Annotated in this window: 52 protein-coding genes and 1 pseudogene (1 of these 53 cut by a window edge); 14 read left to right on the forward strand and 39 right to left on the reverse strand. The window is 72.6% G+C overall.

What is annotated here, in order from left to right; all coding sequences use genetic code 11:
* The 19 genes and pseudogenes from ABZ449_RS10595 to ABZ449_RS10685 all read right to left on the reverse strand — a co-directional run.
* Window positions 1–235 (reverse strand): annotated as a pseudogene (locus ABZ449_RS10595) (2-oxoglutarate ferredoxin oxidoreductase subunit alpha); the annotation flags it as partial.
* Window positions 236–532: 297 nt separating this feature from the next.
* Entirely contained in the window at window positions 533–1,195 is a 663-nt protein-coding gene (locus ABZ449_RS10600; RefSeq protein WP_360343438.1) for a response regulator transcription factor, read from the reverse strand.
* Between the two features lie 108 nt (window positions 1,196–1,303).
* Window positions 1,304–2,314: a polyprenyl synthetase family protein gene (locus ABZ449_RS10605; protein WP_360343441.1), complete on the reverse strand. Its 1,011-nt coding sequence runs from the start codon at window positions 2,312–2,314 to the stop codon at window positions 1,304–1,306.
* Between the two features lie 312 nt (window positions 2,315–2,626).
* A complete protein-coding gene (gene nuoN, locus ABZ449_RS10610; protein ID WP_360343790.1) occupies window positions 2,627–4,249 on the reverse strand; it encodes an NADH-quinone oxidoreductase subunit NuoN in 1,623 nt (540 codons plus the stop codon).
* Between the two features lie 11 nt (window positions 4,250–4,260).
* Entirely contained in the window at window positions 4,261–5,895 is a 1,635-nt protein-coding gene (locus ABZ449_RS10615) for an NADH-quinone oxidoreductase subunit M (protein ID WP_360343444.1), read from the reverse strand.
* A 34-nt stretch (window positions 5,896–5,929) separates the two neighbouring features.
* The gene (nuoL, locus tag ABZ449_RS10620) at window positions 5,930–7,825 is read right to left on the reverse strand and encodes an NADH-quinone oxidoreductase subunit L (RefSeq protein ID WP_360343447.1); all 1,896 of its coding nucleotides are present in this window, start codon (window positions 7,823–7,825) and stop codon (window positions 5,930–5,932) included.
* A 14-nt stretch (window positions 7,826–7,839) separates the two neighbouring features.
* Window positions 7,840–8,139 (reverse strand): NADH-quinone oxidoreductase subunit NuoK, encoded by a 300-nt coding sequence (gene nuoK, locus ABZ449_RS10625; RefSeq protein WP_360343450.1) that lies wholly within the window; start codon window positions 8,137–8,139, stop codon window positions 7,840–7,842.
* On the reverse strand, window positions 8,136–9,095 hold the full coding sequence (locus tag ABZ449_RS10630; protein WP_360343793.1) for an NADH-quinone oxidoreductase subunit J: 960 nt from the start codon (window positions 9,093–9,095) through the stop codon (window positions 8,136–8,138). Before ABZ449_RS10630 ends, nuoK begins: the two co-directional genes overlap by 4 nt.
* A complete protein-coding gene (nuoI, locus tag ABZ449_RS10635; protein WP_360343453.1) occupies window positions 9,095–9,703 on the reverse strand; it encodes an NADH-quinone oxidoreductase subunit NuoI in 609 nt (202 codons plus the stop codon). Before nuoI ends, ABZ449_RS10630 begins: the two co-directional genes overlap by 1 nt.
* Before the next feature lie 6 nt (window positions 9,704–9,709).
* Window positions 9,710–11,038, reverse strand: coding sequence for an NADH-quinone oxidoreductase subunit NuoH (nuoH, locus tag ABZ449_RS10640; protein WP_360343456.1), 1,329 nt, complete (start codon window positions 11,036–11,038; stop codon window positions 9,710–9,712).
* Window positions 11,035–13,689, reverse strand: coding sequence for an NADH-quinone oxidoreductase subunit G (locus ABZ449_RS10645; protein WP_360343459.1), 2,655 nt, complete (start codon window positions 13,687–13,689; stop codon window positions 11,035–11,037). Before ABZ449_RS10645 ends, nuoH begins: the two co-directional genes overlap by 4 nt.
* Window positions 13,686–15,047 carry an NADH-quinone oxidoreductase subunit NuoF gene (nuoF, locus tag ABZ449_RS10650; RefSeq protein ID WP_360343462.1) on the reverse strand — a complete coding sequence of 454 codons (1,362 nt, stop codon included), beginning with the start codon at window positions 15,045–15,047 and terminating at the stop codon, window positions 13,686–13,688. Before nuoF ends, ABZ449_RS10645 begins: the two co-directional genes overlap by 4 nt.
* Complete coding sequence (nuoE, locus tag ABZ449_RS10655; protein ID WP_360343465.1) at window positions 15,047–15,877, reverse strand: NADH-quinone oxidoreductase subunit NuoE; 831 nt, start codon at window positions 15,875–15,877, stop codon at window positions 15,047–15,049. The genes nuoF and nuoE overlap by 1 nt, the downstream gene beginning before the upstream one ends.
* The gene (locus tag ABZ449_RS10660) at window positions 15,874–17,214 is read right to left on the reverse strand and encodes an NADH-quinone oxidoreductase subunit D (protein ID WP_360343468.1); all 1,341 of its coding nucleotides are present in this window, start codon (window positions 17,212–17,214) and stop codon (window positions 15,874–15,876) included. Before ABZ449_RS10660 ends, nuoE begins: the two co-directional genes overlap by 4 nt.
* On the reverse strand, window positions 17,214–17,927 hold the full coding sequence (locus ABZ449_RS10665; RefSeq protein ID WP_360343471.1) for an NADH-quinone oxidoreductase subunit C: 714 nt from the start codon (window positions 17,925–17,927) through the stop codon (window positions 17,214–17,216). Before ABZ449_RS10665 ends, ABZ449_RS10660 begins: the two co-directional genes overlap by 1 nt.
* Window positions 17,924–18,478, reverse strand: a complete 555-nt coding sequence (locus ABZ449_RS10670) for an NADH-quinone oxidoreductase subunit B (protein ID WP_074005520.1) — start codon at window positions 18,476–18,478, stop codon at window positions 17,924–17,926. The genes ABZ449_RS10665 and ABZ449_RS10670 overlap by 4 nt, the downstream gene beginning before the upstream one ends.
* 128 nt (window positions 18,479–18,606) lie before the next feature.
* Complete coding sequence (locus tag ABZ449_RS10675; protein WP_030060100.1) at window positions 18,607–18,966, reverse strand: NADH-quinone oxidoreductase subunit A; 360 nt, start codon at window positions 18,964–18,966, stop codon at window positions 18,607–18,609.
* 597 nt (window positions 18,967–19,563) lie between these two features.
* Window positions 19,564–20,262 (reverse strand): response regulator transcription factor, encoded by a 699-nt coding sequence (locus tag ABZ449_RS10680; RefSeq protein ID WP_360343474.1) that lies wholly within the window; start codon window positions 20,260–20,262, stop codon window positions 19,564–19,566.
* A gap of 35 nt (window positions 20,263–20,297) precedes the next feature.
* Window positions 20,298–21,377 carry a histidine kinase gene (locus ABZ449_RS10685; protein ID WP_360343796.1) on the reverse strand — a complete coding sequence of 360 codons (1,080 nt, stop codon included), beginning with the start codon at window positions 21,375–21,377 and terminating at the stop codon, window positions 20,298–20,300.
* A gap of 200 nt (window positions 21,378–21,577) precedes the next feature.
* Here ABZ449_RS10685 and ABZ449_RS10690 point away from each other — a divergent pair, with 200 nt between their 5' ends.
* Window positions 21,578–22,153, forward strand: a complete 576-nt coding sequence (locus ABZ449_RS10690) for a hypothetical protein (protein ID WP_360343477.1) — start codon at window positions 21,578–21,580, stop codon at window positions 22,151–22,153.
* 13 nt (window positions 22,154–22,166) lie between these two features.
* Here the strand turns inward: ABZ449_RS10690 and ABZ449_RS10695 are convergent, their stop codons facing one another.
* Complete coding sequence (locus ABZ449_RS10695) at window positions 22,167–23,177, reverse strand: DMT family transporter (protein WP_360343480.1); 1,011 nt, start codon at window positions 23,175–23,177, stop codon at window positions 22,167–22,169.
* A gap of 176 nt (window positions 23,178–23,353) precedes the next feature.
* Window positions 23,354–24,019: a CatB-related O-acetyltransferase gene (locus ABZ449_RS10700; protein WP_360343483.1), complete on the reverse strand. Its 666-nt coding sequence runs from the start codon at window positions 24,017–24,019 to the stop codon at window positions 23,354–23,356.
* 94 nt (window positions 24,020–24,113) lie between these two features.
* Here ABZ449_RS10700 and ABZ449_RS10705 point away from each other — a divergent pair, with 94 nt between their 5' ends.
* The 3 genes from ABZ449_RS10705 (at window position 24,114) to ABZ449_RS10715 (ending at window position 26,009) form a co-directional block, all read left to right on the forward strand.
* Window positions 24,114–24,764, forward strand: coding sequence for a TetR/AcrR family transcriptional regulator (locus tag ABZ449_RS10705; protein WP_360343486.1), 651 nt, complete (start codon window positions 24,114–24,116; stop codon window positions 24,762–24,764).
* Window positions 24,765–24,848: 84 nt separating this feature from the next.
* Complete coding sequence (locus ABZ449_RS10710) at window positions 24,849–25,550, forward strand: peptidylprolyl isomerase (protein WP_360343489.1); 702 nt, start codon at window positions 24,849–24,851, stop codon at window positions 25,548–25,550.
* A 102-nt stretch (window positions 25,551–25,652) separates the two neighbouring features.
* The gene (locus ABZ449_RS10715; RefSeq protein ID WP_360343492.1) at window positions 25,653–26,009 is read left to right on the forward strand and encodes a MazG-like family protein; all 357 of its coding nucleotides are present in this window, start codon (window positions 25,653–25,655) and stop codon (window positions 26,007–26,009) included.
* A 159-nt stretch (window positions 26,010–26,168) separates the two neighbouring features.
* On the opposite strand, the gene ABZ449_RS10720 is transcribed toward ABZ449_RS10715, so the two are convergent.
* From ABZ449_RS10720 to ABZ449_RS10745, 6 genes are all read right to left on the reverse strand, one after another.
* Window positions 26,169–27,479 carry a geranylgeranyl reductase family protein gene (locus tag ABZ449_RS10720; protein ID WP_360343495.1) on the reverse strand — a complete coding sequence of 437 codons (1,311 nt, stop codon included), beginning with the start codon at window positions 27,477–27,479 and terminating at the stop codon, window positions 26,169–26,171.
* A gap of 298 nt (window positions 27,480–27,777) precedes the next feature.
* Window positions 27,778–28,473 (reverse strand): demethylmenaquinone methyltransferase, encoded by a 696-nt coding sequence (locus ABZ449_RS10725; protein WP_360343498.1) that lies wholly within the window; start codon window positions 28,471–28,473, stop codon window positions 27,778–27,780.
* Window positions 28,474–28,675: 202 nt separating this feature from the next.
* Window positions 28,676–29,263, reverse strand: a complete 588-nt coding sequence (locus tag ABZ449_RS10730) for a hypothetical protein (RefSeq protein WP_360343501.1) — start codon at window positions 29,261–29,263, stop codon at window positions 28,676–28,678.
* Window positions 29,264–29,511: 248 nt separating this feature from the next.
* The gene (locus ABZ449_RS10735) at window positions 29,512–30,213 is read right to left on the reverse strand and encodes a hypothetical protein (RefSeq protein ID WP_360343504.1); all 702 of its coding nucleotides are present in this window, start codon (window positions 30,211–30,213) and stop codon (window positions 29,512–29,514) included.
* A gap of 115 nt (window positions 30,214–30,328) precedes the next feature.
* Entirely contained in the window at window positions 30,329–31,549 is a 1,221-nt protein-coding gene (mqnC, locus tag ABZ449_RS10740) for a cyclic dehypoxanthinyl futalosine synthase (RefSeq protein ID WP_360343507.1), read from the reverse strand.
* A 301-nt stretch (window positions 31,550–31,850) separates the two neighbouring features.
* Window positions 31,851–32,687, reverse strand: coding sequence for a menaquinone biosynthesis protein (locus ABZ449_RS10745; RefSeq protein ID WP_360343799.1), 837 nt, complete (start codon window positions 32,685–32,687; stop codon window positions 31,851–31,853).
* A gap of 490 nt (window positions 32,688–33,177) precedes the next feature.
* Between ABZ449_RS10745 and ABZ449_RS10750 the strand changes: the two genes are divergently transcribed.
* A complete protein-coding gene (locus ABZ449_RS10750) occupies window positions 33,178–33,381 on the forward strand; it encodes a cold-shock protein (protein ID WP_188301247.1) in 204 nt (67 codons plus the stop codon).
* A 356-nt stretch (window positions 33,382–33,737) separates the two neighbouring features.
* Here ABZ449_RS10750 and ABZ449_RS10755 read toward each other — a convergent pair whose 3' ends face one another.
* Window positions 33,738–35,084 carry a dicarboxylate/amino acid:cation symporter gene (locus ABZ449_RS10755; protein ID WP_360343510.1) on the reverse strand — a complete coding sequence of 449 codons (1,347 nt, stop codon included), beginning with the start codon at window positions 35,082–35,084 and terminating at the stop codon, window positions 33,738–33,740.
* Window positions 35,085–35,551: 467 nt separating this feature from the next.
* Here ABZ449_RS10755 and ABZ449_RS10760 point away from each other — a divergent pair, with 467 nt between their 5' ends.
* The gene (locus ABZ449_RS10760; RefSeq protein WP_360343513.1) at window positions 35,552–36,760 is read left to right on the forward strand and encodes an MFS transporter; all 1,209 of its coding nucleotides are present in this window, start codon (window positions 35,552–35,554) and stop codon (window positions 36,758–36,760) included.
* Window positions 36,761–37,049: 289 nt separating this feature from the next.
* On the opposite strand, the gene ABZ449_RS10765 is transcribed toward ABZ449_RS10760, so the two are convergent.
* From ABZ449_RS10765 to ABZ449_RS10780, 4 genes are all read right to left on the reverse strand, one after another.
* Window positions 37,050–38,246, reverse strand: coding sequence for a LacI family DNA-binding transcriptional regulator (locus ABZ449_RS10765; RefSeq protein WP_360343516.1), 1,197 nt, complete (start codon window positions 38,244–38,246; stop codon window positions 37,050–37,052).
* A 29-nt stretch (window positions 38,247–38,275) separates the two neighbouring features.
* Window positions 38,276–38,620 carry a DUF4229 domain-containing protein gene (locus tag ABZ449_RS10770; RefSeq protein WP_360343519.1) on the reverse strand — a complete coding sequence of 115 codons (345 nt, stop codon included), beginning with the start codon at window positions 38,618–38,620 and terminating at the stop codon, window positions 38,276–38,278.
* 114 nt (window positions 38,621–38,734) lie between these two features.
* On the reverse strand, window positions 38,735–39,262 hold the full coding sequence (locus ABZ449_RS10775; protein ID WP_360343522.1) for a GNAT family N-acetyltransferase: 528 nt from the start codon (window positions 39,260–39,262) through the stop codon (window positions 38,735–38,737).
* Between the two features lie 96 nt (window positions 39,263–39,358).
* Window positions 39,359–40,675 carry an MFS transporter gene (locus tag ABZ449_RS10780; protein ID WP_360343525.1) on the reverse strand — a complete coding sequence of 439 codons (1,317 nt, stop codon included), beginning with the start codon at window positions 40,673–40,675 and terminating at the stop codon, window positions 39,359–39,361.
* Between the two features lie 120 nt (window positions 40,676–40,795).
* Here ABZ449_RS10780 and ABZ449_RS10785 point away from each other — a divergent pair, with 120 nt between their 5' ends.
* Window positions 40,796–41,845, forward strand: coding sequence for a helix-turn-helix domain-containing protein (locus tag ABZ449_RS10785; RefSeq protein ID WP_360343528.1), 1,050 nt, complete (start codon window positions 40,796–40,798; stop codon window positions 41,843–41,845).
* 405 nt (window positions 41,846–42,250) lie between these two features.
* On the opposite strand, the gene ABZ449_RS10790 is transcribed toward ABZ449_RS10785, so the two are convergent.
* Entirely contained in the window at window positions 42,251–42,724 is a 474-nt protein-coding gene (locus ABZ449_RS10790) for an ATP-binding protein (protein ID WP_360343531.1), read from the reverse strand.
* A gap of 548 nt (window positions 42,725–43,272) precedes the next feature.
* Between ABZ449_RS10790 and ABZ449_RS10795 the strand changes: the two genes are divergently transcribed.
* Window positions 43,273–43,839, forward strand: a complete 567-nt coding sequence (locus tag ABZ449_RS10795; RefSeq protein ID WP_360343534.1) for a sigma-70 family RNA polymerase sigma factor — start codon at window positions 43,273–43,275, stop codon at window positions 43,837–43,839.
* Entirely contained in the window at window positions 43,836–45,053 is a 1,218-nt protein-coding gene (locus ABZ449_RS10800; protein ID WP_360343537.1) for a zf-HC2 domain-containing protein, read from the forward strand. Before ABZ449_RS10795 ends, ABZ449_RS10800 begins: the two co-directional genes overlap by 4 nt.
* Window positions 45,054–45,085: 32 nt before the next feature.
* On the opposite strand, the gene purU is transcribed toward ABZ449_RS10800, so the two are convergent.
* Both purU and ABZ449_RS10810 read right to left on the reverse strand, forming a co-directional pair.
* Entirely contained in the window at window positions 45,086–45,952 is an 867-nt protein-coding gene (purU, locus tag ABZ449_RS10805) for a formyltetrahydrofolate deformylase (RefSeq protein WP_360343540.1), read from the reverse strand.
* A 110-nt stretch (window positions 45,953–46,062) separates the two neighbouring features.
* Window positions 46,063–46,497, reverse strand: coding sequence for a hypothetical protein (locus tag ABZ449_RS10810; RefSeq protein ID WP_360343543.1), 435 nt, complete (start codon window positions 46,495–46,497; stop codon window positions 46,063–46,065).
* Between the two features lie 255 nt (window positions 46,498–46,752).
* Between ABZ449_RS10810 and ABZ449_RS10815 the strand changes: the two genes are divergently transcribed.
* Window positions 46,753–48,051 carry an ABC transporter substrate-binding protein gene (locus ABZ449_RS10815; protein ID WP_360343546.1) on the forward strand — a complete coding sequence of 433 codons (1,299 nt, stop codon included), beginning with the start codon at window positions 46,753–46,755 and terminating at the stop codon, window positions 48,049–48,051.
* Between the two features lie 107 nt (window positions 48,052–48,158).
* Here ABZ449_RS10815 and ABZ449_RS10820 read toward each other — a convergent pair whose 3' ends face one another.
* Both ABZ449_RS10820 and ABZ449_RS10825 read right to left on the reverse strand, forming a co-directional pair.
* Window positions 48,159–49,355 (reverse strand): hypothetical protein, encoded by a 1,197-nt coding sequence (locus tag ABZ449_RS10820; protein WP_360343549.1) that lies wholly within the window; start codon window positions 49,353–49,355, stop codon window positions 48,159–48,161.
* Window positions 49,356–49,577: 222 nt separating this feature from the next.
* Window positions 49,578–50,954, reverse strand: coding sequence for a transcriptional regulator (locus tag ABZ449_RS10825; RefSeq protein WP_360343552.1), 1,377 nt, complete (start codon window positions 50,952–50,954; stop codon window positions 49,578–49,580).
* Window positions 50,955–51,260: 306 nt separating this feature from the next.
* Here ABZ449_RS10825 and ABZ449_RS10830 point away from each other — a divergent pair, with 306 nt between their 5' ends.
* Window positions 51,261–51,974: a bifunctional DNA primase/polymerase gene (locus ABZ449_RS10830; RefSeq protein ID WP_360343555.1), complete on the forward strand. Its 714-nt coding sequence runs from the start codon at window positions 51,261–51,263 to the stop codon at window positions 51,972–51,974.
* A 459-nt stretch (window positions 51,975–52,433) separates the two neighbouring features.
* Here the strand turns inward: ABZ449_RS10830 and ABZ449_RS10835 are convergent, their stop codons facing one another.
* Window positions 52,434–53,126 carry a metal-dependent transcriptional regulator gene (locus tag ABZ449_RS10835; RefSeq protein WP_360343558.1) on the reverse strand — a complete coding sequence of 231 codons (693 nt, stop codon included), beginning with the start codon at window positions 53,124–53,126 and terminating at the stop codon, window positions 52,434–52,436.
* A 221-nt stretch (window positions 53,127–53,347) separates the two neighbouring features.
* On the opposite strand from ABZ449_RS10835, the gene ABZ449_RS10840 reads away from it, so the two are divergent.
* The 3 genes from ABZ449_RS10840 to ABZ449_RS10850 all read left to right on the forward strand — a co-directional run bounded on the left by ABZ449_RS10840 (window position 53,348) and on the right by ABZ449_RS10850 (window position 56,245).
* On the forward strand, window positions 53,348–54,112 hold the full coding sequence (locus ABZ449_RS10840) for an SIS domain-containing protein (protein ID WP_360343561.1): 765 nt from the start codon (window positions 53,348–53,350) through the stop codon (window positions 54,110–54,112).
* Between the two features lie 295 nt (window positions 54,113–54,407).
* Window positions 54,408–55,325 carry a DUF4231 domain-containing protein gene (locus ABZ449_RS10845; protein WP_360343564.1) on the forward strand — a complete coding sequence of 306 codons (918 nt, stop codon included), beginning with the start codon at window positions 54,408–54,410 and terminating at the stop codon, window positions 55,323–55,325.
* A 23-nt stretch (window positions 55,326–55,348) separates the two neighbouring features.
* The gene (locus ABZ449_RS10850; RefSeq protein ID WP_360343567.1) at window positions 55,349–56,245 is read left to right on the forward strand and encodes an alpha/beta hydrolase; all 897 of its coding nucleotides are present in this window, start codon (window positions 55,349–55,351) and stop codon (window positions 56,243–56,245) included.
* On the opposite strand, the gene ABZ449_RS10855 is transcribed toward ABZ449_RS10850, so the two are convergent.
* Window positions 56,216–56,863: the 3' portion of a D-glycerate dehydrogenase gene (locus tag ABZ449_RS10855; protein WP_360343570.1), read on the reverse strand. The gene runs 315 nt beyond the window's last position; the window shows 648 of its 963 coding nt (coding positions 316–963); its start codon lies off the right edge, out of view; it ends in the stop codon at window positions 56,216–56,218. The genes ABZ449_RS10850 and ABZ449_RS10855 overlap by 30 nt on opposite strands.

Genomic DNA, 56,863 nt, shown 5'->3' on the forward strand with positions numbered 1-56,863 from the left:
TCTCCGAAGTGAACCGGTCACCGGTCAGCTGCATACCGTCACCGGAATCACCGGCGAAACGAATGATCACCCGATCGAGTCTGCGGATCGGCTTGCCGGGCTTCACCGGAGGGCCGCCCGGGGCGGACGGTCCGGCGGGTGCGGCCGCACCCGGGCGCGCGTCGCCGTGTCCGGCGCGGGCCTCGTCGCCGTCCGAGCCGTCCACTGCCTCTGACTGATCGACCTGACTGGTCACTGCCGCGGACCTCCTCGTGGGAGCACCACCGCGGGCGCGGCCCCGTGCCCCGTCCGCCTGGTGCACCTCTCGCATCCTATGCGGGCCGACACGACGGCGGCCGGAACCACGGCAGTTATTTCACCGGCCCGTGCCTACACCGCACATGGGAATTAACGCCCGCCCGCCGGAGATCATTCCGGCTCGGACGGGCGGGCGCGAGCACTTGGGAGGCGCATGGCCGAGATGCGCTCCCCGGGGACCGCCCCGGGATCCGGGGCGGCGGAACCGGGGCGTCAGGAGTCGAGGCCGGACACGTCAGGAGTTGAGGTAGGTGAGCACCGCCAGCACCCGGCGGTGGTCCTCCGAGCTCTGGGCCAGTCCCAGCTTGAGGAAGATGTTGCTGACGTGCTTCTCCACCGCGCCGTCGGAGACCACCAGCTGCTTGGCCACCGCCGCGTTGGTGCGGCCCTCCGCCATCAACCCGAGCACCTCGCGCTCGCGTGGGGTGAGATTGGCCAGAACGTCGCCCTTGCGGCTGCGGCTGAGGAGCTGCTGCACCACCTCCGGGTCCAGTGCGGTGCCGCCGTCGGCGACCCGGACCACCGCGTCGGCGAACTCGCGCACCTCGGCGACCCGGTCCTTGAGCAGGTAACCGACGCCCCGGGTGGAGCCGGCCAGCAGCTCCGAGGCGTAGCGCTCCTCCACGAACTGCGACAGCACCAGCACGCCCAGCTGCGGGTACCGGCCGCGCAGCTCCACACAGGCCCGCAGTCCCTCGTCGGTGTGGCTCGGGGGCATCCGCACGTCGGAGACCACGACGTCCGGCAGGGCGTCGGCCGCCGCCAGGTCGTGGATGGTCTTCACCAGGGCGTCGCCGTCCCCGACCCCGGCGACGACCTCCAGGCCGCGATCGGTGAGCAGCCGGGTCAGGCCCTCCCTCAGAAGTACGGAGTCCTCGGCTATGACGACGCGACGCATAACGACCTTCCCGGCAGGCGTGTGCTGACGGGAGTCAGTCTCCCCCATCCCGGAGCGTGCGGAGGGCCCGGCCGCGGCTCGGCCGGGCCCGGACACCCCCGGCGGGACTCACATGGTGCGGATCGCCACCGCGTCGCAGAGCCCCTCCAGGGCGGCCTTCGCCGCGCAGTCCGGCAGCGGGGCGAGCAGCGCCCGGGCCTCCTCGGCCCGGCGCAGGGTCTCGGCGCGGGCGCGCTCCAGCGCCGGGTGGGCGCGCAGCAGGCGCAGTGCCTCGGCGTGCAGGTCGTCGTCGGAGAGGTCCTGGTCGAGCAGTTCGCGCAGCCGGGTGTCGGCCGGATCGGACGGGTCGGCGGGCATCTGCTGCAGCAGCAGGGTCGGCAGGGTCGGCACGCCCTCGCGCAGGTCGGTGCCGGGGGTCTTGCCGGACTCGTGGCCGTCACTGGCGATGTCGAGCACGTCGTCGGCCAGCTGGAAGGCGATGCCGATCCGCTCGCCGAACTCGCCGAGGGTGTCCACCAGCTCGCGCTCGGCACCGGCCATCAGCGCTCCTATCCGGCAGGAGACGGCGATCAGCGAGCCGGTCTTGCCCTCCAGGACGTCCAGGTAGTGCAGCAGCGGGTCCATGTCCGAACCGGGGCCGCGGGTCTCCAGGATCTGGCCGGTGACCAGCCGCTCGAAGGCCTCGGCCTGCATGCGGACGGCCTCCGGGCCGAGGTCGGCGAGCACCTGGGAGGCGCGGGAGAACAGGAAGTCGCCGGTGAGGATGGCGACCGAGTTGTCCCAGCGGGAGTTGGCGCTCGGGGCGCCCCGGCGCACCGGCGCCTCGTCCATGACGTCGTCGTGGTAGAGCGTGGCCAGGTGGGTCAGCTCGACCACCACGGCGGCGGGCACCACGCCGGGCGCCCCCGGGTCGCCGAACTGGGCGGCCAGCAGCAGGAGCAGCGGGCGGAAGCGCTTGCCGCCGGCCTCGAGGAGGTGACTGGCGGTGACGGTGATGAACGGGACGTCGCTCTTGACGGCCTCGCCGAGCGCCGCCTCCACCGCGTCCAGTCCGGCCTGGACGTCCCGGGTCAGGTCGCGGTCCTGCACGCTGAGCCCGAAGGGTTCCACGACGGTCACGAAGACCACTCCTCTGTCCCTGGTCGATCTAGCGGCCTGGTCCCTGAGTGCCGCCGCTGGCCATACAGGCAGGGTATCCGGTCGTGAGTGGATCACTGCACGGGCGTGCGGATCCTGTCATGATCGGGCCTGATGCCCTGGTCAGGGCGGCTGCGCGGGCCGGACGGCGGTGGGGGCGAATTCGGCTGGAAATAAAGGTGGGAGAGCTCCTCGGAACTCCCCCGGGCCCGGCTCCCGACACAGACCCGTCCGGGCCGCGCGGACTGGGCGCGGCCCGGACGGGGCCCTGGTCGGGAGTGTCGGACGCAAAGGTCAGCGCACGAACAACGAGGCCTTGGACGCGAGGTCGAGGAAGTACTGAGGGAGCAGTCCGAGACCCAGCGTGACCAGCACCCCCACCCCGATCGCGGTCGCCGTGAAGGCGCTCGGGATCGCGACGGTGGGGCCGCCCGGCTGCGGGTCCGAGAAGAACATCAGCACGATGACCCGGATGTAGAAGAACGCGGCCACCGCCGAGCTCAGCACACCGACGACCACCAGCGGGATCGCCCCGCCGCTGGCCGCGGCCTGGAAGACCGCGAACTTCCCGGTGAAGCCCGAGGTCAGCGGAATCCCGGCGAAGGCCAGCAGGAACAGCGCGAACACCGCCGCCACCAGCGGCGAGCGCCGCCCGAGCCCGGCCCAGCTGGACAGATGGGTCGCCTCGCCCTTGGAGTCGCGCACCAGGGTGACCACCGCGAACGCCCCGAGGGTCACGAAGGCGTACGCCAGCAGGTAGAACAGCACCGAGGAGATGCCCTGCTTGTTGACGGCGATCACGCCGGTCAGGATGAACCCGGCGTGCGCGATCGAGGAGTACGCCAGCAGGCGCTTGACGTCCTGCTGGGTCACCGCGAGCACCGCGCCCACCACCATGGTGAGGATCGCCACGCCCCACATCACCGGCCGCCAGTCCAGCCGCAGGCCCGGGAAGGCCACGTAGAAGAGCCGCAGGAAGGCCCCGAAGGCCGCGACCTTGGTGGCCGCCGCCATGAAGCCGGTCACCGGGGTCGGCGCGCCCTGGTAGACGTCCGGGGTCCAGGAGTGGAAGGGCACCGCGGCGACCTTGAACAGCAGGCCGACCGCCAGCATCGCCAGGCCGGTCAGCACCAGTGCGTCGCTCTGGGTGGTGCTCAGCTGCGCGGGGGTGGTCATCGCCTTGCCGGAGATGACGTCCCCGATGTCCCCGAGCTTCACGCTGCCCGCGTAGCCGTACAGCAGCGCGGTGCCGAACAGGAAGAACGCCGAGGCGAAGGCACCGAGCAGGAAGTACTTGACGGCCGCCTCCTGGGAGAGCAGCCGGCGGCGCCGGGCCAGCGCGCACAGCAGGTACAGCGGCAGCGAGAAGACCTCCAGCGCCACGAACATGGTCAGCAGGTCGTTGGCGGCGGGGAACAGCAGCATGCCGCCGACGGCGAACATGGTGAGCGGGAAGACCTCGCTGGTGGCGAAGCCGGCCCGGACCGCGGCCCGCTCCTGCTCGCCGCCGGGGGTGGCGGCGGCCTGGGCTGCGAAGGCGTCGGCGGGCAGGCCGCCGGCCTTGGGCTCCAGCCTGCGCTCGGCGTAGGTGAGCACCGCGACCACGGAGGCCAGCAGGATCACGCCCTGGAGGAACAGCGCCGGGCCGTCCATCGCGACCGTCTCCATGGCCAGCAGGTCGATCCGGGTGAAGCCGTGGCTCTGCACGGCCAGCACCACCACGGCGACGAAGGCGCCGACCAGCCCGGCCAGCGCGAGCGTCACCTGGGTCCAGTGCCGGTAGCGGCGGGGCACGAAGGCCTCCACCAGGACGCCGGCCACGGCGGCGGCGAACACCACGAGCATCGGCGAGAGCTGCCCGTACTCGATGTGCGGTGCCGGGATGCTGGCGGTGTTGCCGCCCGCGGCGGCGAGCATTGCGGTGGCGCTCACTTCTGCTCCCCTCCTGAGGTGGCGGCGACCGGGTGGGCCGGCGCCGGGTCGGTCTGGTGGATCTGCGAGAGCGTCGCGTTCACCGAGGGGTTGACCAGGTCGGTGAGCGGCTTGGGGTAGACGCCGAGCAGGATGGTCAGCGCCACCAGCGGGCCGACCACGGCGAGTTCCCGGGCCTTGAGGTCGGGCATCGCGCGCACCCCGTCCTTCACCGGGCCGGTCATGGTGCGCTGGTACAGCAGCAGGGCGTACAGCGCGGCCAGCACGATGCCGAAGGTGGCCACCACGCCGATCGCCGGGTAGCGGGTGAAGGTGCCCACCAGCACCAGGAACTCGCTGACGAAGGGGGCGAGCCCGGGCAGCGACAGGGTGGCCAGACTGCCGATCAGGAACGTCCCGGCGAGCACCGGGGCGACCTTCTGGACGCCGCCGTAGTCGGCGATCAGCCGCGAACCGCGGCGGGAGATCAGGAAGCCGGCCACCAGCATCCACGCCGCCGTGGACAGGCCGTGGTTGACCATGTAGAGGGTGGCGCCGCTCTGGCCCTGGCTGGTCAGGGCGAAGATGCCCATGATGATGAAGCCGAAGTGCGAGATCGAGGCGTACGCCACCAGGCGCTTGATGTCCTTCTGGCCGACCGCCAGCAGCGCGCCGTAGACGATCCCGATCAGCGCGAGGACCAGGATCGCCGGGGCGAAGGTCTTCGAGGCGTCCGGGAACAGCCCGAGGCAGAAGCGCAGCATCGCGAAGGTGCCGACCTTGTCCACCACGGCGGTGATCAGCACGGCGGTGCCGGCGGTGGACTCGCCCATCGCGTTCGGCAGCCAGGTGTGCAGCGGCCACAGCGGGGCCTTCACCGCGAAGGCGAAGAAGAAGCCCAGGAACAGCGCGTTCTCGGCGGTGCCGCTCAGCTGGAGCCGGCCGTCGGCGATCGCCGAGGTCAGCGTCGGCAGGTCGAAGGTGCCGAAGCCCTGGTCCTGCGCGATCACGTACAGGCCGATCACGGCGGCCAGCATCACCAGGCCGCCGAGCAGGTTGTAGAGCAGGAACTTCACGGCCGCGTAGGAGCGCTGACGCGCCGACTCCGGGCCGCCCGCCCGGTCGCCGAAGCCGCCGATCAGGAAGTACATCGGGATCAGCATGGCTTCGAAGAACACGTAGAAGACGAAGACGTCGGTGGCGTAGAAGGAGACGATCACCATCGCCTCCACCGCCAGGATCAGGGCGAAGAAGCCCTGGGTCCTCCTGCGCCCCTCGAAGGTGTCGGGGGCGAAGGTGCCGTCGGACCCTGCCGGCACCGGATCGGCGTCGCGCCAGGAGGCGAGGATCACCAGCGGCACCAGGACGGCGGTGAGCAGGGCGAGCACGGCGCCGATGCCGTCCACACCGAGCGAGAAGGTGATGCCGAAGGAGCGGATCCAGCTGTACGACTCGTTCAGCTGGAAGCGGTCGCCGTGCGGGTCGAACCGGGTCGCCACCACGGCCGCCAGCACCAGGGTGACGGCCGAGACGCCCAGTGCGACGGCCTTGGTGTTCCTGCGCCGGCTCTCGGAGGACCCGGCGGGCAGCGCGGCGGTCAGCACCGCGCCGGCCGCCGGTACGGCGCAGGTGGCGGTCAACAGCACGCTCATGCCCGCTCCCCCCAACGGATATCAGGACGAGTCATCACGTGGACCTCATCAGGAGAGTCGTGGCGACCAGCACCAGCGTGCCGCCGAACATGGAGAGCGCGTACGAGCGGACGAAGCCGTTCTGGATCCGCCGCAGCCGGCCGGAGAGCCCGCCGATCGCGGCGGCCAGGCCGTTGACCACGCCGTCCAGGCCCCTGCTGTCGAAGAAGACCAGCGCCGCGGCGAGCGCCGAGCCCGGCCGCACCAGCACCGCGTGGTTGAAGTCGTCCTGCAGCAGGTCCCGGCGGGCCGCCCGGGTGAGCGGGGAGCCGACCGGCGGCACCACCGGGACCGGCGAGCGCCCGTACATCAGGTAGGCGACGCCGACGCCGGCCAGCATGCAGGCCGTGGTCAGCAGGGTGACCGTCAGCGGGGCGAGCGGGGAGCTGCCCTCCTCGTACCCGGTGACCGGCTCCAGCCACTTCAGGAAGGAGTCGTTGAAGGCGAACAGCCCGCCCGCGAAGACCGAGCCGAAGGCCAGCAGGATCATCGGGATCGTCATGGTCCGGGGCGACTCGTGCGGGTGCGGGGCGTTGCCCTCCGCGTCCGGCTGCCAGCGCTTCTCGCCGAAGAAGGTCAGCACCATCACCCGGGTCATGTAGAACGCGGTGACCGCCGCGCCGACCAGCGCGCACAGCCCGAGGATCCAGCCCTCGGTGCCGCCCTTGGCGAAGGCCGCCTCGATGATCTTGTCCTTGGAGAAGAAGCCGGACAGGCCCGGGAAGCCGATGATCGCCAGGTAGCCGAGGCCGAAGGTGACGAAGGTGACCGGCATGTACTTGCGCAGGCCGCCGTAGTGACGCATGTTCACCTCGTCGTTCATGCCGTGCATGACCGACCCGGCGCCGAGGAACAGCCCGGCCTTGAAGAAGCCGTGGGTCACCAGGTGCATGATCGCGAAGGCGTAGCCGATCGGGCCGAGCCCGGCCGCCAGCACCATGTAGCCGATCTGCGACATGGTCGAACCGGCCAGCGCCTTCTTGATGTCGTCCTTGGCGCAACCGACGATCGCACCGAACAGCAGCGTGACCGCGCCGACCACCACCACGGCGGTCTGCGCGTCCGGCGCCAGGTCGAAGATCGCCGAGGAGCGGGTGATCAGGTAGACGCCCGCGGTCACCATGGTGGCCGCGTGGATCAGCGCCGACACCGGGGTCGGGCCCTCCATCGCGTCCCCCAGCCAGGACTGCAGCGGCACCTGGGCCGACTTGCCGCAGGCCGCCAGCAGCAGCATCAGGCCGATCGCCGTCAGCTTGCCCTCGCTCGCCTCGTGCGCACCGCCGAAGACGGGGCCGAACGCGAAGGAGCCGAACTCCGCGAACATCAGCATGATCGCGACGGACAGGCCGACGTCCCCGACCCGGTTGACGATGAAGGCCTTCTTCGCCGCCGTCGCCGCGCTCGGCTTGTGCTGCCAGAAACCGATCAGGAGGTACGAGGCCAGGCCGACGCCCTCCCAGCCGAAGTACAGCAGCAGGTAGTTGTCCGCGACCACCAGCAGCAGCATGGCGGCCAGGAACAGGTTCAGGTAGGCGAAGAAACGGCGCCGGCGCTCGTCGTGCGCCATGTAGCCGACCGAGTAGAGGTGGATCAGCGTGCCGACGCCGGTGATCAACAGGACGAAGGTCATCGACAGCTGGTCGAGCTGGAAGGAGAAGTCGGCCTGGAAGCCGTTCACCGGGATCCAGCTGAACAGGCGTACGGTGACCGCCCGGTGCTCGGCGTCACGGCCGAGCATGTCCGAGAAGAGGGCCAGGCCGAAGCCGAACGAGAGCGCCGCGAGCGCGGTGGCCAGCCAGTGGCCGTACCGGTCCAGCGCCCGGCCTCCGAGCAGCAGCAGGGCGGCGCCCGCCAGTGGAGCCGCCACCAGCAGCGGAATGAGAGAGTTCACCGAAGGCCCTCCGCCTACAGCTTCATCAGGTTGCTGTCGTCGACCGAAGCGGAGTGCCTGGTCCGGAAGATGGAGACGATGATGGCGAGGCCGACCACGACCTCGGCCGCCGCGACCACCATCGTGAAGAACGCGATGATCTGACCGTCCAAGGTCCCGTGCAGCCGGGAGAAGGTCACCAGGGCGAGGTTCGAGGCGTTCAGCATCAGCTCCACGCACATGAACAGCACGATCGCGTTGCGCCGGATCAGCACCCCGGCCGCGCCGACGGTGAACAACAGGGCGGACAGGTAGAGGTAGTTGACCGGGTTCACTCCGCGTCCTCCTCGCCGGCCGGGTGCTGCACGTTGTTCGCCGGCACCGGCTCGCCGTTCACCGTCACCGACCCGCCGTCGGCCGCCGCGGGCTTGCCGTTCGCCGCCACCGGTTCCAGCGACTTGCGCGGGGCCGTCACCGCCGGGCGCTCCGAGGACGGCCGGCCCAGCCAGTCCGCCGTGCTGTTCTCCAGCTCCGCCATCCGCCGCAGCATCGCCTGGCTGACGTCCCGGACCTGGCCGCGCTCGCGCAGCGTCGCCATCACCGAGTCCTCGGCGACCGTGCCGTCCGGCAGCAGCGCCGGGACGTCCACCGCGTTGTGCCGCGCGTACACGCCCGGCGCCGGCAGCGGCGGCACCTGGATGTTGTCCACGATCCGCTGGGCCGCCAGCTCGCGCTGCGTCTTCGGCGCCTTCACGTGCTCCCGGTGGGTCAGCACCATCGCGCCGATCGCCGCGGTGATCAGCAGCGCACCGGTGACCTCGAAGGCCCACACGTACCGGGTGAAGATCAGCCGGGCCAGGCCCGGCACGTTGCCCTCGGCGTTCGCCTCGGACAGCCCGGTGAAGTGGTTCAGCTTCGCGTTGGCGATCCCGGCGATCAGCAGCACGCCGAAGCCCAGCCCGCACAGCGCCGCGGCGAACCGCTGGCCCTTGAGCTGCTCCTTCAGCGAGTCCTCGCTGGTGACGCCGACCAGCATCACCACGAACAGGAACAGCATCATGATCGCGCCGGTGTAGACCACGATCTGCACCACGCCCAGGAACACCGCGCCCTGGGCCATGTAACAGACCGCCAGCGCCAGCATGGTGGCCGCCAGGCAGAGCGCGCTGTGCACGGCCTTGCGCATCAGCACCATGCCGAGCGCGCCGCCGACCGCGATCACCGCGAGCACCCAGAACTGGACGGCCTCACCCGTCGAGGTCGTCCCGGTCGCTTCCGCCAGCCGCGCGATCACTGCTGCACCTCCTTGTCCCGGTCGGTGCGCTCCTGCTGGACCGTGCCCGGCGCCGCCGCGGTGACCTCGCCCCGGTAGTACGCGCCCTCGTCGGTGCCCGGGAAGATCGCGTGCGGGGTGTCGACCATGCCCTCGGACAGGCCCACCAGCAGCTGCTCCTTGGTGAAGATCAGGTCCCGCCGGGAGGAGTCGGCCAGCTCGTACTCGTTGGTCATGGTCAGCGCCCTGGTCGGGCAGGCCTCGATGCACAGCCCGCACAGGATGCAGCGGGCGTAGTTGATCTGGTAGACCGCGCCGTAGCGCTCACCCGGGGAGTAGCGCTCCTCCTCCCGGTTGTCCGCGCCCTCCACGTAGATCGCGTCGGCCGGACAGGCCCACGCGCACAGCTCGCAGCCGACGCACTTCTCCAGGCCGTCCGGGTGCCGGTTCAGCTGGTGGCGGCCGTGGAAGCGCGGAGCGGTGGGCTTCTTCTGCTCCGGGTACTGCTCGGTGAGCCGCTTCTTGAACATGGCCTTGAAGGTCACGCCGAAGCCGGCGGCCGGGCCGAGGATCGACGGACGGTCGGCCCGTTCGGGGCGGCCCGTACGATCGGACTGGTCGGACATCTCGGTTCAGCTCCCTTCGGAATGGTCGGCCCCGTTGAGGGCGTCCTGGAGTTGCTTCGGGGCGCGGCTGCGCCGGCGCGGCACCGGCGGGAGCACCTGACCGGGCAGCGGCGGGACCGGGTAGCCGCCCGCCATCGGGTCGAAGTCGGCCTTGGGCGGGGCGTCCTCGGGTTCCGGCTGCTTCCTCAGGAAGTCCCGCAGCAGCGCCAGCAGCAGGATCACGCCGACCGGCGCGCCCACGTACAGCACCACCTCGCCGAAGTCGTAGCCCTCGTTGCGCAGCGCCCGCACGCTCGCGATCAGCACCAGCCACACCAGCGAGACCGGGATCAGCACCTTCCAGCCCAGCTTCATGAACTGGTCGTAGCGGAACCGGGGCAGCGTGCCGCGCAGCCAGATGAAGAAGAACAGCAGCAGCTGGATCTTCAGCGTGATCCACAGCATCGGCCACCAGCCGTGGTTGGCGCCCTCCCAGAACGTCGACACCGGCCACGGGGCCCGCCAGCCGCCCAGGAAGAGGGTCGAGGCCACCGCCGAGACCGTCACCATGTTCACGTACTCGGCCAGCATGAACATCGCGAACTTCAGCGAGGAGTACTCGGTGTTGAAGCCGCCGACCAGCTCGCCCTCGGCCTCCGGCAGGTCGAACGGCGCCCGGTTGGTCTCGCCGACCATCGCGATGACGTAGACGATGAACGACACCGGCAGCAGCGCCGCGAACCAGGTCGGCTGCTGGTGCGCCACGATCTCCGAGGTCGACATCGAGCCCGAGTAGATGAACACCGCCGCGAAGGACAGGCCCATCGCGATCTCGTAGCTGATCATCTGCGCGGACGAGCGCAGCCCGCCCAGCAGCGGGTACGTCGAACCCGAGGACCAGCCGGCCAGGACGATCCCGTAGATGCCCACCGAGGCCGTCGCCAGGATGTACAGCAGCGCCACCGGGAAGTCCGTCAGCTGGAGCGGCGTGCGGGTGCCGAAGATCGACACCTCGTTGCCGGCCGGACCGAACGGGATCACCGCGAAGGCCATGAACGCGGGGATGGCACAGACGATCGGGGCCAGGATGTAGACCACCTTGTCCGAGCCCTTGACCACCAGGTCTTCCTTCAGCGCCAGCTTCACACCGTCCGCCAGCGACTGCAGCAGGCCCCAGGGGCCGTGCCGGTTGGGCCCGATGCGCAGCTGCATCCAGGCCACCACCTTGCGCTCCCAGACGATGGCGATCAGCACCGTCAGGACGAGGAAGGCGAAGCAGAACACCGCCTTCAGCAGCACCAGCCACCACGGGTCCTGGCCGAAGAAGTGGAGCGTCTCGTACGGCTGCGGAGTCATCGGTCCTCCCCTTCGCCCGCGGCCTCGTCCGCGGTCTCGTCCGCGGTCGACCCGGTCCGGTCCTGCGCCGCCCGGGCCTTGGCGGCCTGGGCCTGTGGCGTCGGCCCGGCCTCGGTCCGCGTCTCGGCCCCTGTCCCGGGATCGGAAGCGGGCTCGGGCTCCGCCCCGGCCTCGGCCTCCGTCTCGGGCACGGGCTCCGTCTCGGGCACGGCCGCGGCGATCGTGACCAGGTGGCCGACGGTGGTGCCGAGCACGCGGTGGACGCCGCCCGGAGTGGAGCCGAGCGGGACCCAGACCGTGCGGTCCGGAATCGAGTCGGTGACCTCCAGCGGCAGGGTCAGCGATCCGGCCGGGCCGGTCAGCCGCAGCACCTCGGCCGCCTCGGCGCCGATCTCCTTGGCCGTCTCCGCCGAGATCCGGGCCACCGCCCGGTGCCGGGTGCCCGCCAGGTGCGGATCCCCCTGCTGCAGCACGCCGTCGTCCAGCAGCTGGCGCCAGCCCGCGAGCACCGCCTGGCCGGCGGCCGGCCGGGGCAGCAGGCCGGGGTGGGCCGCCGGATCGGCCGCGCGGTCCCCCTCCCAGGGGGCGAAACGGTCCAGCTCCAGCCGGGCCGCCCGGACGTCCGGCAGTCCGAGCCGCCGCCCCAGCGCGTCCGCCAGCATGCTCAGCGCCCGCAGGTCCGACTGGAGGTGACGGCCCATCTGCTGGTCCGGCTTGAGCGCGGCCTCGAACATCCGCACCCGGCCCTCCCAGTCCAGGAAGGTGCCGGCCTTCTCCGCCACCGCCGCCACCGGCAGCACCACGTCGGCGCGCGCCGTCACCGCCGAGGGCCGCAGCTCCAGCGACACCAGGAACGGCACCACCGCCAGCGCCTCGTCGGCCAGCGCGGGGTCCGGCAGGTCGTCCGGGTCCACACCGCCGACCACCAGCGCGTCCAGCTCGCCGGCCACGACCGCCGCCAGGATCCCGTCGGTGTCCCGGCCCGGCCGGGACGGCGGCTCGACCCCGCCCCACACCCCGGCCGCCTCCGCCCGGGCCGCCGCGGCGGCCACCGGACGGCCACCGGGCAGCAGGCCCGGCAGCGCGCCCGCCTCCACGGCCCCGCGCTCACCGGCCCGGCGCGGCACCCAGGCGAGCTTCGCACCGGTCGCGTGCGCCAGGCGCAGCACCGCCGTCAGCCCGCCCGGGACGGCGGCCAGCCGCTCGCCCGCCAGGATCACCGCGCCCGGGGCGCGCAGCAGTTCGGCCGCCCGGCCCGCGTCGTCGTTCAGCGGCTCGTCCGCCGCCAGCGCCGCGAACCACTCCGGCTCGGTGCCGGGGGCGGCCGGCAGCAGCGCGCCGCGCAGCTTCGCCAGGCCCCGGGAGCCGAACGCGGCCACCGAGAACACCTTCAGGCCCGTCGCCCTGGTCGCCTTGCGCAGCCGCAGGAAGACGATCGGCGACTCCTCCTCGGGCTCGAAGCCCGCCAGCAGCACCGCCGGCGCCCGGTCGAGGTCCTCGTACGCGACGCCGGTGCCGTTCACGTCGACGCCCCGCCCGGCCACCGCCGCGGCCAGGAAGTCCGCCTCCTCACCGCTGTGCGGGCGGGCCCGGAAGTCCACGTCGTTGGTGCCGAGCACCACCCGCGCGAACTTCCCGTACGCGTAGGCGTCCTCGACCGTCACCCGGCCGCCGGCCAGCACCCCTGCCCGGGCGTCGCGCAGCCCCTCGGCCGCGCGGGCCAGCGCCTCCGGCCAGGAGGCCGGCACCAGCTCGCCGTCCACCCGCACCAGCGGGGTGGTCAGCCGGTCGCGCTGCTGGGCGTAGCGGAAGGCGAAGCGGCCCTTGTCGCAGTTCCACTCCTCGTTCACCGCGGGGTCCTCGCCCGCCAGCCGGCGCAGCACCTTGCCGCGCCGGTGGTCGGTGCGCTGGGCGCAGCCCGAGGCGCAGTGCTCGCACACGCTCGGCGAGGAGACCAGGTCGAAGGGACGCGAGCGGAACCGGTACGCGGCCGAGGTCAGCGCGCCCACCGGGCAGATCTGGATGGTGTTCCCGGAGAAGTACGACTCGAAGTCGTCGCCCTCGCCGGTGCCGACCTGCTGCAGCGCCCCGCGCTCCACCAGGTCGATGAACGGGTCCCCGGCGATCTGCTGCGAGAAGCGGGTGCAGCGCGCGCACAGCACGCAGCGCTCGCGGTCCAGCAGCACCTGGCTGCTGATCGGCACCGGCTTCTCGTAGGTGCGCTTCATCCCCTCGAAGCGGGAGTCGGCGGCGCCGCTGGTCATCGCCTGGTTCTGCAGCGGGCACTCGCCGCCCTTGTCGCAGACCGGGCAGTCCAGCGGGTGGTTGATCAGCAGCAGCTCCATCACGCCGCGCTGGGCCTTCTCGGCCACCGGCGAGCTGAGCTGGGTGCGCACCACCATGCCCTCGGCCACCGGGATGGTGCAGGAGGCGACGGGCTTGCGCTGGCCCTCGATCTCGACGATGCACTGGCGGCAGGCGCCGGCCGGATCGAGCAGCGGGTGGTCGCAGAAACGCGGGATCTGGGTGCCGATGGTCTCGGCGGCCCGGATCACCAACGTTCCCTTGGGGACCCGCACTTCGACGCCGTCGATGGTGAGCGTGACCAGTTCGACCGCGGTCTCGGAGGCGGTTGGCTCTGTGATCGTCACGCGTGCACCTCCCTTTCGGTGGCGGACTGGTGGCCGGGGCGGGGGCCGTCGGCCCAGACGGTGGAGGCGGCCGGGTCGAACGGGCAGCGGCGCTCGGCCAGGTGCTGCTCGTACTCGGCCCGGAAGTGCTGGAGCGAGGAGACGATCGGGCTGGCCGCGCCGTCGCCCAGGGCGCAGAAGGACTTGCCGTTGATGTTGTCGGCGATGTCGAGGAGCTTCTCCAGGTCCCCGTCGACGCCCTCGCCCGCCTCGATCCGCTTGAGCAGCTGGACCAGCCAGTAGGTGCCCTCGCGGCAGGGGGTGCACTTGCCGCAGGACTCGTGGGCGTAGAACTCCGTCCAGCGGGTGACGGCCCGCACCACGCAGGTGGTCTCGTCGAAGACCTGGAGCGCCTTGGTGCCGAGCATCGAGCCGGCCGCGCCGACGCCCTCGTAGTCCAGCGGGACGTCGAGGTGCTGGTCGGTGAACATCGGGGTGGAGGAACCGCCCGGGGTCCAGAACTTCAGCCGGTGCCCGGGGCGGACGCCGCCGCTGAGGTCGAGCAGCTGGCGCAGGGTGATGCCGAGCGGGGCCTCGTACTGGCCGGGGTTGGTGACGTGGCCGGAGAGCGAGTAGAGCGTGAAGCCGGGGGACTTCTCGGTGCCCAGGGCCTTGAACCACTCCTTGCCGCGGGACAGGATCGGCGGCACCGAGGCGATCGACTCGACGTTGTTGACCACCGTCGGGCAGGCGTACAGACCGGCGATCGCCGGGAACGGGGGCCGCAGCCTCGGCTGGCCGCGGCGCCCCTCCAGCGAGTCCAGCAGCGCCGTCTCCTCGCCGCAGATGTAGGCGCCGGCCCCGGCGTGCACGGTGATGTCGAGGTCGACGCCCGAGCCGAGGATGTTCCGGCCCAGCAGCCCGGCCCCGTACGCCTCGGCGACGGCCGCGTGCAGGCGGCGCAGCACCGGGACGACCTCGCCGCGCAGGTAGATGAAGGCGTGGTCGCAGCGGATCGCGTAGGAGGCGATGATCATGCCCTCGATCAGCGCGTGCGGGTTGGCGAACAGCAGCGGGATGTCCTTGCAGGTGCCCGGCTCGGACTCGTCCGCGTTGACCACCAGGTAGTGCGGCTTGCCGTCGTTCTGCGGGATGAACTGCCACTTCAGCCCGGTCGGGAAGCCGGCACCGCCGCGGCCGCGCAGACCCGCGTCCTTGACCAGGGCGATCACGTCGTCCGGCGGCATGGCGAGGGCCGCCTTGAGGCCCTCGTAGCCGTGGTGGCGGCGGTAGGTGTCGAGCGTCCAGGGGCGGCTGTCGTCCCAGGAGTCGGACAGGACCGGGGTGAGCAGCTTCTCGGCCGGCTCGGCGGCGGTCATCACGCTTCGCTCCCTTCCTGGCCTTTGCCCGCCTGGCCGTTGCCCTCGTGGCGGGGGGATTCGGGGCGGGACGATTCGGAGCGGGACTGCTCGGGACGGGGCGGCTCGGGGCGGGGGGAGACCACCTTGGTGCCGGGGGTGCCGGGCAGCGCCTCGCCGCGGGCCAGCCGCAGACCGGCCAGGGACGGCGCGCCGCCGGCCCCGGACTCGTCGTTGGCGCCCGGGCGCTCGTCGGGGAAGCCGGCCAGGATCCGGGCGGTCTCCTTGAAGCCGCACAGCCGGGCGCCGCGGGTGGGCCGGACCTCGCGGCCGGCGCGCAGGTCGTCGACCAGCTGCCGGGCGCTCTCCGGGGTCTGGTTGTCGAAGAACTCCCAGTTGACCATCACCACGGGCGCGTAGTCGCAGGCCGCGTTGCACTCGATGTGCTCGATCGAGACCTCGCCGTCCTGGGTGCTCTCGTTGTTGCGGATGCCCAGGTGGTCCTGGAGCTCGGCGAAGATCTGGTCGCCGCCGAGCACCGCGCACAGGGTGTTGGTGCAGACCCCGACGTGGTACTTCCCGGCCGGGCGGCGCCGGTACATGGTGTAGAAGGTCGCGACCGCGGTGACCTCGGCGGTGGTGAGGTCCAGCTGCTCGGCGCAGAAGCGGATCCCGGTCGGGCTGACGAAGCCCTCCTCGGCCTGCACCAGGTGCAGCAGCGGCAGCAGCGCCGAGCGGGCCTGCGGGTAGCGGCCGATCAGCTCGGCGGCGTCGGCGGCCAGCCGGGCGTGCACCTCCTCGGAGTACGGTGCGGCCGGCAGTGCCGGCAGTCCGAGTTCGACGTTGGTCACCGGTCCACGCCTCCCATCACCGGGTCGATCCCGGCCACCGCGACGATCACGTCGGCGACCTGGCCGCCCTCGCACATCGCCGCCATCGTCTGCAGATTGGTGAACGACGGATCCCGGAAGTGGACTCGGTACGGGCGCGTCCCGCCGTCGCTGACCACGTGCACGCCCAGCTCGCCCTTGGGCGACTCGACCGCCGCGTACGCCTGGCCGACCGGGACCCGGAAGCCCTCGGTGACCAGCTTGAAGTGGTGGATCAGGGCCTCCATCGAGGTGCCCATGATCTTGCGGATGTGGTCGAGGGAGTTGCCCATCCCGTCCGGCCCGACGGCCAGTTGGGCGGGCCAGGCGATCTTCTTGTCGGCCACCATGACCGGACCCGGACGCAGCCGGTCCAGGCACTGCTCGACGATCCGCAGCGACTGCTTCATCTCCTCCAGGCGGATCAGGAAGCGGCCGTAGGAGTCGGCGCTGTCGGCGATAGCGACCTCGAAGTCGTAGTCCTGGTAGCCGCAGTACGGGTCGGTCTTGCGCAGGTCGTGCGGCAGGCCGGTGGCGCGCAGGATCGGGCCGGTGGCGCCGAGGGCCAGGCAGCCGGGCAGGTCCAGGAAGCCGACGTCGACCAGGCGGGCCTTGAACACCGGGTTGCCGGTGGCGAGTTTGTCGTACTCGTGCATCCTGGAGCGGAAGACCTTGACCGCCTCGCGGATCTGGTCGACGGCGCCGGGCGGCAGGTCCTGGGCGAGGCCGCCGGGGCGTACGTACGCGTGGTTCATGCGCAGGCCGGTGACCAGCTCGAAGACGTCCAGGATCAGCTCGCGGTCCCGGAAGCCGTAGATCATCAGGGTGGTGGAGCCGATCTCCATGCCACCGGTGGCCAGGCAGACCAGGTGCGAGGCGATCCGGTTGAGCTCCATCATCATCACGCGGATGACGTTGGCGCGGGCCGGGACGTCGTCGGTGATGCCGAGCAGCTTCTCGACCGCCAGGCAGTAGGCGGTCTCGTTGAACAGCGGGGTCAGGTAGTCCATGCGGGTCACGAAGGTGGTGCCCTGGACCCAGCTGCGGAACTCCATGTTCTTCTCGATGCCGGTGTGGAGGTAGCCGATGCCGCAGCGGGCCTCCTTCACCGTCTCGCCGTCGATCTCCAGGATCAGCCGCAGCACGCCGTGGGTGGACGGGTGCTGGGGGCCCATGTTGACGATGATGCGCTCGTCGTCGGCCCGGCCGACCGCCTCGACCACCTCGCCCCAGTCGCCGCCGGTGACGGTGAAGACCCGGCCCTCGGTGGTCTCGCGGGCGTCCGCTTCCTCGGTCTCTCCAAAGTGCTGGGTGTTCATCAGCTGTACGACCTCCGCTGGTCGGGAGCCGGGATCTGGGCGCCCTTGTACTCGACGGGGATGCCGCCGAGCGGGTAGTCCTTGCGCTGCGGGTGGCCCAGCCAGTCGTCCGGCATCATGATCCGGGTGAGCGCCGGGTGGCCCTCGAAGACCAGGCCGAAGAAGTCGTAGGCCTCGCGCTCGTGCCAGTCGTTGGTCGGGTAGACGCTCACCACGGACGGGACGCGCGGGTCGGCGTCGGGTGCGGTGACCTCCAGCCGGATCAGCCGGCCGTGGGTGATCGAGCGCAGGTGGTAGACCGCGTGCAGTTCGCGGCCCTTGTCGCCGGGGTAGTGCACGCCGCTCACGCCCAGGCAGAGTTCGAAGCGCAGCGCCGGGTCGTCGCGGAGGATGCGGACCGTTCCCAGCAGGTGGTCGCGGTCGATGTGGAAGGTGAGCTCGCCGCGGTCGACCACGGTCTTCTCGATCACCTCGACCGGGTCCAGGCCCTGTTCCTCCAGGGCACCCTCCAGCTCGTCGGCGACCTCGTCGAACCAGCCGCCGTACGGGCGTTCGCTCGGACCGGGCAGCACGATCGGGGCGGCCAGACCGCCGAAGCCGGAGGTGTCGCCGGAGCCGCTGGTGCCGAACATGCCCTGGCGGCGGCCGACCACTTCGACCGGGATCTCGCGGACCGGCTGCTCGCGGCGGGTCTCGGGTACCTGGTCGTTCATCGCAGCTGCCCCCGCATCTCGCTGATCGGGGTGGCCTTCAGGGCGAGCGCCTCGCCGAGTTCCTCGGCCCGGCGCCTGTTCACGCCCAGTGGCTCGTGCTGGATCTTGTCGTGCAGCTTCAGGATGGCGTCCATCAGCATCTCCGGACGGGGCGGACAGCCGGGCAGGTAGATGTCCACCGGGACGATGTGGTCGACGCCCTGGACGATCGCGTAGTTGTTGAACATCCCGCCGGACGAGGCGCAGACACCCATCGAGATGACCCACTTGGGGTTGGGCATCTGGTCGTACACCTGGCGCAGCACCGGGGCCATCTTCTGGCTCACCCGCCCCGCCACGATCATCAGATCGGCCTGCCGGGGGGAGCCCCGGAAGACCTCCATGCCGAACCGGGCGAGGTCGTAGCGGCCCGCCCCGGTGGTCATCATCTCGATCGCGCAGCAGGCCAGACCGAAGGTGGCCGGGAAGAGTGACGCCTTGCGCACCCAGCCGGCGGCCGTCTCCACGGTCGTGAGCAGAAAGCCGCTCGGCAGCTTCTCCTCGATTCCCATCAGATCCCTCTCAATGCCCTCGAGTCCGCTGATACGTGGGCCGGTTCTGGCTTGTCCGCTCGTTCACAAGCGGGTGCGCAGCCGGCGGACGGGTGGGGTCGCCACCCCGCGCTCGGACCACCCCGCGCTCAGTCCCACTCCAGGCCGCCGCGTCGCCACACGTAGGCGTACGCGACGAAGACGGTGGCGATGAACAGGAGCATCTCGACCAGCCCGAAGATCCCCAGGGCGTCGAAGGTCACCGCCCAGGGGTAGAGGAAGACGATCTCGATGTCGAAGACGATGAAGAGCATCGCCGTCAGGTAGTACTTGATCGGGAACCGACCGCCGCCCACGGGCTGCGGGGTCGGCTCGATGCCGCACTCGTACGCCTCCAACTTGGCCCGGTTGTAGCGCTTGGGGCCGGTGAGTGAGGCCATCACGACGGAGCCGACCGCGAACGCCGCCGCGATGGCACCGAGTACGAGGATCGGCGCGTAGGCATTCATAGCCCCCGCTCCCTCCGTCCAGTCGTCCTTGACTGCAGATCGGAACCGGCGGGTCACACAGAGGTGAACCCGCGTTCCAGTTCCCGAGATCCACCCCATGTGAGGCAGTTCACAAAGCCTGGAACGAGCGCATCCTATGCCCGCCAGCTTGTGATCTGCGACACGCAGTTCACCGCCATCTTTGTGATCTACGACACCCTTCGAATGGTGCCGAATGTGAACATGCCCAGATTTGTCGACGCAAGGCAGTCAAATGATCACAAGCAGTCGCATTTACCTGTGAAGCGGCAGGTCAGGGGCGTGTTCCTATATCAACTATGCGTCGGCCTGAGCAAATTTCCAGGCGTCATGTTGACGTGTTATAGAGGCTCACTCGCAGGGGTGGCGGGGGTCCGAACGCTCGCTTGACCCTTCGTTCACAAGCGCGCGAGCTTGTCGTTTGGTGGGGTTCCCCTGCGGCTCCCCCGCCCGCCATCCGCCCACTGCCCACTGCCTCGGTCCGGCGCGATCCGGCCCGTCCGGGCTCTCTCTTTCGGGCTCTCGACTTCGGGCCCTCTCTTCGGGCCTTCGGGCACTCGTCTCCGAGGCAGGGGCCGGTTATTGGCGGCCGGCCGCCTGCTCCCAGATCCAGGCCGCGATGCCCACCCGGTTACGGGCTCCGATCTTGCGCTGGATGTTGGCGAGATGGTTCTTCACCGTCCCCGGCGAGATGAACAGCCCTGCGCCGATCTCGGCATTGGTCGCGCCGTCTGCCACCAGCTCGGCGATCTCCCTTTCTCTCGCGGTCAGTTCCTCCGTCGGGCCGGCTGTCGACTGCGGGGCCGTCGCAGCCGCCTTGGCGCCTTGCCCGGGCATCGGCGCCGTACCCGGGAGTGCCATGTGCCGCAGGAGCCGGACGGTGATCTGCGGACCGATCAACGCGTCCCCGGCCATCGCCGCCCGGACCGCCTCGATCAGCAGCGCCGGCCCCGACCGCTTCAGCAGGAATCCGGACGCCCCGTACCGCAGAGCCGTGTGCACGTACTCGTCCAGGTCGAAGGTGGTCACCACGATCACCTTGCACTGGTCGGCCAACTGCCGTGTGACCTCCAGGCCGTCGAGCTTCGGCATCCGGATGTCCGCGAGCACCACGTCCGGCCGCAGCCTCCTGGCCTCCTGCACCGCCGCGGCGCCGTCTGCCGCCTCGGCCACCACCACCATGTCCGGCTGGACGTCCAGGATCATCCGGAACGCACTGCGAACGTCCGCCTGGTCATCCGCGATCAGGATCCGAACCGGCCCTGTACCGCTGCCCATCTCCGTACCTCCCCGTTACCGTCCCACTTCGGCTCCTACGATCCCGTCGGCCCTGCGCCGACCGCCTCCAGCGGCAACAGCGCCGTCACCCGCCAGGCCTCCCGCTCGTGCGGCCCGGCTTCCAGCGAACCGCCGAGTGCCTCCACCCGGGCCGCCAACCCCGGCAGGCCACTGCCGCCGCCCCGGCGCGGCCGCCCCACCGAGCCTGGCGTCCGACCGTCGTTGGTCACCGTCAGCTCCAGCAGTCCGCCGCTGCGGCGGGCCCGGATCTCGATCTCCCGTGCGGCCGGAGCGTGCCGCCGGACATTGGTCAGGGCCTCGACCACGATCCGGTGGACGGTGCCCTCCACCTCGCGCGGCACCGGCTCCTGCGGCAGCTCCAGGAGCACCTCGACTCCACCCGTCGCCGTGAACCTCTCGGCCACCTCGGTGAGTTCGGCGAGCCCGGGCTGCGGACCACGACCGCGGCCCTCCTCGCTGCGCAGCAGTTGTACCGTCCGGTCCAGCGAGGCCAGCGCCCGCTGCCCGGCCTGCTCTATTCGCTGGAACATCTCGGCCGCCCGGGCCGGATCGATGCCGGCCAGGTAGGCCCCCGCCTGGGCCTGGGCGACCATGCCGCTGACGTCGTGCGCCACGAAGTCGTGCAGGTCGTGGGCCAGCTCCAGCCGCTGCGCCCGTCTGGCCTCGGCCACCGCCTCGTTGCGCGCTTCGTCCAGGCCCCGCAGGTAGAGCCCGATCAGAACGGCCGGCAGGGAGAGCATCGATCCGAACCCGAAGAGCGTGAGCGTGTCCGCGGGCCCGTCGACGAAGGTGAACCGGGACGGCCAGAGGGCGACCGCTCCGCATGCCGTCCAGGCGGCCGCCGCACACCGCGGACCGCCCTCGGCGCGCAGGCTGACGACCACCGACAGCAGCAGGACGGCCAGCTCGGCCAGGCCCAGCAGCCCGGCCCAGCGCTGCCCCTCCACCCAGCGGCCGAGGAACCAGAGGGCTACCGTGACCACGACCGACGCCACCCCGAGCGCCATGGCCACGGCCGCCGCCCCGTACCGCCCCCGCGCCGCCCAGGCGGGCGGCACCAGGAGCAGGACGGCCCCGGACAGGATCTGAGTCATCGTCACCACCTCTCCTCGACCCTTCGACTGCCGTCACATTACGACGCCGCCCAGGCGGTGCGCCTGTGCCGATCGGCATATTTCAAAGGCCGGTTGAGCAGGAGGAACAGCCCGATCGGCATCTGCCGCGAACCCCTGGCGGGCCTCCAGTCTTGAGTCGTCGCACCGGCCACGGAGGCCGGAGCCGAAGGGAGACCACCATGTCGAAGCTCGTGATCAACGCCCGTGGCGCCGCCCGCCGGGCCGAGGCGGCCACCCCGGCCGTCCCGCCCGCGCCGCGCTGGGCCCGGCTCGCCGCCAAGGCCGCCGTCCTCACCACTGTGCCCTCGGGGCTGTGGCGGATCGCCTTCGGCTTCGGCGTCCCGGTCGGCTTCACCGGCGCGACGTACGCGGCGTACGCCGAGCACCAGCCGGGCTGGGGCACGGTCTACTGCGTGGTGCTGAGCGCCCTGGCCGAGTCGCTGGCCTTCCTGACCCTGGGCCTGGTCCGGCCCTGGGGGCTGGTGGCGCCCCGGTGGATACCGCTGATGGGCGGCCGACGGATCCGGCCGCTCGCCGCGATCGTCCCGGCATTGCTGGGCTCGGTGATACTCACCTGCCTCGGTACGACCGCACTGCTAGGCCGTTGGGCCCACAACCTGGCCGAACCGGACTCTCCGCACGGACTCGCCGGCGTGGTGATGACGCTGGCCTACCTGCCCCTGGTCGCCTGGGGCCCGCTGCTCGGCGCGGTCACCCTCGATTACGCCCGCCGGACGCTGTGGCGGCGCCGGTGACGAGGGCGGCCGGTCAGGCCTGGGCCGGCTCCGCGCTCGGCCCCACCGCATCGGTCTCGCGCGTCCCCGCGCCCTTCCCCCCGCTCCGGGTCGGGGCCGACGCGGGAGCCGTGCGCCGGCCCCACTCCGTCGCGACCAGCACCAGGACGCCGCCGAGCAGAGCGAGCGGGCCCATCCGGTTCCCGGCCAGGGCGATCCCGAAGACGGCGGCCCACAGCGGCTCGGTACCGAGCAGCAAGCTCACTCGCGAGGGCGACGTGGCCCGCACGGCCCACATCTGAACGAAGAAGGCGAATACGGTGCAGAACAAGGACAGATGCAGCAGCCAGGCCCACTGGCCGGCCCCGTACGAGCGCGCGACCGTCCAGGGCGCAGGACCGACCGACAGCGCGACGACGGAGAACACGCCGGTGGCCACGGCGAGTTGGACCCAGGTGACGGCGAGCATGTCGGTGTCGCGAACGGCCCTGACGCGGGCCGTCGCGAGGACGTACGCCGAGCGGACGAGGGCGGCGGCCAGCACCAGCAGATCACCGAGTGCCGGAGGGCGCAGCCCGCCGTCGCCGGTGAGCAGGGCGACGCCGAGGACGGCCAGCCCGGCGGCCGCGAGGAAGGCCCTCGGTGGTGCGGTCCGGCCGAGGGCGCTCTCACCGAGCGGGGTGAGCACCATGGCGAGGCTGATGATCAGCCCGGCGTTGGTCGCGGAGGTGTGCACGGCCCCGTAGGTCTCCAGCAGGAAGATCCCGCTGAGCACCAACCCCAGTGCGCCGCCGCCGAGCCACTCGGCACGGCTCAGCCGTCGTAGAGCGCGCCAGGCGACCACCCCGAGCAGCGGCAGCACCAGCCCGAATCGCAGCACCAGCATCGACACGACCGTCCCGGGCTCGGCCACCTGCTGGACGGCCAGAAAGCTTGACCCCCACACCACGGCCACGAGCAGGACCGGAAGATCACGAAGGACCGACGAGGACGAGGACGAGGACGAGGACGAACCCTCGGGCAGGTCGGACAAGGAGACTGGCATGCGGAAGACCCCTCCGAACGGACGGAACCGGCGGGCGCGAGTACCGTACGGCGTCGGACGGACCCAGGGACCGGGCGCACGGCCCGGCGGTGGACGAGGTGGAGCGCGGAGCGAGGGGGCGCCATCTTCGCGCACCGGGCCGCCGATGATCAATGCCCTGCGCGGACACGGTTGGGTCAGGCGGCGAGCAGACCGTTCGCCGCAGCGATCGCCTCGATGTCGGCCGGGGTGCCGGACATGATGGCGCGGACGTGTTCGGTGACCAGCTCGGTCGGCCAGTCCCACCAGGCCGCGCGCAGCAGGCGCTCGATGTCGGTGTCGTCGAAGCGGCGGCGGATCGGGCGCGCGGAGTTGCCACCGACGACGGTGTACGGCTCGACGTCGGAGGTGACCATCGCTCCGGCCGCGATGATCGCGCCGTCGCCGATCCGAACGCCGGGCAGGACGGTGGCCCCGTGGCCGAACCAGACGTCGTTGCCGACCACCGTGTCGCCCCGGCTGGGCAGGCCGGTGACGATGTCGAGGGTCCGCTCGGTCCAGCTGCCGCCGAACATCGTGAAAGGGAAGGTGGAGACGCCGATGGTCGGATGGGCGGCGCCGGCCATCAGGAAGCGGGTGCCGGTGGCGATCGCGCAGTACCTGCCGATCACCAGCCGCTCGGGGCCGTACGCGTAGAGGACGTTGCGCTCCTCGAAGCGGGTGGCTCCGTCGGGGTCGTCGAAGTAGGTGTACTCGCCGACCTCGATCCGTGGGTCGGTGACGAGCGGGCGCAGCAGGACGACCCGGTCGTGGCCGGCGAGCGGGTGAAGGGCGGTGGCGTCGGGGATGACGGTGGCGGCCAAGCAGACTCCTCTCGTAATGCGACTTGAGTCGCATTACGATGAGCATGGCACGGCCGCCACGCCACGGCAATCCTTAATGCGACAGGAGTCGACTTTGACTGAGGCCACCCACCCCGCGCCGGAACCTCGCACTCCCACCCCACGCCCGGGAGGCCGCAGCGCCCGGGTCCGGGCGGAGGTGGTCTCCGCCACGCTCGCCGAGGTCACCGAGAAGGGGTACGACGGCCTCAGCGTCGAGGCGGTCGCCACCCGCGCCGGCGTCCACAAGGCGACCCTCTATCGGCGCTGGGGCGGGGTGGACGGCCTGGTCGCCGACGCCCTGGCCACCTCGGCCGACCAGCCCTGGCCCCTGCCCGACACCGGAGACCTCCAGCAGGACCTCCGCCGGATCACCCAGGAGGTGTTCAGCGTCTTCGCCGACCCGGAGCGAGGCCGCACGCCCATCGCGCTGATCTCCGCCGCCCAGCGCTCGGACGCCGGCGCCGCCGCCCTCCGCGCCTTCTTCGCGGCCCGCCACCACCAGGCCGCCGAGGTGGCCGAACGGGCCGTCGCCCGGGGGGAGCTCCCCGCCGGGACGGACGGCGCCGAGGTGGTCCGGGCCGCCACCGCGCCGCTCTACTACCGCCTGTTCGTCTCCGGCGAGCCCCTGGACGCCCGCACCGCCGAGCGGGCCGCCGACGCCGCGGCCCTGGCCGCTCGGGCCGGACTCTTCGCTCCCACCACGACCACCACGGAACAGAACTGACAGGCCATCACGCCACCGCCGCCCGAACCGCCACGGCCGCCCCAACCCCTACCGCATCCCCACCCGGCCGTGGATGATGCACCCATGACAACCCCGCCGTCCACCACCCCCCGGAAGGCCCGTCACGTGAAGCGCACCCACTGGGCGCTGGTCGCCGCCGTCCTCCCGCTCGCGGCGAGCACCGGCACCGCCGTCGCGGACGCCCCCGCGACCGCCGCCCCCGCAGTCGGCTGCACCTACACACCGGCCGTCCCGGCCGACAACTTCAAGGGCATCCCGGTCTTCGACGCCAAGAAGGCGGCGCAGCCCTACCGGGCGACGCTGCGGACCAGCCAGGGCCAGATCACCTTCGAGGCCCTGACCGACAAGGCGCCCTGCACCACCTTCTCGTTCCGATTCCTCGCCGAGCACGACTACTTCGACCGCAGCCACTGCCACCGCCTCACCACCCAGCGGATCTACGTCCTTCAGTGCGGCGACCCGACCGGCACGGGCAGCGGCGGCCCGGGCTACTCCTTCCCGGACGAGAACCTGACCGGCGCCACCTACCCGGCCGGAACCGTGGCCATGGCCAACGCCGGTCCGAACACCAACGGCAGCCAGTTCTTCTTCGTCTGGAAGGACACCAAGCTCTCCCCCGCCTACACGCCCTTCGGCCGGGTCACCGCCGGGCTGGACGTGCTCCAGAAGATCGCCGCCGGCGGCGAGGACGACCAGAACAATCCGGGCGACGGCTTCCCCACACTCCCGGTGAACATCCGCAACGTGAAGATCAGCACCCGCTGACCGGGCGGGCCGGACAGCCCCGGCCCGCCACCAGCCCGCCCGCCCCCGCTCCCGTACGGTGGCAGCACCAACGACACCGCATGGGAGCAGGAGCAGCGCCGCATGGACAGCCGGATCTGGGAGAGCGTCGACCACGTGGTCGGATGGCTGGACGAGCAGAGCACGCAGTCGCCCCAGGAGGAACGGCTGCTGCGGATCCTCAAGCTCTCCGAGGAGATCGGCGAGGTCGGTGCGGCGGTGATCGGTGCCACCGGCCAGAACCCGCGCAAGGGGGTCACCCACACCTGGGAGGACGTCCAGCACGAGCTCTGCGACGTCGTCTTCTCCGCCCTCGTCGCGCTGAGGACCCTCACCCCCGACGCGGCCCGGATCTTCGCCGAGCGCCTCGCCTACGTCGAACAGCGCTCCGCCGCCTCCCGCCGGGGGCCGGAGGCACCTCAGGCGGCCGACGAGGCGTAGTCGACGCGCACAGGCGACAAGGCACGGGCGACGCGGCAGGGGCCGCGAGGCAGAGACGACGAGGCACGGGCAACGCCCCGGCCGGAACCGGGCGCCTGATCCAGCTCAGGCGCCCGGGAGCGGCCTGGCGTTCGAGCCGGGCCTGGCGTTCGAGCCAGGTCAGGCGTTCGGCGCGACCCTGGCGAGGCCGTTGATCACGCGGTCCATCGCGTCGCCGCCCTGCGGGTCGGTGAGGTTGGCGAGCAGCTTGAGGGTGAAGCGCATCAGCATCGGGTGGGTGAGGCCGCGCTGGGTGGCGATCTGCATCACCTTCGGGTTGCCGATGAGCTTCACGAAAGCGCGGCCCAGCGTGTAGTAGCCGCCGTACACGTCCTTGAGGATGCGCGGGTAGGCCTGGAGGGCGCGCTCGCGACCACCGTCGGTGACGCGGGCGAGGGCCTGCACGATGACTCCGGCGGCGATCTGGCCGGATTCCATCGCGTAGGCGATGCCCTCGCCGTTGAAGGGGTTGACCATGCCGCCCGCGTCGCCGACGAGCAGCAGACCGCGGGTGTAGTGCGGCTGCCGGTTGAAGGCCATCGGCAGTGCGGCGCCGCGGATCGGCTCGGTCATGTTCTCGGGGGTGTAGCCCCACTCCTCCGGCATGCCGGCGCACCAGGCCTTGAGCACCTCGCGCCAGTCCAGCTCGCCGAAGGCCGGCGAGGAGTTGAGGATGCCGAGGCCGACGTTGGAGGTGCCGTCGCCCATGCCGAAGACCCAGCCGTACCCGGGCAGCAGCTTGCGCTCGCCGCCGCGGGTGTCCCACAGCTCCAGCCAGGACTCCAGGTAGTCGTCGTCGTGGCGCGGCGAAGTGAAGTAGGTGCGGTAGGCGACGCCCATCGGACGGTCCTCGCGCCGGTGCAGGCCCATGGCGAGCGAGAGTCGGGTGGAGTTGCCGTCGGCGGCGACCACCAGCGGGGCCCGGAAGGTGACCTGGCGCTTCTCCTCGCCGAGCTTGGCGGTGACGCCGACGATCCGGCCGGTGCGCTCGTCCAGGACCGGCCCGCTGACGTTGCAGCGCTCGTAGAGCCGGGCGCCGGCCTTCTCGGCCTGACGGGCCAGCAGCTCGTCGAAGTCGGCGCGCTTGCGCACCAGGCCGTAGTCGGGGAAGGAGGACAGCTCCGGCCAGTCCAGCTCCAGCCGGACGCCGCCGCCGATGATGCGCAGGCCCTTGTTGTGCAGCCAGCCGTTCTCGGTGGAGACGTCGATGCCCATGTCCACCAGCTGCTTGGTGGCACGCGGGGTCAGGCCGTCGCCGCACACCTTCTCACGCGGGAAGGCGGTCTTCTCCAGCAGCAGCACGTCCAGCCCGGCCTGGGCCAAGTAGTAGGCGGTGGTGGAACCGGCCGGGCCCGCGCCGACCACGATGACGTCGGCCGTGCTCTCCACGGGGCTGTCCGGCTTCGTCAGATCGGCTGCGGTCTCGGACACGTGGACACACTCCTGGAACTGCTGCTGGGGGACGGCGGCTTTGCCTCCGGCAGTCTAGTTCCGCTCACGGCACCGGATGCGCCCCCGCCCCCGACCACCGGCCCGAGCCGCCGCGGTCGAGCCGTGACGGTCGGACCGCGGCCCCGAACCGTGGACGCGGAGCCGTGAGCCCCCGGAGCGGCGGTGAGCCCCGGAGCCGTGACACCCCGGCCCCGCGCCGGAACCAGGGCCGGGACCAGGGCCGGGCCCCGGACCGGAGCCAGGGCCGGACACGCAACCCGGGACCGGCCGAGCCCGACTACGCGATCTTGTAGGCCCGGTGCAGCGCGACGATCCCACCGGTCAGGTTCCGCCAGGCGACCTTCGACCAGCCGTTGTCCTGGAGCCTGGCGGCCAGCCCCGGCTGGTCCGGCCAGGCCCGGATGGACTCGGCGAGGTAGACGTACGCCTCCGGGTTGCTGCTGACCGCGGTGGCCACCGGCGGCAGCGCGCGCATCAGGTACTCGGTGTAGACCGTCCGGAACGGCGTCCAGGCCGGGGTGGAGAACTCGCAGATCACCAGCTTGCCGCCGGGCTTGGTGACCCGCAGCATCTCGCGCAGCCCCGCGTCGGTGTCGTGGACGTTGCGCAGCGCGAAGGAGATCGTCACCGAGTCGAAGGTGTCGTCCGCGAACGGCAGCCGGGTGGCGTCGCCGGCGGTGAGCGCCAGCTCGGGGTGGCGTCGCTTGCCCTCGGCGAGCATGCCGACCGAGAAGTCGCACGGGACGACCTGGGCCCCGGCCTCGGCGAAGGGCAGCGAGGAGGTGCCGGTGCCGGCCCCGAGGTCGAGCACGAGGTCCCCCGGTCCGGCGGCCACCGCCTCGGCCACCGCCCGGCGCCAGGCGCGGGCCTGGCCGAGGGAGAGCACGTCGTTGGTGCGGTCGTACTTGGCCGCGACGTCGTCGAACATGGCGGCGACTTCGTGCGGCTGCTTGTCCAGAGAGGCTCGGGTCACGCCCCCATTGTTCACCCTCACACGAACGCCCCGACCAACGGGGCACGCCGACCCGAAGCCGACCCGGCCGTACCCGACCGACCCGAAGCAGAACCCCGGTCGGGCCCGGACCGGACCCGGACCGGACCCGGCCGCCGCCCGGGCCGAAGGCCGAACCCCGGCCCACACCCGTCAGGCGCCCGCCCCTGCCGGGCGGGGCCCGTCAGTGCTGAGCGCGCCGTCCGCCCGCGCGGCGCCGCCGACGCGACCGCTTGCCGTGCGTTATCGCGGGCATCCCGTCCGCCAGTGCCCCCGTCGCGAGTGCGAGGTTGGCGGCCAGCTTCCCCTGACCGCCGCGGACCGCGAGGTCCCTGTGGTGCCGCCGGATGCGCAGCACGCAGATCACGAAGAGCACGACGGCCACCGGCACGCTGAACCGGGCCAGGCCCACGCCGACCGGCTGCGGGTAGGTGTCACCGCAGATCCGCACCGCGCCCGGGTCGTCGGCGGCGTGCTCCAGGCAGATGCTGTCACCGACCTTGGCGGTGTCCGAGAGCGGCAATGCGGCCGCGGTGTGCGACTCCCCGCCGGCCCGGTAGCTGACGGCGCTGTAGGTGCCGCCGCCGGTCGGGAGCTGGGTGACGACCCCCTCGACTCTCACCGGGTGCGCCTCGATCCGGTCGGCCTGGTCGGCCTGGCGCCAACCCAGCAGGCACATGCCGACGGCCAGCACGGCGCTGAGCACGGCGGCGAGGTACCAACCACGGCCCAACCGCGGGATGCGCGGCGGGGGAACGGTCGCGGTTCGCATGGTTCCTGTCCTGGCTTGCCTTCGGGGCCGGGGACACGGCCCCGCCACCCGCGGCGCGGGCGGTGGTGTGGTGAGGGTACGGAGTGAGCTGTCCGGGATCGTATCCGCTGGCGGGCCCTCAGGTCACGATGAAGAGACAATCACTCTCCGCCGTCGGCACCGGAGTTCGGGTGCACACGAAGGAAGTCCCGTGCGCGGCAAGGAAATCCGGCTACTGACGAGTACGTCACACCTCCGTGACGACCGTCTCACCGCCGGCGGTACACCAACCGCCCGCCCAGCACCGTGGCCAGGCACCCGCCCGCCACCGGCTCCGGGCCCGCGAACACCGCGAAGTCCGCCCGGCCCCCGGCCGCCACCCGCCCGTACACGGCCTCCGCGAGCGACAGGACGGCCAGCGGGTCCAGCGGCCCCTCGTCCGCGCCACCCGGCTCTCCTGACGAACCGACGGCATCGACTGGCCCAACCGGCCTGACCGGACCGGACGGACCGGACGGACCGGACGGACCGGACGGAACGGGCAGCCCGACGACCCCCGACCGCGTCACCGCCGTCCGTACCGAGGCCCGCTCGAAGGGCCCGGCCACCGCCGTCACTCCGTACCCGAGCATCCGCTGCAGTCCCCGCCGCGCGCTGGCCCCGCACCGCGCCTCGTCCGTGGACCCGGCCAGCCCGTCCGCCACCGGCTCGACGCCGACCTCCTCCCGGGGATCGGGGTGGTACGCACGTTCCAGCAGCCAGTGCCCGTACGGATTGCGCAGCCCGGGGGTGAGCACGGCCGCACCCCAGTCCCGCACCCGCGCGCCCGGGTGCGCGGCCGTCAGCTCCCCGTAGGGCCCGACCGCTTCCACCAGCTCGCCACGCACCACCACCGCCCCGTCGGCGATGGACGGGGCGGTGGGATCGGCCGGATCGGGCAGCACCAACGCCGCCCGGTGCAGAGTCAGCACAACAGCGCCTTCGACTTCGACGACAACGGCTAGGGCAACGACACCGGCACCGGCACCGGCACCGGCATCGCCATCAACGACGCCGGCCCGGCGAGGGCCTGGAGGAGAAGAGGACTCAGTTGTCCAGGATCTTCAGCTCGGGGTGCGCGGTGCCGCCCTCGATCGCCGTGGAGGCGATGTGCGAGGCGACCCGCGGGTCGACCGGGTCGTTGGCCGGGTCGTCCAGCACCCGCAGGTGCTCGTACGTGGTCGAGCGCTGCGCCGGGACGCGGTCGGCGGCCCGGATGAGGTGGATCAGCTCGGTGAGGTTGGAGCGGTGCTTGGCGCCCGCCGCCGAGACGACGTTCTCCTCCAGCATGACGGACCCGAGGTCGTCCGCACCGTAGTGCAGCGACAGCTGGCCGGCCTCCTTGCCGGTGGTGAGCCAGGAGCCCTGGATGTGGGCGACGTTGTCGAGGAACAGGCGGGCGATCGCGATCATCCGCAGGTACTCGAAGACGGTGGCCTGGGTCGAGCCCTTCAGGTGGTTGTTCTGCGGCTGGTAGGTGTACGGGATGAAGGCCCGGAAGCCGCCGGTGCGGTCCTGCACGTCGCGGATCATCCGCAGGTGCTCGATCCGCTCGGCGTTGGTCTCGCCGGTGCCCATCAGCATGGTGGAGGTGGACTCCACGCCGAGGCCGTGGGCGATCTCCATGATCTCCAGCCAGCGCTCGCCGGACTCCTTCAGCGGGGCGATCGCCTTGCGCGGCCGCTCCGGCAGCAGCTCGGCGCCGGCGCCGGCGAAGGAGTCCAGGCCGGCCTTGTGGATCCGGGTGATGGCCTCCTCGACGGAGACGCCCGAGATCCGCGCCATGTGCTCGACCTCGGAGGCGCCCAGCGAGTGGATCACCAGCTCCGGGAAGTCGGCCTTGATCGCCGAGAACGCGCGCTCGTAGTACTCCACGCCGTAGTCCGGGTGGTGGCCGCCCTGGAACATGATCTGGGTGCCGCCCAGCTCGACCGTCTCGGCGCAGCGGCGCAGGATCTCGTCGAGCTCACGGGACCAGCCCTTGTCGCTCTTCGGCGGCACGTAGAAGGCGCAGAACTTGCACGCCGTCACGCAGACGTTGGTGTAGTTGATGTTGCGCTCGATGATGTACGTCGCGATGTGCTCGGTACCCGCGTAGCGACGGCGGCGCACCGCGTCGGCGGCGGAGCCGAGCGCGTGCAGCGGCGCCGAGCGGTAGAGCTCCAGCGCCTCCTCCGGGGTGATCCGGCCACCGGCCGCGGCGCGGTCGAGCACGGCCTTCAGGTCGGTGCTGGACGCATCGAGGGTGGTCGCTGCGAGCTCGGTCACCTGGCGGCCTTCTCTCTCTACAAGTGCTACTCGGGTACGGCCGAACCAGCCTACGCCAGCACATTCCGCCGCCCGCGTCAGCCCGCTGAACTGCGCACGGGCCGCGCGGCACCGGGCTTGTCGTCCGGGACCGGGACCGGGAGCAGGACCGGGGCCGGGAGCAGGACCAGGGGCCGGGAGCAGGACCAGGGGCCAGGGGCCAGGAGCAGGGTCACGGCCAGACGCAGGGTCACGGCCGGGAGCAGGCCGGGGCCGGGAACGAAGAGGACCGCCTCCGGCCCGTACGCCCGCCCGCCCGCCCCTACACCTCCAGCGGCAACGCCACCGGTTCCAACAGCCGCACCGCGACGTCCGGGGCGAACCCGCTGTCGTGCGCGACCCGCCGGGCGAACTCCGTGACGCCCGCGAGCTGCCGCTCGCCGAGCGAGAAGTCGAGCGCCTCGCTGAAGTACCGCTCCAGCACGTCCGCCCCGAAGGCCTCCCAGCGGGCGGCCTGCTCGGCGACCTTGGCCGCCTCGACCAGCGACAGGTCGCGGGACTCCAGGAAGGCCCGGTGCACCGCGGCGGTCAGTTCCGGGGCGCGTTCGGCGAACTCCCGCCGAACCGCCCAGACGGCGAAGACGAAGGGCAGGCCGGTCCACTCCTTCCACATCTCGCCGAGGTCGTGGACGGTCAGCCCGAGGTCGGCGGCCTGACCGAGGTAGGCGCGCAGGGCCGGGTCGCCGATCAGGACGGCGGCGTCGGCCTCGGCGAGCATCGCGCTGAGGTCCGGCGGGCAGCTGAAGTAGTCCGGGCGCACGCCCTCGCGCTCCTCCAGGAGCAGCCGGGCGAGCCGCACGGAGGTGCGGCTGGTGGAGCCGAGGGCGACCCGGCGGCCGTCGAGGTCGGCGAGCGGCACCTTGCTGACGATCAGGCAGGACATCACCGGGCCGTCACTGCCGACCGCGATGTCCGGCAGGACCAGCAGGTCGTCCGCGTTGCGCAGGTACTCCACGCAGGTGATCGGGCCGATGTCCAGGGTGCCGTCGACGAGCTGGTCGCTCAGCTTCTCCGGGGTGTCCTTGGTGAGGTCCAGGTCGAGCAGGTTCCCGGTCCTGGCGAGCCCCCAGTAGAGGGGAACGCAGTTCAGGAACTGAATGTGGCCGACGCGCGGCCTGACCGGGGTGTTCTCCTGGGGCTCTCGCGTCCGCGCGTCCGGTGTCTGTGCTTCCGGTGCTGCCACTGCGCCGCTCCCTTGCTGTTCGTGCCTCCCCGCAGCGTATGCCTGCTGTTCACGGCGGCTCGCACCGGCCACCCGACACGCCCTCACGCGCCGTCGAAGCACCGCCGAAGCGCCGTGGAAGCACCGTCGAAGCGCCTTTCCGTACCCGCTCCCCGCCCTTACGACACGCGCCTTCCACGCCACAAGTGACCTCTGGTCGTCACAGCGGCCGCATGCTAGCGTTGCCCTCAGTTGCAGTTTGATTCCCCTTGCAGTACTTGAAGCCTGCGGAGCATGTAACCGCAGGCTTTTTGTAGTTTTTCAGCAATATCGAAAAATTTCGGACACGTCCGGAGGCAGGGCGATCAGCGCAGCGGACCGGGTGTCACACGGTGTGGCCCCCGACACGCATCGCAAGGAGAACGGCATGGCTCAGGGAACCGTCAAGTGGTTCAACGCTGAGAAGGGCTTCGGCTTCATCGCCCAGGATGGCGGCGGCCCCGACGTCTTCGTTCACTACTCCGCCATCAACGCGAACGGCTTCCGTTCGCTGGAGGAGAACCAGACGGTCACCTTCGACGTCACCCAGGGCCCGAAGGGCCCGCAGGCGGAGAACGTCACCGCTGTCTGACCATCCTCTGATGATCTGATCGCTCGGGACCCGTACGGGTCCGCCGGCGGCTCCCGACAGCCGCCACCATGAGCACAAGAGCAGTACCCAAGGGGGCCCGCCCATCCGGCGGGCCCCCTGCCTTTTCGAAAACCGTGGCCCGTGACGAAGTTCGGGCACGGAGCTCGGGAATGCGGAAAGGGCCCTCCCCCGTCACCGGGAGAGGGCCCTTTCCGTCATGCCGGTCGAACGTCCCCTCTGGCGTTCGACCGCACGTTCAACCTCGGGCCACGAACTTCGGGCCACAAACCTCGGACCGCGAACCTCGGACCGCAGCCTCAGGCCACGACGTCAGGCCACGACGTCAGGCCCGAGCCTCAGGCCGCGACCGGAGCCGCGCCGCCCTGGCCGGCGGCGACGGCCGGCTTCGCGTCCTCCTCGTACAGGTCCCCGGAGGGGTTGTTGTACGCGGTGACGTCCAGGATCCGCTCCCGGGCGGCGACCACGATCGGCACGACGACCTGACCGGCGACGTTGGTCGCGGTGCGCATCATGTCCAGGATCGGGTCGATGGCGAGCAGCAGGCCGACACCCTCCAGCGGCAGGCCCAGGGTGGACAGGGTCAGCGTCAGCATGACGATCGCACCGGTGAGGCCCGCGGTGGCGGCCGAGCCGACCACCGAGACGAAGGCGATCAGGATGTAGTCCTTGATGCCCAGCTCGATGTTGTAGACCTGCGCGACGAAGATCGCGGCGATGGCCGGGTAGATCGCGGCGCAACCGTCCATCTTGGTGGTGGCGCCGAACGGCACGGAGAAGGAGGCGTACTCGCTCGGGACGCCGAGGCGCTCGGTCACGCGGCGGGTGACCGGCAGGGTGCCGACCGAGGACCGGGAGACGAAGGCCAGCTGGATCGCGGGCCAGGCGCCCTTGTAGAAGTGCAGCGGGTTGAGTCCGGCGGCGAAGCGCAGCACCAGCGAGTAGACGACGAACAGGACCAGCGCGCAGCCGACGTAGATGTCCAGGGTCAGCGTGGCGAAGGGCTTCAGCAGGTCCCAGCCGTACTTGGCGACGGACTTGCCGATCAGGCCGAGGGTGCCGAGCGGGGAGAGCCGGATGACCCACCACAGCGCGGTCTGGGTCAGCTCCAGCACGGACTCGCTGAGCTTCAGGACCGGCTCGGCCTTGGCGCCGAGCTTGATGATCGCCGCACCGACCACGACCGCCAGGAAGACGATCTGGAGCACGTTCACCTTGGCGAAGGTGTCGACGATGTTGGTCGGGAAGATCCCGGTCAGGAAGTCGATCCAGGAGCCCTTGGAGTCGAGCGCCTTGAGGCCCTCGGTCTTCAGGTTGGTGCCCTCGCCCGGGTTGGTCAGCAGGCCCAGGCCCAGGCCGATGCCGACCGCGATCAGCCCGGTGATCATGAACCAGAGCAGCGTACGGGTGGCCAGGCGGGCCGCGTTGGTCACGTTGCGCAGGTTGGCGACGCTCACCACGATCGCGGTGAACACCAGCGGCGGGACGGCCAGCTTGAGCAGCTGGACGAAGATCTTGCCGATGGTCTCCAGGGTGGTGGCCAGCCAGGAGATGTCGGCGGCGCGGGCCAGGTAGCCCAGGCCGACGCCGAGCACGAGGCCGGCGACGATCTGCACCCAGAAGGGCGTCTTTCGGATGCGGGCGAGCAGGGACGGCGACGAGGTCGCCTCGGGCGCTGTGGACATGGGGGAGCGTCTCCGGGGGAGGGCGTTGCTGACGGTGAGGCGGGGCGGAGCAGGCGGCACGGCGCGGGGCCGGACGGGAAGGATCGGGCCCCGGTCAGGGGCGTGCCGCCGCGATACAGCTCAGGGAGGTACAGCGCAGGGCGCGACAACGGCGCGGGCTGTCCACAGCACCGGTCAGAGCACACGGGCGGGCGGCGGCGGGCCGAAGGCCCGGGCCGTGCATCCGCAGTGCGTCTGAGGCTGTCATGGCCGATACGTTAGCAGCAAAGGTTTGAGATGTTCAAAGTACTTGTTTGAGGTCACGCAGAGCACATGCCCGCCGCGACCCGGCCACGAACCCCAACTCCGGATACGAACGAAGCTGACGCCCCATCAGGACGACTCGGCGGCCCGATTGACCGCTGAACAGTTATACGTATAACTTTGCGGCGTCCCCGCCCCTGCCTGCCCACCCGGAGAGGACGCCGATGGGCTACCTCGCCCTGCTCCGAGCCCCGCACGTCACCCGCCTGCTGCTCGGCACCCTGCTCGGCCGCCTGCCCGCCGGCATGACCGCCCTCGTCATCGCCCTCGCCCTGCGCGACGCCGGTGTCGCGTACGGCCGGGTCGGACTGGCCACCTCCGCCTACGCGATCGCCGCCGCCATCGGCGGCCCGGTGCTCGGACGGATCGTGGACCGCACCGGACAGCCGCGCGTCCTGCTCGCCTCCGCCGTGGTGGCCGGCGGCGGGTACGCACTGCTCGCCCTCGCGCCCGGCTCCGCGATCGGTGCGCCGGTCGGGGCCGCGATCGCCGGCCTCGCCATGCCCCCGCTGGAGCCCTGCCTGCGCTCGCTCTGGCCGGACGTGGTCGAGGAGGAGCAGCTCGACACCGCCTACGCCTTCGACTCGGCCTCCCAGCAGATCCTCTACGTGGCCGGCCCGCTGGCCGTCGCCACCATCTCGGGGCTCTTCAGCCCGGTCGCCGCACTCTGGGTGGCCGCCGGACTCGGGCTGGCCGGCGCGCTGATCGTGGCCACCGCCGGACCCGCCAGGACCTGGCGCGCCCCGGCGCGGGAGCAGTCCGCCGGACTGCTCGGGCCGCTGCGCTCCCCCGGACTGGTGCTGCTGCTGGTCGGACTGGCCGGGGCCGGCTGGGCGGTCGGTGGGCAGAACGTGCTGTTCATCGCCTACGCCGAGCGGCACGTCGGCGCGCTGCCCGGCGGCGGAGGCACCCTGCTGGCGCTGGCGGCGCTCGGCGGCCTGCTCGGCGCACTCGCCTACGGCGCGGTCAAGTGGCGGCAGACCACCGCCACCCGCACCTGGGTGATGGCCCTCGCGATGGCCGCCTCCTACCCGCCGCTGGTCATCCTGCCCGGGCCGTACCCGATGGCCGCCCTGGCCTTCCTCTCCGGGATCATGCTGGCCCCGCTGCTGGCGGCGGCGTTCGTCCTGGTCGCCGAACTGGCGCCGACCGGCACCGTCACCGAGGCCTTCGCCTGGCTGGTGACGCTGTTCGCCACCGGCAACTCGCTCGGCTACGCCGTCTCCGGCAAGCTCGCCGAGGGCTCGCTGCGCTCGGTGGCGCTCTGCGCGGTGGGCGGGATCGCACTCGGCGGGCTGGTGCTGTTCGGTGCCCGGCGCTGGTTCCACCCGGCGCCGCTCGCCCCGACCGCGCAGCCCGTCCCGGTGGGCTGACCCACCCCCACGAACGACTGCGCCCGTCGGTGGTCTGGCCGGCGGGCGCAGTCCTGTCCCTCATCTACGGCTGATCAGCTGTGGCGGCCCCACCGGCACCGGGCGATCACCGTGGACAGCAGGCCGAAGCCCGGGGCGGCGGCACCGAGCGCGGCCGGCAGCAGACCGGGCTCACCCGTTCTCGTCGGCTCGCTCGACGACGAGCCGCCCGTCGGGCCGTCCGTCAGGCCGTCCGTCGGGCCGCCCGTCAGGCCGCCGGCCGGGCCGTCCGACGGACCGTTACCGACCGTTACCGACCGGCCGAGGCCGTTCCGGCCGGCTCCGTGGAGGAGCGCAGCACCAGCGAGGTGGCCAGCGGCTCGACCGGCGCCACCCGCTCCCCGCGCAGCAGGGCCGCCAGCGCGGCCGCGCCCGCCCGGCCCAGCTCCTCACCGGGCAGGTCGACGGTGGTCAACGGCGGGGCGAGCAGCGCGGCCACCGCGACGTTGTCCATGCCGACCACCGACAGGTCCTCCGGCACCCGCAGTCCGAGCTCGGCGGCGGCCTGGTAGACCCCGGAGGCGACCACGTCGTCGTCGCAGATCACCGCCCGCGGCCGGTCCGCCCGCTCCAGCAGCCGGCCCGCGACGGTCCGCGCGGCCCGGTGGCCGTCGTTCAGGCTCACGCCCAACTCCACCACGTCCAGGCCGAGTTCACGGACGGCCTGCTCGAAGGCGGCCTGCCGGACCCGGAAGGTGTAGGCGGAGTGGCTGGAGCGCAGCCGGCCGATCCGGCGGTGGCCGAGCTCGGCCAGGTGCTCGACCGCGGCACGCATCCCGCCGGCCACGTCGAGCTCGACGGTGGGACGCGACCGGTCGGTGCCGGGGTCGGCGTCCAGGAAGACGGCCGGGGTGTCGACGGGCAGCTCACCGAGCTGGCTGTCGTCCGGGGAGCAGATCAGCAGGCCGTCGAAGCGGCCGGCGGTGGCGGCCTCGGCAAGGGTGGCGCTGCCCCAGCCGGAGCTGACCACGACGGCCAGGCCGTTGCGGCCGGCCTCCTCGTGGACGCCTTCCAGCACCCGGCCGAAGAACGGGCCCTGGAGGTTGGGAACGGCCAGCAGGATCATCCCGCTGCGGCCGAGCCGCAGCTGGCGCCCGGCCGCCTGCGGACGGTAGCCGAGGCTGCGCGCGGCCTGCCGGACCCGCTCCCGGGTGGCCTCGGAGACCCGTCGGCCGGCCTCGGCACCGGAGAAGACCAGGGAGACGGTGGCCTGGGAGACCCCGGCGAGCCGCGCCACGTCCCGCCCGGTGGGCCGCCGGACGGGGGCCGGCCAAGTGCCGAGCGCCCCCTCGACGGAGGCCCCCTCGGTGGGCGGCTGCTCGGCGGGTGCTCCCCCCACGGAGACTCCCTCCACGGAGGCCCCCTCGACGGACGGCGGCTCGGCGGAGGCCCGCTCGGCGGGCGGCTCGGGCGGCTCGGACGGCACGGAGTCTCGGGTGGCGGGCACGGCGGCCGGGCTCCGGGGCGGGGCCGGGGTCAGCTCTGGCCGGCGGCGGCCGCGCGGGCGGCGTCGTCGACGGCGTCCTCTTCGGCGTTCTGCGCGGCGATCCGATCGGCGGTCCGGTTGCGCATCCCGGAGACCTTGCCGCTGATCTGCGTGGACATCTCGTCGCGCTGCTTGCTCAGCAGCGCGTAGCTGAGCGGCGCGGAGGCGACCGCGGCCAGCAGGAACAGGAAGATCATGCCGGCCTCACCACTGACCGGGATGATCTGGAAGTGCCCGAGCAACAGGGCCACCAGCAGGCAGCCGAGGAAGATGCTGACCCGCAGGGAGGTGTAGCGGAGCGTGGCGTGCGACTTCTCCGGGCCGTTGCTGGTCACTCGACACATCCTTCTTCGTTGCGCTGGGGCCGGTCCTCCAGTCAAGCATGCCTGACAGCCGGAGCGGGGCACGGGGCACCCGATCCGGCCCGCCCGGCTCCGGCGGGGCCGTCCTCAGCGCAGGTCGAGCCACATGGTGATGTCGTCCCGGTAGTCCCCGGGGGCGACCCGGATCGCGGCCGGCACCCGGCCGACCTCCTGGTAGCCGCTGCGGGCGTAGAACCGCTCCAGCCCCAGGCCGCCGCGCGCGGTGAGCCGCAGCGACTCCAGGCCCCACCCCCGGGCCACCCGCTCGGCCTCGGCGAGCAGTCGGGCGCCGTGGCCCAGGCCCTGGAAGTCGGGGTGCACCATGACCCGCTTGAGCATCCGCCAGTGCTCCATGAGGTCGAAGCGCATCGACTCGAAGAACAGCACACCGACCAGGCGGCCCGTCGCGCTCTCGTGCGCGACCAGCAACCGGTCCGGGCCGTCCGGCTCGACCCCGGCGAACTGACGTTCGGCGGTGTCCCAGACCTCCTCCTCGGTGACCGGCGCCACGAATCCGACCGCCCCGCCGGTGTTGGTAACGTCGGCCCACAGCCGGACGATGTCCGTCCGCAGATCGGGGTCGAGCTTCGGGTCCAGGGTGAAGGTGAGCACCATGAATCGGAGCCTAGACCTCCGGTACGACGGTCCTACCGGGAGGTCCGGCATCACCCCCGGCACGCGGACCGGCCGGCCACCGGCACGGTCCGCCCGTCACGGGAGGGCCGGCACCGCCCGCTCGGCCCGCCCGCCGCGCAGCGCCAGGCAGAGCCCGACCGCGACCGCGCACAGCGCGCCGGCGCCGTACCAGGTGAGGTCGTAGTTGCCGAGCGCGTCACGGGCCAGCCCCGCCAGCCCGGCGACGACGGCCGCGCCGATCTGGTGGGCGGCGAGCACCCAGCCGAAGACGATCGGGGCGTCCTCGCCGAAGTGCCGGCGGCACAGCGCGACGGTCGGCGGCACGGTGGCCACCCAGTCCAGACCGTAGAAGATCACGAAGGCGAGGATCGGCGGCTGGAGCGATCCGGCCAGCAGCTGCGGCAGCAGGAGCAGGGACAGGCCGCGCAGCCCGTAGTAGACGGTCAGCAGCAGCCGGGAGTCGACCCGGTCGGTGAGCCAGCCGCTGAAGACGGTGCCGAGCACGTCGAACACCCCGATCAGGGCGAGCAGGCTCGCGGCGGTGGTGACCGGCATGCCGTGGTCGTGCGCGGCCGGGATGAAGTGGGTGCCGACCAGGCCGGCGGTGGTGGCGCCGCAGATCGCGAAGGATCCGGCCAGCAGCCAGAACGCCCGAACGCGCGCGGCGTTCCGCAGCACCCGCAGCGAGCGGGCCAGGGCGCGGCCGCCGGCGACCGGAGCGGCCGGGGCCTCGGTCGCGCCGTACGGGAGCAGGCCGAGGTCGGCGGGGCGCTCGCGCATCAGCAGCAGGACCGGGACGGCGACGGCGCTGGCGGCGAGCGAGACCACGACCACGGCCGAGCGCCAGCCGTGCTGTTCGACCAGCCAGGCGCCGACCGGCAGGAAGACCAGGTTCCCCGCCGCTCCGGCGGCCGTCAGCACCCCGGTGACCAGGCCCTGTCGGGCCTGGAACCAGCGGCCGGTGATGGTGGTGGCGAAGGCGCCGGCCATCGAGCCGCTGCCGAGGCCGACCAGCACGCCCCAGCAGAGCACCAGTTGCCAGGGCTCGCGCATCAGCATGGTCAGCCCGGAGCCGACCGAGATGGTCAGCAGCGCGCAGACCACCACCAGGCGCACCCCGAAACGGTCCATCAGGGCGGCGGCGAAGGGAGCGGTGAGGCCGTAGAGCGTCAGGTTGACGGAGGTGGCGCTGGAGATCGTCCCGAGCGACCAGCCGAACTCGTTGTGCAGGGCGTCCATCATCAGGCTCGGTGCGGAGCGGAACCCGGCCGAGCCGAGCAGGACGAGCAGGGAGACGCCGGCCACCACCCAGGCGTAGTGCACCCGGGGGCGCTCGGCGGGGGCGGGCGGTTCGGAGCGGGGTGTGGGGGTGAGGGCGCTGCGTTCGGTCACGCGAACGAGTGTTCCGGGCCGCCCGGGGCCGGACGAGTGGCCTGAATGACAGCTTTCGCAAGATTCGGGCCACGGCCCGCAGTACCCTGGCCCGGACCCACCGACGCCCGAGGGGACGGCATGGCACACCTGGTCGCGGTACTCGCCCTGGAGGGCGTGATCGCCTTCGAACTCGGCATCCCCGCCCGCATCTTCGGCGGCGCCAAGGACCCGGCCGGACGGCCGCTGTACGAGGTGGCCACCTGCACCCTGGACGGGCGGCCGGTCACCACCAGCGCCGACTTCCGGATCATGGTCGACCACGGGCCCGAACTGCTGGAACGGGCGGACACCGTGCTGATCCCGGCCTCCGCGGACTCCGCTCCGGCCGTCGCCGACGCCTGCTTCACCCCGGCCCTGGCCGCCGCGCTGGCCCGGATCCGGCCCGGCACCCGACTGATGTCGATCTGCACCGGCTCCTTCATCCTGGCCGCCGCCGGCCTGCTGGACGGCCGCCCGGCCACCACCCACTGGCGCTACACCGAGCGCTTCGCCCGGATGTTCCCCGAGGTGCGGCTGGACCCCGACGTGCTCTACACCGACGACGGCGACGTCCTCACCTCCGGCGGGGTGGCCGCCGGGGTGGACCTGTGCCTGCACGTGGTGCGCCGCGACCACGGCAGCGCGGTGGCCAACGCGGTGGCCCGCAACTGCCTGGTGCCGCCGTGGCGCGAGGGCGGCCAGAAGCAGTACGTGGAGGCCCCGAGCCCGGTGGACTCCGGCGGCAGCGGCACCGCCGCGGTGCGCGCCTGGGCGCTGGAGAACCTGGACCGGCCTCTGGCGCTGCGCCGGCTCGCCGACCGGGCGGGGATGAGCGTACGGACCTTCACCCGGCGCTTCCGCGAGGAGACCGGCGCCAGCCCCGGCCAGTGGATCACCACCCAGCGCACCGAGCGGGCCCGCCAGTTGCTGGAGCGGACCGATCTGACGATCGACCAGGTCGCCCGGGAGTCCGGTTTCGGCACCGCCGCCTCGCTGCGGCTGCAGCTGCGCGGCCGGCTCGACGTCGCACCGAGCGCCTACCGGCGCACCTTCCGCGCCCTCCCGCCCTTCCCCGAGGGCGGACCCGAGAACCCGGCCGTCCCCGAGAGCCGGGCCGTCCCCGGGGCTTCCGCCCGACGCGCTTCCTGAGCACGGCCCGGGAACCGCCCGAGCGGTGGCCGGATCACGTCGCGACCCGGCGGCGGATCGGATGGCGGCAGGCCGCGCGTGCCCCGAGCACGGTGCGGCAGGCCGCCATCCAACCCCGGCGCGCACACCCTGATTCCGCGCCACACCCTCCGCACTCGCCGAGGAGCGGTCCGCGACCGGCCGCCCGCGGTCCCCCCTGCCGGCCCCCGAATCCCCTGGACAGCAGCACCGCGGCGGTGGACGGACGTCCCCTCGGCGTCCCCTCGCGACGGAGCGCCGCACCCAAGCGTGATCAGTCGGATACGTCACGTCAATGGGTAGTCGGAAATTCGGAATGGTTGCGTCACCTTTCGGCCGGTGATCAGCACCGGGCGCGGCACGGTCCGACGGCCGTCGCGAAAGCCGCTATTGCGCCAATGCCGCCCAGTCCACGTCGGCCAGCGGATCCGCGGGGCGGGCGTCGCTGCCGATCTCGCACCAGACCCGCTTGCCCGGGCCGTCCGGGTACCATCCCCAGCGCTCGCAGAGCAGTTCGACCAGCTCCAGGCCGCGCCCGTTGGTCGCGTCCTCGTCCGCGCCGGCGTGCCGCGGCGTCGGGGGGGCCTGGCTCGCGTCGACGACCTCCACCCGCAGCGGGGCGGCCGGTCCGTCCTCCCGGGGGCCGTCGGCCATCGGCAGACAGAGTCTCAGCACCGCCGGACAGCCGGTGTGCACCACGGCGTTGGTCACCAGCTCCGACACCACCAGCACCACCGTCTCGGCCATCGGCGCATCCGGGTCCACCCCGTGGTTCAGCAGCCGCGAGCGCACCCACCGGCGGGCCCGGCCGACCTCGGCGGGGTCAGCCTGCACCGCCAGCTGTACCTGAAGAACCTGCACCGCTCCACCACCCGCACTCGCAGTTCGGCCTTAGTCCCGATCGGGTCGGATCGGCCGGCGGGCCCTCGCACGTCGCCCGGCACCACCCGAGCCGTGCCCGGGCGCCCGCCCGGTCCGTCCGTCCGCGCCCACTCGTCCGCGCCGTCTCGTCGGTCGGGCACCGGCCGCGACACGAATACGCCTCAGGATGGGCGGGGGGAGGGACCTCAGCAAGCGCTTCGGGCATATTCCGGCGATCGGGCGACAGGGCAGGGCATACTGTGCCGCTCACTCTCGCGAGGCTCGTACCGGTGATCGTTCGGCCGGGGCCTCCCGGCCCGTCCCGCTGCCGGGAACCCACCGCCGCGCCCCGCGCGCCACCGCCCGCCACTCGCGCCACCGCCCGCCACTCGCGAACCACCCGGCAGGGCAGCGAACCGGGGAGCACATCCATGAAGAGGGCGATCCGCGAGGAACGGTTCCGTTCTTGCCGGAATCGCCCCCGGCGCCGCCCGGCCGCAAGATACCGTTGGGTAAGCCAGCGAACCCGGTCAGGAGGGTGGTTCCCGATGGCCACCCCGGAGCGGACCCCGCGCTGGGACGAGCAGTTGCAGCGCCGCCTCGCCCGCGGCGAGGAGACGGCGCTCGGCGAACTCTACGACCAGCTCGCGCCGATGGTGCACGGCCTGGCCGGACGGATACTCGCCGACCAGACGGCCGCAACCCAGCTCACCCGGGAGGTCTTCGCCCACGTCTGGGAGCACCCCGAGGACTTCGACCCCGACCAGGGCACCCTGCGCTCCTGGCTCGGCGCACTGACCCACCACCGCGCGGTCGAACGGCTGCGGGCACGGCGGGCCGCCGAACGGGTGCCGGGCGCGGAGGCCGAGATCCGCGCCGTGGCCACCGCCGCGCGGATGCAGTACGTCGTCGACTCCCTGCCCCAACCCCTGCGTGAGACCATCGCGGTGACCTACTACGACGGCCGCACCTACCGCGAGACGGCCCGGCTGCTCGGCATCAGCGAGCAGGCCGCCAAGCAGCGGATGCGGCTCGGTCTGGAGCTGCTGGCCACCGAACTGGCCGACGAACGCGCCCGCCAGGACGGAGCCGGGGACGGGAACGGGGAGACGTGAGCAGCACTGAGGAGCAGCACGACGCCCTGCGCTCGCTGCTCGGCGCGTGGGCCCTCGGCGCCTGCCCGGCCCGCGAGGCCGCCGAGTTGGAGCAGCACCTGCGGGACTGCCGGGAGTGCGCCGAGGAGGCGGCCCGGCTGCGCGAGGCGGCCGGCTGGCTCTCCCTGGACGAACCGCTGGACCAGCCCGGCTCGCTGCGCCAGCAGGTGCTCGACTGGTGCCTGGCCCGCCGGCCGGCCGAACTGCCCGTCCCCGCCTGGGGCGTGCCGTACACGGTGGAGACCGCCAAGCTCGACGCGCTGCTGCGCGACCTCGGCCCGGAGGAGTGGCAGGAGGTGGCGGAACTGCCGTGGCACGGCGGCACCGAGCGGTTGCGCCCGGCCGAGGTGCTGGGCCATCTGACCGCGGTGGACGGCTTCCTGGCGCTGGCGCTCGGTCTGCCCGACCCGGTGCCGGCCGTTCCGGGTCCGCCCACCGCGCCGGCCGGGCGGCGGGTGCCCCCGCAGGAGCCGGCCGCCGGACCGTCCGTGCCGCGCGTCCCGCCGCAGGGCGGCCCGTACGCCGGGATCACCGCGCGCACCACCCGGCTGATCGCCGAACAGGCCGGGCTGGCACCGCAGTCGGTGCGCTCCCGCTGGCGGCGGCAGGCCCACGACCTGGTGCGCAGCGCCGCGCTCGCGCCGCAGGGCAACACCCCGGTCGACTACGGCTTCGCGGTGCTGCCGCTGCGCGACGCCTTCGTGGACCGCGCCTTCGAGTGCTTCGTGCACGGCGAGGACGTGGCCCGGGCGGTCGCCTACCCGTACGATCCGCCGGCGCCGCAGCACCTGCGGCAGATGGTGGAGCTGGTGGTCCGGCTGCTCCCCCGGGCGCTGGCCGGGCAACGCGCGGCCCGCCCCGAGCACGCCGGGGCGCCTGGTGCGCCGGAGGGCGGGGTCCGGACGGCCCGGCGGGTGCGGCTGATGGTCGACGGCCCGGCGGGCGGCGAGTGGCTGATCGCCCTGGACGGCGGCGACGGCGACGACGACCGCGCCGGTGGCACCGGCGGCCCGCCCGGCGGGGAACCGGTGGCGTCGATGGTGCTGGACGGCTTGGAGCTGTGCCAGCTGGCCGCCGCACACCGCGACCCGGACCGGCTGCCGGTCGGCGAGCACGGCGACCGGGCCGCGGTCCGCGAGGTGCTGCACGCGCTCCCGCTGCTCTCCCGGCCGTAGCGGGACCACCGCTACGGCCGGCCGACCGCGGTCTACGCGAAGACGACCGTACGGGCCCCGTCCAGCAGCACCCGGTGCTCGCTGTGCCACTTCACCGCGCGGGCCAGCGCCTGGCACTCGACGTCACGGCCGAGCGCGACCAGCTGGTCGGGGCTGACGTCGTGGGTGACCCGGGCCACCTCCTGCTCGATGATCGGGCCCTCGTCCAGGTCGGCGGTGACGTAGTGCGCGGTGGCGCCGATCAGCTTCACGCCGCGCGCGTGCGCCTGGTGGTACGGCTTGGCGCCCTTGAAGCTCGGCAGGAAGGAGTGGTGGATGTTGATCACCCGGCCGGACAGCTCGGTGCACAGCCGGTCGGAGAGCACCTGCATGTAGCGGGCCAGCACGACCAGTTCGACGTTCTCCGCGGCGACCAGGTCGAGCAGCTGCCGCTCGGCCTCGGCCTTGGTGTCCTTGGTGACCGGGATGTGGTGGAACGGTACGCCGTAGCTCTCGGTCAGGTCCCGCAGGTCGGTGTGGTTGGAGACCACCGCGGCGATCTCCACCGGCAGGGCGCCGATCCGGGTGCGGTAGAGCAGGTCGTTCAGGCAGTGCCCGAACTTGCTCACCATGAGCACGATCCGCATCCGCTCCTCGGTCGGGTGGATCTGCCATTCCATCCCGAAGGAGGCGCCGATCGCGGCGAAGCTGGCCCGCAGCTTGTCGGCGGTGACCGGCTCGGGGGCGGAGAAGTGCACCCGCATGAAGAAGAGCCCGCTGTCGGCGTCCCCGAACTGCTGGCTGTCGATGATGTTGCAGCCGGTCATGAAGAGGTAGCTGGAGACAGCGTGGACGATGCCCTGCTTGTCGGGGCAGGACAGCGTGAGGACGTGCTGGGCGCTGGCCGGCTGCTGTTCCACTGGGGGTATCCCGTTCTGAGCTCGTGACGTGCGTGGACGGTCCAGCGTGTCACATCCCGGACACCCGCCGCCCGGCTGCCCGTACTGCGGGACGGCGGGTGCCCGGGTGGTCAGACCTGGGTGAGGATGCGCAGCACGTCCAGCGACTTGGGCGCCGCGTCCGGGTCGTCCCCGTCGCCGGCGGCCAGCGCGACGTGCGCCTCGCGGGCGGCCCGGACGGTCTCCGGCCAGCCGGGGTGGCCGAGGTACGCGGAGGCCGGGGCGTCCGCACCGACCTCGTGCAGCATCTGCACGGCCCGCAGCACCGCGACGTCCACCAGCGCGGCCTCGGCGGAGTCACGGAGGATCGTCCCGATGTACTTCTCGGCCGACCAGCGGTCCAGCCAGGTGTCCTCGACGAGGCGGTAGACGGCGTCGGTCACGTCGCCGTACCCCTCTCGGCCGGTCAGCCAGGTCTCCTGCTGGAAACCGGGGTCGGAGAGCATGTGCAGCGCCGAGCGCAGTCGGGCTCGCCAGCGCCACCAGGGCAGGTCGTTGAGCGGCATGCCGCCCATCGTGCTGGAGCGGTGGCCCGGACGAGAAGGGTTTCGGGCGGACCGGTACGAAGAATCTGTGCTGGCGGACATGGTGAACGATCGTACGTTCCCCGCCTGTTCGTACTCCACTCGCGATCTACACGCGTACCGCTCCGGATTTCGGCGGCCGTTTGCCATCCGTTCGCATTTCGGCCCTCTCGCCTTGTGACGCCGGGGCTTGGCTTGCTCCGGTGCGCCGGAGTGCGCCCCAGAGAGGGAATGCCGATGACCAGCCGAAGGGACTCGTTCCAGGCCCGTCCCCAGATCGGGCGCCGCCGCCGACGCCCGATCGCAGCCGCCGCCACCGCCGCGGCCCTGCTCCCCGCCCTCTTCTCGGCCTCCGCGTGCGGCGGACCGGCCGATGCCTCGACCAGCGGCACCGATCTGACCGTGATGACCTGGGCCCCGGCCGGCACGGGCTCCGCCGACCGCCCGGGCATGACGGCGCTCGCCTCCGCCATCGGCCAGGACGCCAACACCAAGGGCGGGCTGAACGGCCACCGGCTGCGAGTGATCACCTGCAACGAGCACAACACCGCGGACGGTGCCCGCGCCTGTGCCCAGCAGGCGGTGGACGCCAAGGTGGTCGCCGTGATCGGCTCCTACAGCCAGTGGGGCGAGGCGTTCATGCCGGTGCTGGAGCGCTCCGGCATCCCGCTGATCGGCGGCTACGGGCTCTCCCAGCCGGAGTTCTCCAGCCCGCTGTCCTACCCGGTGGACGGCGGCATGCCGGCGCTGATCGCGGGCAACGGCCGCCAGCTGGTGGACGCCGGCTGCAAGTCCGTCTCCCTGGTCCGCCCGGACACCCCGGCCGGCGACAACCTGCTCGGCTACCTGGGCACCGCGCTGCGGCCGGCCGGGATCAAGCTGACGGACGTCAAGGCGCCCGAGCAGTCCTCCGACTACACCCCGGTGATCCGCAAGGCGATCGGCAAGGACGAGCCGGGCAACTGCATCACCAGCGCCCTGGCCGCCGAGCCGACCGGCAACCTGTTGGACTCCTACCGGCGGCAGAACGCGAAGAACACCCGGATCGCCTCGGTGATCGGCAGCGTCCAGCAGTCGGTGGTGGACTCCACCGGCGGCGACTCCGGCCCGCTCGCCGGCGCCTACGTCACCAGCTGGTACCCGCCGGAGTCGGCGAAGATCTGGGACGGGCTGCGCTCGGTGGTGCGCACCGACACCACCGGCGGACACCCCATCGACGTCGCCGACCCGGGCGTGCAGACCACCTGGGTCGCGTACGAGGTGTTCCGGACGGCGGTGCAGAAGCTGGCGGAGTCCGGCCGGACGATCACCCCGAAGACGCTCTCCTCGCTGCTGGACAGCGGCGAGGGCATCGACGTCGGGATCACCCCGCCGCTCAACTGGGGCACCACCAACATGCTGCCCAGCAGCGGGTCGCCGCGGCTCGTGAACACCTGGGTCACCTACCAGGTGGTCAAGAACGGCCGGATGACCCTGCAGCAGCCGGGCTTCGTGGACATCCGCTGGGCGCTCACCGGGGGCCGTCCGCCGGCCTGACGCGGACCGCCCGGGGCGAGGGGGACGGGTCTTTCCGGCCGGTCCCCCTCGTCGTTCACGGGCCGCCGTCGTTCACGACCCACTGCCGTTCACGGGCCCGCCCGTGCTCACAGGTCGCCGTCGCTCCGGTTGGGCAGTCCGGTCTGGGCGGCGATCGCGTTCCAGAGCGTGGCGGCCTGCTTCTTCGCGGTGGTCGCGGTGCCGCTCGCCTGGACGGCGTTCTTGTAGTGCTGGTTGTCCTGCTTCTTCGCGTCGCAGGAGCCCTGCGCGTCCTGCGCCCAGGCCGCGTACTCGTCGTCGGCCTGGGCCGAGGCCGTCCAGGCCGCGTTGAGCTGGTCGACCAGTTGCTGGCCGCCGGGCAGCTTGTCGGCCTTCAGCTGGCCCAGCTTGCCCTGGAGCTCGCGCCGCTTGCCGGCCGCGGCGGTCAGCGCCTGCTGGGACTCGGGCAGCTTGTCGCACTTCTGCACCGAGGCGACCGCGGAGACCACCGAGCTGCGGCTGTCGCTCGCGGTGCCCAGCAGGTCCGACAGCGGCTGCGCCTGGGCCTTGACCTCCGGGTCGACGGCCGCGCCGGAGCCGCTCGCGCTCGGCGCCCCGGGGGTGGTGGCGCCGGAGGTGGCGGCCACCGGGGTGGTGTTCTTCTTGTCGTCCTTGGGCTCGCCGCCGCCGATCAGGACGGCGACCAGGATGCCGGCCGCCGCACAGCCCGCCACCACGCCGCCGATGATCAGCTTGTTCGACGGACGTCCGCCCCGGCCCGAGCCACCCGCCTGGGTCGAGTCGTACCCCTGGCCGTAGTCCTGCGCCTGCTCCGGGGCGTACCCCTGGTGATAGTCCTGGGCCGGGTAGGCCGGCTGCGGCTGCCCGGCCGGCGGGTAGGCCTGGTACCCGGGCGCGGGCTGCGGGTAGCCCGGCTGGGCCTGCGCCGCCGGGTAACCGGACTGGGCGTGCGGGTCGCCGACGGGGTACGGCGGGAGGTGCTGGGTCTCCGGCGCCGGATCGTGCTGCGGGACGCCGTACCCGGGCTGCGGCGCGCCCCACGGGGCCTGCCCCGGCAGCGACTGGCCCGGCATCGGCTGGCCCGGCATCGGCTGCGCGGGCATGGCCTGGGTCGGCAGCGCGTGCCCGCCCTCGCCGAGGTACTCCGGCTGCCCGGACGGCTGCCCCACCGGTGGCACGGCCGAGTGGGCCTGCGGCGGCCCCGGCTGCCCGTGCGGCTGCCCCTGCGCCTGGCCGGGCTCGGGGCGGAAGAGGTCGTCCAGGTTGAAGTCACCGGAGTTCGGGTACGAGCGGCGCTGACTCAACGCGATTCCTCACCTGTGCAGGACCGCGCACTGACGGCGGACCACACCTCGTCGGTTCTTGGGAGCATCACAGTTCCTTGGACGTCGCGCCCACGCTACCGGTTCGCCTCACCGGGTGACCACGTGGGCGGGACATCCGTCACGCTCCCTGCACAGACGATCCGCGACCGCCCCGGGCCCGGGGACGGAACCGGCCCCGGCCCCGGCCCCGGCGCGGAACGGCTAGGCCGCCTCGGCGTCCGCACGGGCGTGGAACTCCCGGACCACCCGCTGCTCCCGGTACGGCTCCAGCCGGCGCCGGAACTCGTCCAGGTACTCCACGCCCCGGTTGGACCGCAGCCCGCTCAGCAGCCGGACCGCCTGGGCGCCCGTCTCGCAGGCGCGTTCCAGGTCCCGCTGCTGGAGCTGGGCGGTGGCCAGCAGGACGAGGTCCACCGCACGGCGCCGGACCCGGGTCGGCGGGTGCAGGTCGAGCGCCCGGCGGGCGTAGTGCTCGGCCTGGCCGGCCTGCTCCAGGTCCCGGTGACAGTGGGCCAGCTCGTCCGCGAGGTAGGCGTCGTCGAAGTGGGCGATCCAGTCCGGGTCGTCCTCCGGGCGGCGCTTCTCCATCATCTCCAGCGCCCTGGCCGACACCAGCTCGCAGGAGCGGGCGTCGCCGAGCAGGGCGTGGCCGCGGGCCTCGGCGGCGTAGAACATCGCCATCGCCGTCGGGGTGGCCACCGAGCGGGCGCCTTCCTGTGCGGCGCGGGCGAGTTGGGCGATCTCCCGCGGGTTGCCGAGGGTGGCCGCCAGGTGGCTCATCGAGGCGGCCAGCACGTAGCCGCCGTAGCCGCGGTCGTCGGCGGCCTGAGCCAGTCGCAGTGCCTGGATGTAGTAGCGCTGGGCGAGGCCGGGCTGCCCGGTGTCCACCGCCATGTAGCCGGCCAGTTCGGTCAACCGGGCCACCGCGGCGAAGAGTTGGCGACCGGTCTCCTCCCGGTAGGCGCCGCCGAGCAGGCCGGAGACCACCGAGTTGAGGTAGTGCACCACCACCGGTCGCACATGGCCGCTGCCGAAGCGGTGGTCCAGGTCGACCAGCATCGTGGTGGTCGCCCTGATCGCGGCCACGTCGGTCGGACCGACCCGGGGACCGCCGGCCCGTGCCACCACCGGGTCCGGCGGGGTGATCAGCCAGTCCCGGCTGGGCTCCACCAGCGCGGAGGCGGCGACCGTCGCGCCGGTCAGGAAGTCCCGCCGGCCGACGTCGCTGCGCCACAGCTCGCAGACCTGCTCCAGGGCGGCACCGATGGTCGGCGCGAACTGGAGCCCGATGCCGGAGCTCAGGTTCTTGCCGTCCGCCATGCCGATCTCCTCGACCGACACGCTGCGGCCGAGCTTGCGGCCCAGGGCCTCGGCGATCACGGCCGGCGCCTGCCCGCGCGGCTGCTGCCCGCGCAGCCAGCGGGCCACCGAGGTCTTGTCGTACCGAAGGTCCAGCCCGTGCTCGGCACCGCAGAGGTTGACCCTCCGGGCCAGGCCGGCGTTGGAGCAGCTGGCCTCCTGGATCAGTTGCTGCAGACGCTCGTTGGGCTGTCGTGCGACGAGTGGTCTCGCGGCCATTGGGCTTCGCCTCCCCACACCCTCCGGTCCCGGCCGGCGGGCGACGATTCTGCTGATCTGTTGCCGACTGTCCGACCGTCCAAGGAATCTGACACCAGGTTAGCGATCAGCAACGCCAGCGGGATACCCACGGTGACGAACCGCACCCCCCTTGCGCCCTGGGAAATGCTTCCGTGCGCCCCCGCTGCGCCTGCCCTCGGCCCCACCAACTCGGTCGACTAACCGGAACGGGTGACATTGCCGGGATGCACCCAACCGGGCGCCTTCGGGCCGTAACCAGCCTCACACACGGTAGTTGAGTACCCCGTGGAAGACATCCCCGACGCCTCGGACCGGAACGAGAAGGCCGCCGCGCCACCCTTACTCGTCGAAGCCGTCGGCTACGCCGAGACCCGCCACTGGGAGGTGGCCCCGGGCGCCTGGCTGATCGACGACGGCGGTGGCGGCGTCCGCTGCTCCTGCGACGACCGCCGCTGCACGCTGCCGGGCGCCCACCCGCTGGACCCGGACTGGGCGCGGACGGCCAGCGCCGGTCCCGGCGCGGTGCGGAGCTGGTGGACCGACCGGCCGCAGGCGTCGATCCTGCTGCCCACCGGACGCTCCTTCGACGTGCTGGACGTCCCGGAGACGGCCGGCTGCCTGGCACTCGCCCGGATGGAGCGGATGGACCTCCAGCTCGGCCCGGTGGTGGTCCAGCCCGCCGCGCCCGGGCGGATCGGACGGCGGCTGCACTTCCTGGTGCTGCCCGGGGCCGCGGCCAGGCTCCCCGAGATGCTCCGCCGGCTCGGCCGGCCGCCGGGCCGGCTGGACCTGGTCGCCCGGGGCGAGGGGGACTGGACGGTCGCCCCGCCGTCCCGGATCGGCTCCCTCGGGTACGCCCAGTGGGCCCGCTCCCCGTCGGCGCTCAACCGCTGGCTGCCGGACGCCGCCGAAGTGATCGGCCCGCTCGCGTACGCCTGCGCCCGCGAGACGCCCTCGGCCCGCGCCGCCCGAACCTCCCAGCCGGCGCCGGTGGGCTGAGTTCCGCCCCCTGCCCCCGGCCCCTGGAACGGCCGCCCTCCGCCGATCGGGTGAGGGTGCGCACCGCGCGACACAACGCGCGCGAGTGACGGGCCTTGTCTCCCACCGGAGACGGGGCCCGTCATACGCATTTCCGGATAAGGCCTCCGTGTACCCGCTGGTCAACCGGCAAAGCCCCTCGTACGAGTGACAGCACTCAAGGATTGCCATGATCGACCGAGGGGAGGAATTGCGATGTGTGGGGACGCCGGCAGGGGCGCTCGGACGGGGAAGCCGGGCGGCGGCGACGGAGGGGAACGGGAGGGAGCGGGAGGGGACGGAGGGGACGGGGAGGACGAAGGGGCCCGCTGCACATGGGGGTACCTCCCGGCCGAAGGCTGGGGGAGAGCAGCGGGCCCCTTCGCCGTAGGGTCCCCTTCGTCGTAAGGTCCCCTTCGTCGTACCGGAAGCGGTACGGGCTCAGGCCTGGGCGACGAAGACGTGCTGGGCGATGTCCTTGCCCAGCTCCGCCGCGTTGTCCCCGGTGCCGACCAGCACGCCGCCGACGCCGGCGCTCACCTTGACCGTGGAGCCCGGCCGGACGCCGGCCCGGCGCAGGGTGCTCATCAGCGCGCTGTCCGTCTGGATCGGCTCGCCGATCCGGCGGACCACCACGTCGGCCCCGGTCTCGCCCGGCTTGACGGTGTCCAGCGGGACGAGCCCGGCGTCGAAGCCCTCGCCCTCGGCCTTGGTGTCGCCCAGCTCGTCCAGGCCCGGGATCGGGTTGCCGTACGGCGACTGGGTGGGGTGGCCGAGCATGGCGAGCACCTTGCGCTCGACCGTCTCGCTCATCACGTGCTCCCAGCGGCAGGCCTCCTCGTGCACCTGCTCCCACTCCAGGCCGATCACGTCGACGAGCAGGCACTCGGCGATGCGGTGCTTGCGCATGACGCGCACCGCGAGCCGGCGGCCCTCCTCGGTCAGCTCGAGGTGGCGGTCCCCGGCGACCTGGAGCAGCCCGTCGCGCTCCATCCGGCCGACCGTCTGGCTGACCGTGGGACCGCTCTGTTCGAGCCGCTCCGCGATCCGGGCGCGCATCGGGACGATGCCCTCCTCCTCCAGCTCCAGGATGGTGCGAAGGTACATCTCAGTGGTGTCGATCAGCCCAGACATCGCCGCTGGCTCCGTTCTTCGGTGTCCTCACCGCCAATTCTGACGTACCGGACCGACAACCGGGCCCGCCCCGGGGCTCCGGAGACCCGTTTTGTTCCTGTTGACAACGATGCCGCCGGGGCGCGACCGTGCTCGCCGAAGCTTTCTCCACCGGCGGTCCGGGCCACCCCGACCACCCCACCCGGCCGGATCCCCCACCCGGCAGAGAGCGAAGGCAGCAGATGAACGACCTGGTCGGCCGGTACTTCGACGCCGCGATCTCCCACCTCCAGCGGGTCCGCGAGGAGGAGGCCGACACCATCGAGGCCGCCGCCGCGCTGCTGGCGGAGGCGATGACCGAGGGCCGCCGGGTCTTCACCTTCGGCGCCGGGCACTCGGCGCTGCCGGCCCAGGACGTGGTCTACCGGGCCGGCGGGCTGGTCCCGATGAACCTGCTGAACGTGCCCGGGATGGCCGGGGTGACGGTGATGCCGGCGCCGCTGTCCAGCGCCCTGGAGCGGGTCTCCGGCCTGGCCACCGCCACCCTGGACCTCACCCCGGCGACCGCCGGGGACCTGCTGTTCGTGATCTCGCTCTCCGGCCGCCAGGTGATGCCGGTCGAGCTGGCCCGGTACGCCCGGGACCGCGGCCTCAAGGTGATCGGAGTGACCTCGCTGGCGTACCCGGAGCAGGTGTCCTCGGCGCACCCGACCGGCACCTACCTGAAGGACCACTGCGACGTGGTGCTGGACAGCAAGATCGCGGTCGGCGACGGCGAGCTGACCCACCCGGGCGCCGAGACCACCTTCGGTCCGGTCTCCACCATCGTGACCAGCGCGCTGATGCAGGCCGTGGTCGCCTCGGCGGTCGGTCGGCTGGCCGACCGGGCGGCCGCCGGGGAGTGCCCGGCGCCGCCGCTGTTCCGTTCCGGCAACGTCCCGGGCGGAACCGAGTGGAACGCCAAGCAGATGGCCGAGAACGCCGAGCGGGTCTTCTACACCTACTGAACCCGCCGAGCCGCGCCCGCCGGCCCCGCACGCACCGGTCCGCGCTCCGCCGGTCCCCACCGGCCTGTCGCCCGCGCACGCCCGTCGCCCGGCGCGCGCCCCCGCCACCCCCCGCACGCTGGGTACCGGGTCGAACACGGGGAGTACCGGACAATCCAGCGGGACTTCCCGGCCACATCCGGCCGCCCCGGGCGTCACCAGGCGTACCGGCGAGTCCGCCGGGGCAGGAGAGCGGTGCGACCGGAGCGACTGGTGGGGGCCGAACATGGCGTCTGTTGCGGGACGGACCGGGTGGGTGCGCGAGCGGGACCTGCTGCCCGAGTTCTTCTGGGCCGCCGACGCGGCCTCGCTGCGCGGGCAGCGGCGCTCGGTGCTGCTCTCGGCCTGGGAGCTGGTCCTGCTGGTGGTCGCCGCGGCGACCGGTTCGGCCGACGGCGAGCCCTGGGCCTGGCCGGCGGCGGCCGCCTACCTCGGCGCGATCGCGCTGGCGGTGGTGATCAGCCGGCAGAACCCCCAGGGCCTCTGGTACGAGGGGCGGGCGGCCGCCGAGTCGGTGAAGACGCTGGCCTGGAAGTACGCCGTCCGGGCCGACGCCTACCAGCCCCCGCCGCGCGCCCTGCCGGACGCCGAGGGCCTGTACCGCTTCCAGCTCGCCCGGGTGCTCGGCGCGTTCCGGGACAGCCCGGCGGCCGTCCCGGACGCCGGGGTGGAGGTCACCCCGGCGATGCGCGACCTGCGCGAGCAGCCGCTGGCGGTGCGCCGCGAGGTGTACCTGGCCGAGCGGATCCAGCTCCAGCACGACTGGTACCGCGCCAAGGCCCGCCACTGCGCCCGCGCCGGGTACTGGGCCGGGGTGCTGGGCGTGCTGCTGCCCGCGCTCGGCCTGGTGCTCGCCCTGCTGCGGGCGCTCGGCGCCTTCGGCTACGACGCGCTGGGAACGGTCTCGGCGGTGGCCGCCTCGGTCGCCGCCTGGGCGCAGCTGCGCCAGTACCGGCCGCTGGCCGCCGCCTACGCCCTGGCCGCCGAGGAGCTGGCGCAGATCCAGCGCCAACTCGCCCGGCTGGACCTGGAGTCGATGGAGGCCGAGGAGATCTGGGCCCGGCTGGCCCGGGACGCCGAGGACGCGATCTCGCGTGAGCACACCACCTGGCAGGCCCGCCGGGAGGTCCGCACCACCACCGACCGGGAGCACGCAACCGACCCGGAGCACTGAGGAGGCCGCAGGTGTCGTTACGGATGGTCAAAACGGCGGACGACCGCGCGCTCGCCGTCGAGTCCCTCGGCGACCCGCGCGGCCGTCCCGTGTTCCTGCTGCACGGCATGCCCGGCAGCCGGGTCGGCCCGCACCCGCGCAGCACCGTGCTGTACCGGCTGGGCGTCCGGCTGATCTCGTACGACCGGCCGGGCTACGGCGACTCGACCCGGCTGTTCGGCCGCCGGGTGAGCGCGGCGGCCGCGGACGTACGGACCATCGCGGACGAGTTCGGGCTGGACAGCTTCGCGGTGCTCGGCCGCTCCGGCGGCGGCCCGCACGCGCTGGCCTGCGCGGCGCTGCTGCCGGGGAGGGTCAGCCGGGCGGCGGTGCTGGTCGGCCTCGCGCCGCGCAACGCGGCCGGCCTGGACTGGTACGCGGGGATGACGCCGTCCAACGTCCGCGCCTACAAGGAGGCCGAGCGCGGGCACGGCCGGATCGCCGACGCGATGGAGTTCCGCTCCCGGCAGATCAAGGACGACCCGGTCCGGCTGCTGAACGGGCTGCGCACCGAACTCTCCGCCGCCGACCGCGAGGTGGTGGCCGACAGCGGACTGCGGCGGATGCTCCAGAGCAACTACCGGGAGGCGTTCCGGCACGGCGCCGACGGCTGGATCGACGACGTGCTGGCCTTCACCGCCGACTGGGGGTTCGCGGTCGAGTCGGTCCGGGCGCCGACCTGGCTCTGGCACGGCGCGGACGACCAGTTCTCGCCGGTCGACCACTCCCGCTGGCTGGCCGACCACATCCCCGACGCCGAGCTGTTCCTGGAGCCCGGCGCCGCGCACTTCGGGGCGTTCCGGGTGATGACCACGGCGCTGGCCTGGGCCGCCGGGTGGGGCGGCCCGGGCTCAGACCTCCACCGGCGTCAGGGGCGCTGAACCGCCCAGCACCGCCAGCACGTTGTCCACCGCCAGGCCGCCCATCGCCTGCCGGGTCCGGACGGTGGCGCTGCCCAGGTGCGGGGCGAGCACCGCGCGCTCCTGGGCGAGCAGCGCGGACGGGACGGCCGGCTCGTGCTCGAAGTTGTCCACGGCGGCGGCGAACAGCGCGCCGGACTCCAGCGCGGCGGCCAGCGCCTCCTCGTCCACCACGCCCGCGGTCATGCTGACCACCACCGCGCCGCGCGGCAGCAGGGCGAGCCGGCGGGCGTCCAGCAGGTGCCGGGTCCCCTCGGTGAACGGGCAGGTGACGACCAGCACGGTGGAGGTGGCGAGCAGGTCCTCCAGCGGCTTCCAGTCGGCGCCCTCGGCCTGCTCGGCCGGCAGTTCGCGGCGGTTGTGGTAGCTGACCGGCATGTCGAAGGCGCGGGCCCGGCGGGCCACCGCCCGGCCGATCCGGCCCATGCCGAGCACGCCCAGCGGGGTGCCGGCCAGCTCCAGGCCGAGCAGGAAGTTCGGCGCCCAGGTCCAGGGCGTGCCGGAGCGCAGCAGCCGCTCGCCCTCGCCGAGCCGGCGGGTGGCGGCCAGCAGCAGGGCCCAGGCCATGTCGGCGGTGGC

This window comes from Kitasatospora sp. NPDC005856, assembly GCF_040629945.1.
Lineage (GTDB): Bacteria > Actinomycetota > Actinomycetes > Streptomycetales > Streptomycetaceae > Kitasatospora.

Coding starts and splice junctions, on each gene's coding strand:
- ABZ449_RS10600 (WP_360343438.1), bottom strand. CDS start 1,195: ATGCGTCGCGTCGTCATAGCCGAGGACTCCGTACTTCTGAGGGAGGGC.
- nuoN (WP_360343790.1), bottom strand. CDS start 4,249: ATGCTCGCCGCCGCGGGCGGCAACACCGCCAGCATCCCGGCACCGCAC.
- ABZ449_RS10615 (WP_360343444.1), bottom strand. CDS start 5,895: ATGAGCGTGCTGTTGACCGCCACCTGCGCCGTACCGGCGGCCGGCGCG.
- nuoI (WP_360343453.1), bottom strand. CDS start 9,703: ATGTCCGACCAGTCCGATCGTACGGGCCGCCCCGAACGGGCCGACCGT.
- nuoH (WP_360343456.1), bottom strand. CDS start 11,038: ATGACTCCGCAGCCGTACGAGACGCTCCACTTCTTCGGCCAGGACCCG.
- nuoF (WP_360343462.1), bottom strand. CDS start 15,047: ATGACCGCCGCCGAGCCGGCCGAGAAGCTGCTCACCCCGGTCCTGTCC.
- ABZ449_RS10660 (WP_360343468.1), bottom strand. CDS start 17,214: ATGAACACCCAGCACTTTGGAGAGACCGAGGAAGCGGACGCCCGCGAG.
- ABZ449_RS10665 (WP_360343471.1), bottom strand. CDS start 17,927: ATGAACGACCAGGTACCCGAGACCCGCCGCGAGCAGCCGGTCCGCGAG.
- ABZ449_RS10670 (WP_074005520.1), bottom strand. CDS start 18,478: ATGGGAATCGAGGAGAAGCTGCCGAGCGGCTTTCTGCTCACGACCGTG.
- ABZ449_RS10675 (WP_030060100.1), bottom strand. CDS start 18,966: ATGAATGCCTACGCGCCGATCCTCGTACTCGGTGCCATCGCGGCGGCG.
- ABZ449_RS10680 (WP_360343474.1), bottom strand. CDS start 20,262: ATGGGCAGCGGTACAGGGCCGGTTCGGATCCTGATCGCGGATGACCAG.
- ABZ449_RS10685 (WP_360343796.1), bottom strand. CDS start 21,377: ATGACTCAGATCCTGTCCGGGGCCGTCCTGCTCCTGGTGCCGCCCGCC.
- ABZ449_RS10690 (WP_360343477.1), top strand. CDS start 21,578: ATGTCGAAGCTCGTGATCAACGCCCGTGGCGCCGCCCGCCGGGCCGAG.
- ABZ449_RS10695 (WP_360343480.1), bottom strand. CDS start 23,177: ATGCCAGTCTCCTTGTCCGACCTGCCCGAGGGTTCGTCCTCGTCCTCG.
- ABZ449_RS10710 (WP_360343489.1), top strand. CDS start 24,849: ATGACAACCCCGCCGTCCACCACCCCCCGGAAGGCCCGTCACGTGAAG.
- ABZ449_RS10715 (WP_360343492.1), top strand. CDS start 25,653: ATGGACAGCCGGATCTGGGAGAGCGTCGACCACGTGGTCGGATGGCTG.
- ABZ449_RS10730 (WP_360343501.1), bottom strand. CDS start 29,263: ATGCGAACCGCGACCGTTCCCCCGCCGCGCATCCCGCGGTTGGGCCGT.
- ABZ449_RS10750 (WP_188301247.1), top strand. CDS start 33,178: ATGGCTCAGGGAACCGTCAAGTGGTTCAACGCTGAGAAGGGCTTCGGC.
- ABZ449_RS10755 (WP_360343510.1), bottom strand. CDS start 35,084: ATGTCCACAGCGCCCGAGGCGACCTCGTCGCCGTCCCTGCTCGCCCGC.
- ABZ449_RS10760 (WP_360343513.1), top strand. CDS start 35,552: ATGGGCTACCTCGCCCTGCTCCGAGCCCCGCACGTCACCCGCCTGCTG.
- ABZ449_RS10775 (WP_360343522.1), bottom strand. CDS start 39,262: ATGGTGCTCACCTTCACCCTGGACCCGAAGCTCGACCCCGATCTGCGG.
- ABZ449_RS10785 (WP_360343528.1), top strand. CDS start 40,796: ATGGCACACCTGGTCGCGGTACTCGCCCTGGAGGGCGTGATCGCCTTC.
- ABZ449_RS10795 (WP_360343534.1), top strand. CDS start 43,273: ATGGCCACCCCGGAGCGGACCCCGCGCTGGGACGAGCAGTTGCAGCGC.
- ABZ449_RS10810 (WP_360343543.1), bottom strand. CDS start 46,497: ATGCCGCTCAACGACCTGCCCTGGTGGCGCTGGCGAGCCCGACTGCGC.
- ABZ449_RS10815 (WP_360343546.1), top strand. CDS start 46,753: ATGACCAGCCGAAGGGACTCGTTCCAGGCCCGTCCCCAGATCGGGCGC.
- ABZ449_RS10825 (WP_360343552.1), bottom strand. CDS start 50,954: ATGGCCGCGAGACCACTCGTCGCACGACAGCCCAACGAGCGTCTGCAG.
- ABZ449_RS10835 (WP_360343558.1), bottom strand. CDS start 53,126: ATGTCTGGGCTGATCGACACCACTGAGATGTACCTTCGCACCATCCTG.
- ABZ449_RS10840 (WP_360343561.1), top strand. CDS start 53,348: ATGAACGACCTGGTCGGCCGGTACTTCGACGCCGCGATCTCCCACCTC.
- ABZ449_RS10850 (WP_360343567.1), top strand. CDS start 55,349: ATGGTCAAAACGGCGGACGACCGCGCGCTCGCCGTCGAGTCCCTCGGC.